Below are 57,671 nucleotides of genomic sequence, written 5' to 3' on the forward strand. Positions count from 1 at the left end.
AACATAAAACACGGGATTTTCACGGCTCTGCTCAAGCACCTTGTCAAAATCGAAGTCAAGTGACGCGTCGTTCTTGCGGGTCAACATTACGAACCGGGTCACGTCCGGGCCGACGTGATCCACCACGTCGCGCAGGGTGACAAAGTTCCCTGCCCGCTTGGACATCTTGAACGGCTCACCATTCTTCCACAGCTTTACCAATTGGGTCAGCTTGATATCCAGCGGCACCTTGCCGTCCGACAACGCCGACACGGCTGCCTTCATCCGTTTGACATAGCCACCATGGTCCGCGCCGAACACATCGATCAGCGCGTCAAAACCGCGGGTGACCTTGTCATAGTGATAGGCGATATCTGGCGCAAAATAAGTCCAGCTGCCATCCGACTTCTTGACCGGGCGATCCACGTCGTCGCCGTGTTCGGTGGATTTGAACAGTGTCTGCTCGCGCGGTTCCCAATCTTCGGGTTTTTTGCCCTTGGGCGGCTCTAGCACGCCTTCGTAGATCAGACCTTTGTCGCTCAGCGATTTCAGCGCGGCCTCGATCTTGCCGGTGCCGTAGAGCGATTTCTCTGAGAAGAACACATCCATCTCAACGCCCAGCGCCTTCAGGTCATCGCGGATCAGATCCATCATCGCGTCGGTGGCAAAGTTGCGCAGCTCTTCCAGCCACTCGCTTTCCGGTTTGTCGATCAGGCTGTCGCCGTATTTCTCTTTCAGCGCCTCACCAATCGGGATCAGGTAGTCGCCTGGATAAAGCCCCTCGGCAATCTCGGGGCTCAGGCCATTGGCTTCGCGATACCGCTCGTAAGCTGAGCGCGCCAGCACATCCACCTGCGCGCCACCATCATTGATGTAGTATTCACGCGTCACGTCATGGCCGGAATACGCCAACAGGCTGGCCAGAGCATCCCCAAACACAGCCCCCCGCGTATGGCCCACGTGCAGCGGGCCGGTTGGGTTGGCCGAGACATATTCCACGTTGACCTTCTGCCCATGGCCCATGGTCGAGCGCCCATAGTCGGTGCCTTTTTCCAACACAGCCGCCAGAACGCCCTGCCACACCGTCGGTGCAAGTCGCAGGTTCAGGAACCCCGGCCCGGCCACCTCGGCATTGGTGATCCGGTCATCCGCCGCCAGCTTTCCCGCCAGCACATCGGCAATCTCGCGCGGTTTCATCTTGGCGGGTTTCGCAAGCACCATTGCTGCGTTTGTTGCCATATCGCCATGCGCCGCATCGCGCGGCGGTTCGACCGCCACATTGTCAAAGTTCAGCCCCTCGGGCAGTGTACCTTCGGACTGCATCTGCGCCAGCGCGTCCAGCACAAGGCCGCGGATCTCGGAAAACAGGTTCATTTCGGATGTCCTTTTGCTTGTCGGGCGGTTTAACACGCGTCACGGCAAGGTCAATGGAAGCGGTCAGTTTCAGACCGGATAGCCATCAACAGCAGGGCCGTTCGTTCGTATGCAGGCATGTCTGGGTGCTCTCGGACAGCTAACTGCCCGTCAACTTTTTGTGGTCCTGAAGGGCAAAGCGGTCAGTCATTCCTGCAATATAGTCCGACACAATCCGGGCCAACGCAGTTTCATCTTGGGCAGCCTCGATATCACCGTGCCACCGCGTGGGCATTTGTTTGGGATCAGCAAGGTAGATCGGAAAGAGGTCCTCAACAACTTTACTGACATCGGCCCTGACTTTCATCACACTGGGGGCGCGATACATGCGCGAAAACAGAAACGTCCGGATTTCTTTAAGCTGCGACCACAGGCCGACTGAGAACTGAATCACGGGATAGCCCAGATTCCGAATATCCTCGACACGTTGCGCGCCTGACTTGGCGATAAGGCTGCGCGACGTGTCAATCACGTCTGAAACCATGACACCAAAAACACGACGCAACGCCTCGTGCCTGCGGCGGTATGGGTCAAGCCCGGGGTATTTTCGGTCTACTTCGGCATAACAATCACCCACGATGGGCAATTCCTGGATTTCTTCATCGGTGAACAGATTGGCGCGTAAACCATCCAGCAGATCGTGGTTGTTGTAAGCAATGTCATCAGACAGCGCCGCCACCTGCGCCTCGGCGCTGGCATGCGTGTGCAGTTCCAGATCGAAGCTACTGTTACATTCGGCCAAAGCCCAAGGCAAGCTACCGACTACAGGGCCGTTATGCTTGGCAATTCCCTCCAAGCACTCCCACGTCAGGTTACAGCCATCGAATTCGGCGTAGTGGCGTTCCAGCTTGGTAACGATACGAATGGCCTGAGCGTTGTGGTCAAATCCGCCATAGGGCTCCATCAGCGCGTGCAGCGCATCTTCTCCAGTATGGCCGAAAGGCGTGTGTCCAAGATCATGTGCCAAAGCGACAGCTTCAGTCAGCTCGGGGTTCAGACCCAAAGCACCGGCGATCGTACGGGCCACCTGGGCGACCTCGATGGAATGGGTCAGACGGGTTCGATAACTGTCCCCTTCATGCTCAACAAAAACCTGCGTCTTGTGTTTGAGCCTCCGAAACGCGCTGGCATGAATGATCCGGTCCCTGTCACGCTGGAAACATGATCGGAAACTGCTTTCTTCCTCGGGCACAAGCCGCCCCTTCGCGCGGCCCGGGTCCGAGGCAAATCCCGCTCTTTCCAAAGGTCTTATCCTTGTCGCCTGTCCTAAGGTTTCATATATTGTAGCGTGGTCGAGAAATAAACCTTTGGAGTCCGGCATGAATCTGCCCCCAACAGTCACAGAACGCGCTTTTGACCGGTTGGCCGAAATTGGCGCCGCTGATCAGGGTCAGGCCCTGCGGGTCGCTGTTGAAGGCGGCGGATGTTCCGGTTTTCAGTACGAAATCGCGCTGGACACACCGAAGGAGGACGACCTTGTATTGGAAGGCAAAGGGCAAAAGGTCATTGTCGACTCTGTTTCCCTTCCGTTTCTGGAAAATGCGGTGATCGACTTTACCCAGGAACTGATTGGGGCGCGGTTTGTCATTGAAAATCCCAACGCCACCTCATCTTGCGGCTGCGGCACGTCTTTTTCTATGTGATCGTCAGTGGGGGCTTTGCCCCCACACCCCCAGGATATTTCTAGCCAGATGAAGCAAGGGTCCGCTCTCCGACCCTTTCGCCGGAGAGCTTCACCTGGCGCGGTCATCGGCGTCCCCGCCTGTACCGCAGAACTTTTATTGCTCAAAACAGTTAAGGGTTCGTTACTTCATTTGGCCAAAAATATCCCGGAGCGCGAGGCAGAGCCTCGCAAACCCGCTCTTCGACTTGCCGTTGGGCCGGTTCTGCGCGATAGGTTGCCATAAGGCTTCGGAGGATCGCGCATGAAAATCGCCACGTTCAACATTAACGGCATCAAAGCGCGGGCCGAGGCTCTGCCGCGGTGGCTGGACGAGTCGCAGCCCGATGTCGTTTTGTTGCAGGAAATCAAATCGGTTGATGAGAACTTTCCGCGCGAGATGTTCGAGGAACGCGGATATAACGTCGAAACCCACGGTCAGAAAAGCTTTAATGGCGTTGCGATCCTGTCGAAACTGCCGCTTGAGGATGTGACGCGCGGGCTGCCCGGCGATGATGAGGACGAGCAGGCGCGCTGGATCGAAGCCACGGTAATTGGCAAAAGCGCATTGCGCATTTGCGGGTTGTACCTACCCAATGGTAACCCGGCGCCGGGTCCAAAATACGACTACAAGCTGGCATGGATGGAGCGGCTTTATCACCGCGCAGGTGATCTTTTGGCCAGCGAAGAGCCGGCGCTTATGGCGGGAGACTACAATATCATCCCACAAGCCGAAGACGCCGCACGTCCAGACGCCTGGCGCGAGGATGCCTTGTTTCGCCCTGAAAGCCGCGCGGCTTTTCGTAAAATCCTGAACCTTGGGTTTACCGAAGCGTTCCGGGCACGCGTTCAGGGTCCTGGACACTATTCATTCTGGGATTATCAGGCAGGTGCCTGGAACAAGAATGACGGCATCCGGATTGATCACTTTTTGCTGACACCGCAAGCAGCAGACCTAATGCGCGATTGCCAGATTGATGCCGCTGTGCGCGGACACGAGAAACCGTCGGATCACGTTCCGGTCTGGGTCGATCTTGACGTTTAAGGCGTCAGGCCGTCGCGTCGTAGGCGTAGATCCACTCGTATCTCTTGGAAAGCCGGGGGCCGATGGCCTTCAACGCCACTTGTGCCGCAAGACGCATTGGGCCGCGCAGGTGAAAATTCCGCGCGTTTGACCCTGCGGTGGCAACCACCTTTTTTGTTCTTGTAAGACGGCGGGATTCATACGCGGCCAGCGCCTGTGCTACTCCGTATTGCTCTTCAAAGGATTGCGCCAGCACCCAGGCGTCCTCGAGGGCCAGACAAGCCCCTTGCGCCATGAAGGGCAGCGTTGGATGCGCGGCATCGCCAAGCAGGGCCAACTGCCCGTTCTGCCAGTTTTCCGCCACGGGACGCAGGAACAAAGCCCAGAGGTGTGTCTCGGTCACATCCGACAGGATATCTCGCACGTTCCCTCCGAAATCTGCAAAACGCGTGCGCAGTTCGTCGGGGTCACCCCGCAGACGCCAGCTTTCCTCTTGCCAGTCCGAACGTTCTTCGATCGCGACCACGTTCATCAACTGTTGATCGCGCAGCGGATAAGTCACCACATGACGTCCCGGCCCCATCGTCAGCGAGGCGCACGGCATCAGTTCGCTGATCGCCCAAGGAATAACAGCACGCCATGCGACTTGATTGGTAAACTGCGGTGTCTCCGCTCCGTTCAGGATAGGGCGTATGGCGCTGCGGCCCCCGTCAGCCGCAATCGCGCAGTCACAGCGCAGAGACTCGCCCGTGTCTAAAACCAATTCGGCTTCGGTCGGATGCTCGTGAACCTGCACCACACGCGCACCAAGGCGAATTTCTACGCCAGCGTCTGTTGCCGCCCGATGCAGCAGATCAAGAAGGTCCGCACGGTGATAGTAGTAGGTCGGTCCAGCGTCGGGCGCAGGAATACGGCTGATGACGCGACCCTCGCGATAATCCCGTATGATCGTCCCATGGGAAATTTGCGCGTCCTCCGGCACGTCCTCCACGACACCTAGCGCCCGCAGAACCGCAAAACCATTGGCGCTTATCTGCAACCCCGCCCCGACTTCGCTCAAGGCTGGGGCTTGTTCCAGCACCGTGACCTGCGCCCCGCGTTGCCGCAGCGCCAAAGCCGACGCCAGCCCCCCTATTCCACCACCAATGACGTTAAACTTTAAGCCTTGAAGTTTCATAGCGTGGATTTAACGCAAAAACGCCAGAGCAACAGGCCCTGGCGTTCGTGTTTTCCAGAATTGTGCAGCGATCAATCGTCGCGGTGCACCTTCTCGCGGCGCTCGTGCCGTTCCTGCGCCTCAAGCGTCATGGTTGCGATCGGACGCGCGTCGAGACGTTTCAGCGAAATCGGATCGCCGGTCATCTCGCAATAGCCGTACTCACCTTCTTCGATGCGGCGCAGGGCCGAATCGATCTTGGCAACCAGTTTACGCTGACGGTCTCTGGTCCGCAGTTCAAGCGCGCGGTCTGTTTCCTCGCTCGCCCGGTCTGCAACGTCCGGAATGTTGCGTGTGTTGTCCTGTAGCCCTTCGATCGTATCGCGGCTACCAGCCAAAAGTTCGTTCTTCCAATCCAGCAGCTTGCGGCGGAAATACTCAAGCTGGCGGTCATTCATGAAAGGTTCATCTTCGGCCGGGCGATAATCTTCCGGCAGAAAAACTTCCTGCTTCATCTTTGCTCCCTCGGTATAGCCAGTGACGTCGGTTGCTGATGTTTCACCTGACATTTGGCACCCCCTTCTTCGGAGCGTGTATCCGACGCGCGTGCGAATGTCACTACACAAACGTCAACGTGATACTTTATAGCTCAGACCTGTTAGTTATTGAGACACAGAACACCAAAACCTTGTTTTTCTATGGAAAATATCGGGCAAAATTTGGGCGGCACAAGACCGTCAAGGCACGTCAGAATGCTGTGATCGCCAGAAAAAGATGGACTCGCTGTGAATTTCCGATCACGGGACGTCGCGGCCCGCTTGTCAAAATCATCGCCCCTCTGTAACCCGAACAGCACAGTTTGCGCCAAACCACACGAGGGGCCCATGACCGCACGTTTTCAAGGCACAGCAGAATATGTCGCCACAGATGATCTGACTATCGCGGTAAACGCTGCCGTAACGCTCGAGCGACCCCTGCTTGTGAAAGGTGAGCCTGGAACCGGCAAGACCGAGCTGGCCAGGCAGGTGGCCGGGGCACTGAACCTGAAGATGATCGAATGGAACGTCAAATCGACAACCCGCGCGCAGCAGGGTTTGTACGAATACGATGCGGTCAGCCGGCTGCGCGACAGCCAGCTTGGCGAAGAACGTGTGCACGACGTGTCGAATTATATCCGTAAGGGGAAACTGTGGCAGGCGTTTGAGGCAGATGAAAAAGTCGTTCTTCTGATCGATGAGATCGACAAGGCCGATATCGAGTTTCCCAATGACCTGTTGCAGGAGCTCGATAAAATGGAGTTCCACGTCTATGAGACGGGTGAGACGATCCGCGCCAAGCACCGACCCATCGTCATCATCACGTCGAACAACGAAAAAGAACTGCCCGACGCCTTTCTGCGCCGCTGTTTCTTTCATTACATCCGCTTCCCGGACGAGGCGACCATGCGTCGGATCGTCGAGGTTCACCATCCGGGTATCAAAGACGCGCTTTTGACCACCGCGCTGACACAGTTCTATGAGCTTCGCGACACGCAGGGGCTGAAGAAAAAGCCGTCTACCTCTGAGGTATTGGATTGGTTGAAGTTGTTGCTGGCAGAAGACCTGAGCGCAGAGGACCTGAAACGCGATGGTGTAAATGCCCTTCCCAAGCTGCACGGTGCGTTGCTGAAGAATGAACAGGACGTGCACTTGTTCGAACGGCTTGCCTTTATGGCACGCAGCAAACGCTAAACAACAGTCCATATTCAGATCGCTGCTTGCGTTGGACGGGTCTGGCTGTCAGCATTGCAGGTGGCGGTCCGGTCGAAACGGGCCAGGTTGGATCGGGACAGAACGGGACACTGTGATTGGCTGACACTTTGACCATCCGCGCGCTGCGGCCCGAAGATCGACCAGAGTGGTCCGAGATGTGGCGCGATTATCTGGCCTTCTACGAGACCACCGTCTCGGACGAGGTGTATGCCACCACATTCGCACGACTGCTCGGCGACGACCCACATGATTTTTCCTGCTTTGTTGCAGATCGCGACGGTCAGTTGCTGGGTCTGACGCATTACTTGTTTCATCGTCACGCGTGGAAAATCGAAGACGTCTGCTATCTGCAGGACCTTTTCACGCGCCCCCAGGCGCGCGGCACCGGTGTCGGGCGTGCGCTTATTCAGGCTGTGTATGACGAAGCTGACCGTCAACTTGCCCCGTCGGTTTATTGGCTGACGCAGGAATTCAACCACACCGCCCGCAAGCTGTATGACCGCATCGGCAAGCAAACACCGTTCATCCGGTACCAGCGCTCATGATACGTTGGGCCGCTCTTCTTGCCGCAGCAGTGCTGGCTGGCTGCGCAACGGTTGAACCGGTCGAAGTTCCCACCCGCGTCAAGGCGATTGAAGAGACGCTGCCACCGGCAAAGACGTTCGCGCGCGCGTCGCCAACGCCTCCGGTCCGGTCAAACGCGAATATCGCGTCAGACTTCGTGTCGTTGCATTTTGCGCTGGAAGGTGGCGCGCAATTGCCGGTTTTCACGCGGTTTGAAACGCCTATCACCGTACGTCTCACCGGCTTGCCCACGCCCTCGATGCAGCGGGACCTCACCCTTTTGCTGAACCGGCTGCGGCGCGAGGCCGGGATCGACATCCGCCAAATCTCGGACGGCACGGCCAACATCACGATCGAGGCCGTGAGCCAGGATCAAATCCACGAAATGCTGCCGCAGGCCGCCTGTTTCGTGGTGCCCAATTCTTCGAGTTTCGAAGAGTATCGCCGCGACCGCCGCAAACAGAAAAGCAGTTGGAGCCGCCTGAACAGCCGCGAGCGTCTGGGCATTTTTGTCCCGTATGACGTCAGTCCGCAGGAAAAACGCGATTGCTTGCATGAAGAGGTTGCGCAGGCGCTAGGGCCGCTGAACGATCTCTATCACCTGCCGGATTCGGTGTTCAACGATGATAACATCCACACCGTTCTGACGGGGTTTGACATGCTGATCCTGCGCACCGCCTATGCGCCCGAGTTGCGCAGCGGCATGACGCGCGAACAGGTTGAAGCCGTCCTGCCGGGCGTGCTGAGCCGTCTGAACCCACGCGGAAACACCCTGCCCGCGCAGCCGGTTTCCGACACGCCCCGAGAATGGATCAATGCGATTCAAAAATCACTGCGCCTGCAAGTGAGCGCACAACGGCGCATGAGGGCCGCGCAGAGGGCCGCGCAAATCGGACGGGAACAAGGCTGGACCGACCACCGTCGCGCCTATCCGTATTACGTGATGGGACGCATGGCCCAGTTCGACAACCCGCAGAAGGCTTTGCAGAACTATCAGCTTGCCTTGCAATACCTGCGCGCCGCACCCGGCACCGAGGTGCATCAGGCATATGTCACGACCCAAACTGCCGCTTTTGCCCTTGCACGCGGCAAGGGGCCTGAGACTCTGCCCGAACTGGACAAAGCCATCGGTGTCATGACGCGGGCCGAGAACGCCTCGCAACTGGCGACGTTGCTGCTGTTGAAATCCGAAGCGCTCAATCAGGCCGGGCGTTCCGCTCAGGCACGTTCCGTCAGGCTGGACAGTCTTGCGTGGGCGCGCTACGGGTTCGGATCGGAAACAGTGGTCCGGTCGTTGATGCAAAACGTTGCCGAAGGACCCGCCAACAGCAGGGGCGGATAGCGCATGGTCGTAGTTCTGGGAATGGCGATACTGGGGGCAATCCTTGGGGCGATAACCGCACGCAAACGCAAGGGCAGCGGTGCAGACATCGCACAATATGCCGCTGGCTATGGCATCGCCTTTGCTCTGCTAGGGTTGGTCTTGTCTTTGCTCCTTGTGCGGTTTGTGGTCTGACCGATGTTTCTGCCCTTCTTCGAAAACCTCAGGAAATCCGGCGTTCCCGTTTCATTGCGCGAATATTTGACCTTTCTTGAGGGCATGAAAAAGGGTCTGGCGACCTATGATGTTGAGGCGTTCTACTACCTCGCGCGCGTCTCGATGGTGAAAGACGAACGCAACATCGACAAGTTCGATCGTGCCTTTGCCGCCAGTTTTGAAGGGTTGGATGCGATCAGCTTCGAACAGGTTCTGGAGGCGGTCGACATCCCTGCTGACTGGCTGGCCAAGATGGCAGAAAAGCACCTCTCTGATGAAGAGAAAGCCGAGATCGAAGCTCTTGGTGGTTTTGACAAGCTGATGGAAACGCTGCGCGACCGGCTAAGCGAGCAGCAAGGCCGTCATCAGGGCGGCAACAAGTGGATCGGGACGGCCGGAACCTCTCCGTTCGGGGCATATGGGTATAATCCCGAAGGTGTCCGCATCGGCCAGAAAGAAAGCCGCCACAAGCGTGCGGTCAAAGTCTGGGACAAGCGGGAATTCAAGAACCTGGACGACACGGTTGAGCTGGGCACCCGCAACATCAAGGTCGCGCTGAAACGCCTGCGCCGCTGGGTGCGCGAAGGCGCGGCGGAAGAGCTTGACCTTGATGGCACGATCCGCGCCACCGCCGAACATGGCTATCTGGATGTCAAAACCCGCCCCGAACGCCACAACGCAGTCAAAGTTCTGTTGTTCCTGGATGTGGGCGGTTCAATGGATCCGCATGTCAAAGTGGTCGAGGAATTGTTCTCGGCCGCCCGGACCGAGTTCAAGCATTTGGAATACTACTATTTCCACAACTGCCTGTATGAAGGCGTCTGGCGCGACAACCGCCGTCGCTGGGATCAGCAAACACCGACGTATGAGGTGCTGCGCACCTATGGCTCGGATTACAAGTGTATCTTTGTTGGCGATGCCTCGATGAGCCCCTATGAAATCGCCTATCCCGGCGGTGCGAACGAGCATTGGAACCAGGAATCGGGTCAGGTCTGGCTGCAGCGCGCACGCGAGCAGTGGTCGTCAAACCTATGGATCAATCCGGTGCCGGAAAAGCACTGGAATTACACCCACTCCATCGGCATGATTCAGGACATTTTCGAGGACCGTATGGTGCCAATGACACTTGCAGGGCTTGAAAAAGGCATGCGAGAGCTGACACGTTAATCGACAGCATCTGATTGTTGAGTGCTAGGGCCACTCAGCAAATGCTGGTCGTGGCCGCGGATGACGTGTCCACGAACAACCAACAACTTTTTGATTGCCCTTGTCTCCAGACGCACCCATATCTTGGGCATGTTTCGTTTTACCCCAATCCTGCTGGCAATCGCCTATGCCCTTGTGATGTATCGTGTTTCCGTCTGGCGCACGCATCGCGAGCTGGATGCAAAATCAACCGAACTTGCAGATCCGGAACTGAAACGTATGACCGATCGGCTTGCAGCGGCGTTGGAGATCGAGCGTGTTCCTGTCTATATCTACGAAATCGACCCCGTGAATGGCCTTGCTGCGCCTGATGGTCGAATTTTCATCACGCGTGGCTTTTATCGCAAGTTTCGCAGCGGAGAGGTCTCGGCCGAGGAAATGGCAAGCGTGATTGCGCATGAATTGGGGCATGTGGCCTTAGGGCACGCGCGTCGGCGGATGATTGATTTCTCGGGCCAAAACGCGATGCGGGCGGCGTTGATGATGCTTTTGAACCGTTTCATTCCCTTCATCGGGGCGTGGATTGCCAATGTTCTGACCCATCTTCTCGCGTCGCGTCTGTCACGCGGGGATGAGTATGAGGCCGATGAATATGCCGCCGCCCTGCTGACAAAGGCAGGGATCGGGATCGGGCCGCAGAAGTCCCTGTTTCACAAATTGGAAGACCTGACCCAGCAGCGGGCCGGTGTCGTTCCTGCTTGGCTGATGAGCCACCCCAAAACCGACGAACGCATCGCCGCGCTTGAGGCGCTTGAGCAGCGCTGGGGCACTGAAGCCTAGTCAGGCGCAGCAATTCGCTTGCCTCGGGATAGGCCTTAGGTGGCCAACGCCTTCCCCAAACGCGGCAAACGCGCCTTTTTCATCAACGCCCGCATGGCCCATTGGTCGCCGGACAATCGATTGGCTTCTGACAGCACACGCGCGGCAACATCCCCCATTCCGTCGGGGTCAATTTGCCAGAACCCGAGCAACAAGCTGTCAGGGTCGCGGCGGTCAAGACCTTCTTCCGACAGAATGTTCCTTGGAAAATCCTTTGCATTGACGGTTACGATAACGTCCGCCGATGCCCCCACTGCCGTTGCAAGAACGTGGATATCGGCGCTGTCAGGTAGCCACAACCGCTGTTCAAGCCCCGAATTGGCGTTGCGTTCGGCCTCTGGCCACTGTGCTTGAGTCAAGGCAATTTCGGCACGGGCCTGAACCTCACCCTCCGGGCCCAGTTTGCGGGCTGCGCGGGCCCATTCTTCGAGGATTCGTGCAGACCACACCGGTGTAAAATGGCCCTGCCCGGCGGCGCCCAGCAGCATCTCTCGCATCACCGTGGGATAGATGACGCAGGTATCAAGTACCGCCTTCATAACCGGTAGAACACGGCCTTGAGGTATCCACTTTCAGCCAGTTGCGGCAGTTGCGGATGGTCGGGGCCAGCGAAACCCGTATGGATCAGTTGAGCCTGTCGCCCTGCCCGACCAATCCCACGTGAGGACGCATCGCGGAACCGGCCCAGATCAGCCGCATGCGAGCATGAACAGAGACCAAGATACCCACCGGGCGTCACCAGTGGCGCAGCAAGGCGCGCGATGCGTTCATAGGCGCGCAACCCTGCATCCAACGCCTGTTTTGACGGTGCAAAAGCGGGTGGGTCGCAGATGACTACGTCGAATTGCGCGGCCTCCTCGCCCAGTTGCGTCAGAACATCGAAGGCATCGCCTTGGCGAGTCTGCAGACGATCTGCAAAGCCCGAGGCCTGCGCGCCCTGCGCCGCCAGTTCAAGCGCCGCAGCCGAACCATCAACGGACAAGGCGTGTTCGGCCCCTCCGGCCAGCATCGCCAGTCCAAAGCCACCAACGTGGCTGAACACGTCAAGCACCTTTGCACCCGGTTCCACCAGCCGGGCGGCGAAGGCATGGTTGGGGCGTTGGTCGTAAAACAGGCCGGTTTTCTGACCTCCGGTGAGGTCAGCCATATAGGTCGCGCCATTCATCGGTACGGACAGCGGCGCGTCAGGCGCCGTTCCTCGCAAGACCTGGTTTACGTCATCCAGCCCCTCAAGCTCGCGTGTGCGACCCGAGGCGTTTTTCAGAACGGTCGTCACGCCCGTCACCGCAACCAGCGCGTCGGTCAGAGTTTCCAGATGCACTTCGGCCCAGGCGGCGTTAGGCTGAATTACGCAAGCCTCACCAAAGCGGTCGATAATCACGCCGGGAAAGCCATCCGCCTCGGCATGGATCAGGCGGTAGTACGGCGCGTCGAACAGGCGTTCGCGCATCTCGAGCGCGCGGCGCAGGCGAGTTTCGAACCAATCGGCATCCAGTTGCGCATCCAGATCGCGGTCCAGCACTCGGCACATGATTTTCGAGTCTGGGTTCACGGCGACCAACGCGATCGGAGAGCGTTTGTCGTCTTCGAGTACCGCCAAAGCGCCCGAAGGGATTTTGCGTGTCCGGCGGTCGGTCACGATGTCATTGACATAGACCCACGGAAAACCATGTCGCAGGCCGCGCGCGTTGGCTTTGGGTTTCAGGCGGATACGGGGGCGGTCGGTGGCTTGGGTCATGACGCCCTCTTAGTGGCGAACGCGTCCGGGGAAAAGCCCTAGCGGGGCCGAGACCGCCACCCGCCGCGCCGTTTCGGTGCTTTGGCCGATTGCAATCCCTCGGCCAGAACCTGCGTCATAGGATGATCTGCCTCTTCCGCGGCATAGACGGCGTGAAGATCGTTCAGAGCCTGCGTTTGATCCCGATCAGCAGGCAGGCTAAGCGCCCAGTCCAGAAAGATACTGCGGCATTCGGGCAGCGTGATCCCTTCGATACGATAGGCTTCGCGGATCAGACCCTTGTGATCGTTTGGATCGTTATTGCGCGGCATCCTGCCCCTCCTCGATCACGCGGCCGATGATATCGGCGGCGGCGGTATAACTCTCTTGCAGCGCTGCCTGCAACTGTTCGACCTGCTCAAAGCCAGTGGCCCGGCACAGGAAGGCCGTGCCGCCCTCGCCGATCTTGTCAGCCTCAATAACCTTGCCAGACAACAACCGGGCAGCGCATTGCACGGACCAGCATAGATCATAGCACGCCTTGAGATTTTGCGCCTGAGCGACGTCCAGTAATCCGGCTGCGACAGCACCGTCCAACCCGCTGGAGACATCACGCTGCGCAACACCGGATATCAGGGCGCCGGTTTCCGCCACCAACTCGATATCCATCATTCGCCCTGCACCATTCTTGACATCCCAGATGCCCGCCGGAGATTTGGCTGCCGCCAGACGTGCACGCATCTCGGCCACTTCGCGCAGAACCTTGTGGCGATCTACGGGCTCAGACAGAAAATCTGTGCGGAATGCCTCAATATCCTGCGCCAACCCTGAATCACCGGCAACCACGCGGGCACGGGTCAGGGCCAGATGCTCCCACACCCAGGCTTTGTTTTGCTGGTAGCTGATGAAACTGGACAGGCTGGTCGCCACTGGCCCCTGATTGCCCGAGGGGCGCAGGCGCATGTCGACCTCATATAGCCGCCCCTGCGACATCGGCGCTGATAGCGCTGTGATAAGTGCCTGCGTGAACCGGGCATAATATGTGCGCGTGGCAAGCGGGCGCGGTCCGTCAGACATCTCCTGATCCAGCGGGTCATAAATGACGATCATGTCCAGATCGGATTGCGAATTGATCCGCCCTGCCCCCAACGATCCCATACCCAAAACGGATGCCCCGCGCCCCGGCGCAGGCCCATGTTTCTTTGCGAATTGTTCGGTAACGCAAGGCAGGATCGCTGCGATAACGGCGCTGGCCAGTTCGGCATAGTATTGCCCGGCCTTAACGCCATCGATCAACCCGCGCAGGTGGTGAACACCGATACGGAAATGCCACTCCTTGCACCAGCGGCGCGCGAAATCCAGTTTCGTTTCATAGTCATGCTCTTGCTCGAGCGCCTGTTCCAACTCGGCTTGCAAGACTGATTGCCCGGGCCAAGCGGCAAAGAAACTGCCACCGATCACCGCGTCAAACACGGATGCGTTGCGCGACAGATGCGCCGCCAGAGTATGAGAGGTGCCCACGATATCAACCAGTAGATCGATCAAATGCGGATTTGCTTCGAAAAGGGAAAACAGTTGTACGCCAGCAGGCAAACCTGACAAGAACCCGTCCAGCGCCAGCAACGCCTCATCCGGTTTCGCCGTTTTCGAAAGACGCGAAAGAAGCTCGGGCTTCAACCGTTCGAATATCCGCCGCCCGCGTTGCGAGCGGAGCGCTGGATACGTGGTCCAGCGGGCCAGAACACCTTGGTCGAAATCGGCCTCTCTGGCCGGTGCTGGAGTCGAAGACCCGGGGGCAAAGAAACCTTCGGTCAACTCGTGCACCTCGGTCAGTCGGCGGGTCAGGTCGGCAGTCAGCTCTGCGCCGTCAATCCCCATCAGACAGGCCACACGCTCAATCCCGTCTGCAGACTGCGGGACCTTGTGAGTCTGCGCATCATGGACCATCTGAATGCGGTGTTCGACCTGACGATGCGCGCGGTAGTGATCAGTCAGTTTTTCCGCCACATCCTGAGGGATCCAGTCTTTTTCAGCAAGCGCTGACAGGCCGGGCACTGTCCCACGCACCCGCAGATCGGGGTCGCGCCCCCCGGCGATCAACTGACGAGTTTGGGTGAAAAATTCAATTTCCCGAATGCCGCCCTGCCCCAGTTTCATGTCGTGGCCCGGTATGGTCAGTGCGCCACCGGTTCCTTTGTTCTCGCGAATGCGCAGGCGCATGTCATGGGCGTCCTGAATGGCCGCAAAGTCCAGATGACGGCGCCAGACGAACGGGCGCAGCGTATCAAGGAAACGCTGCCCAGCCGCGATGTCGCCGGCGCAGGGGCGTGCTTTGATGTAGGCTGCGCGCTCCCACGTGCGACCGAGGCTTTCGTAATAGCGTTCAGCCGCTTCAGCCGCCATGCAGACCGGTGTTACCGCTGGATCAGGGCGCAGTCGCAAATCGGTGCGGAACACATACCCATCAGCGGTCTTATCGCTGAGCGTGGCGCAGAAATTACGCGTAGCACGCACCATACCGTGCCGCGCGTCGTAGAAATCATCCGGGTCAAACCGAGTTTCGTCAAACAGCACGATCAGGTCGATGTCCGAGCTGTAGTTCAACTCAAACGCGCCCATCTTGCCCATCGCAAGGATGATCATCCCGGCGGCTGTTTCCACGTCGTCCGGCCCCATCCCCGGCAGTTTGCCACGCCGGATGAGCGCTGCGATTTCGGCCTTTGCGGCCACATCCGCAGCCAGCGACCCAAACTCCGTCAACGCCCCAGTCACCTTTTCCAGCGGCCATGCGCCCGCCAGATCGGCCAGCGCGGTCAGCAGCGCCAGCCGCCGTTTGGCCTGTCTTAATCCGGGTTTGAGCTGGTCCGGCGGAAGACGGCGCGCGGCGTCCATCAAATCAGCCAATGCCTGGTCGGGGTGCAGCAAGGCACCGGGCAACCAATCACGCTCTTGCTCAATCAACCCTTTCAGATACGGGCTACTCCCCGCTGCTCCTGCGATCAATTCGCGCTGTTCCGGCGTAACGTCCACCACGGCGCGCAGGGCCTCCTCGCCAAGCGGGGCATCGAATGCGCGTGGTACGCGGTGAATGGTCAGCGGCGCAGTCATCGGACCTCCAACGGGGTGTCCTGACTGAAGCTGTTGACCCAAACGTCATTGCGACGCTCCCACAGGGAAGAGATCAACATCGCCTCTTGCGCTGCCAGTCCTGTGCGCTGGTAGTCGGCGCGGTAGCTCAGTAACACTATGTCCGGGGTCAAAACCCGCAGCTTGGCCTGGCTCAATTCGTACCGGGCCATTGTTGGCGCATCGGCGAACTGACTGACGTGATCATCCCGATTTGCAAACCCGGTGGGGTACACTCCCAGAAAATCCGCACTCAACAGTGCCCGATCAGCCGACGCATTGCCATCGACCAGCGCCTTCCAGACCTGCTTTTCCAGTGAAAGTATATCATCAAGCGCAGGAGTGGGCATATCTTCGTTGATTTGCATGTGCGAAACCTGCGCCCGATCACGGCGAAGGTCAACCAGAGACCGCCCCTCATCTGCCAATGTAAATCTTTTTCACATAGACCCCTTGCAACTGGCCTTGTACATCCCATCTTTAGAATGTGAATACGATTTACATCAACCCCGGAGATACGAAATGACCGCACTGTCCGACCACGCCGTCCCTGCAAACCCGGGATGGCTTTACCGTGCCGAGGCCTGGATGGATGACAAGGGCAAAGGCGCCTGGATCGCCGCCATGGTGCTGGGTTTCATCTTTTTTTGGCCCGTTGGCCTTGCCCTTCTGGCCTATATGATCTGGAGCAAACGCATGTTCAGCAAATCCTGCAGCCGCCGCAAGTCGTGGCAAAGTCACATGAGCGCCATGAAACCGTCGGGCAACAGCGCCTTTGACGCCTACAAGTCGGATACACTCGCCCGGTTAGAACGGGAACAGCAAGATTTTGAAGCTTTCCTACGCCGCCTGCGCGAAGCCAAAGACAAGGCTGAATTCGACCAGTTCATGGACGAGCGCGCCCGCGAAAACCGCGATGAAAGCGACAACGGCGAACGTGCCTGATCCAAACTTGCCCTGTCCCGGATTTCGGGACAGGGTAGTACAGAACAACCTCCCGGAAAAACTGAATGACCCACCTACCCAATCCAGACAGCCAACCCGAATTCTATCAGTCGGTTGTGACAAAACGCTTTGTAGCGTGGCTTTTTGATATCGCTTTTATCTCACTGCTGTGCATCGTGCCGGTCTTCCTGACGCTCGGCGCGGGGCTTTTCTTTCTACCGCTGATCTACGCTGTCCTCAGCTTTGTCTATCGCGTGGTTACGATCGCAAACGGATCTGCAACGTTGGGCATGCGCTTTATGGGCATCGAGTTACGCGATGCGTTCGGATCGCGCCTGGATATGGGCAAAGCCTTGGCCCATACCGCCGGATACTTTGTCAGCATGGCGTTTTTCGTGGTGCAAATCATCTCGGTCATCATGATGCTAACAAACGCACGATGCCAGGGTTTGACGGACTCGTTCCTTGGAACGGTCATGATCAATCAGCGGGCATAAATTCAATCAAGTGAATCACTTGGCGGCTCAAGGAACCGTTGCTATCATCCCGTTTCAGGAGAGACGGGACCTTCATGCGACACACGCTGCCAATTGCGCCGCAATTCTATGTAACCGCACCCCAACCCTGCCCTTACCTTGAGGGCAGAATGGAGCGTAAATTGTTCACAGCCCTTCAGGGGGAAGGCGCTGATCAGTTGAACAATTCCCTGTCGCAACAAGGGTTTCGCCGGTCGCAAAACGTGCTCTATCGCCCATCATGCACCGATTGCGCCGCCTGCTTGTCGGCCAGAATCGACGTATCGGCCTTCCGCCCCAACAAAAGTCAAAAACGCACGGCCAAGCGAAATTCTCACCTGCAACGCCGCGCGAATTCCCCTTGGGCAACAGACGAACAGTACGAGCTGTTCCGTCGCTACCTCGACACGCGCCACGCCGATGGTGGTATGGCCGATATGGACGTTTTCGAGTTCGCTGCGATGATCGAAGAAACCCCGATCCGCAGCCGCGTCGTCGAGTATGCCGATCCCGATACCAAAGAACTGATCGCGGTCAGCCTTACGGATGTTCTGGATGACGGTTTGAGCATGGTTTATTCGTTCTATGACCCCGAGCAGCCGCAAAGCTCATTGGGGACATACATGATCCTGGATCACATTGATATCGCGCGCGAGGCGGGTCTGCCTTACGTCTATTTGGGTTATTGGGTTCCGGGCAGCCCCAAGATGGGTTACAAGGCGCGGTTTGCCGGTCTTGAGGCGTACATGCAAGGTGAATGGCGCCGTATCAAAAACCCGGACGACCTGAACGAAACCGCCCATCACCCCCTGTCCACTGCCCCCATTGCCGAACAGGTTGCGGGTATTCAATTACCTGATCGTCACCCCACCAAAGGCTGATTACACATGCAACAAACGCTTCATGCCGTCACCCTTGTGGTGCCGGACTACGATGCCGCGATTGCCTTCTATACCCAGACGCTCAACTTCACGTTAACGAAGGACATCGACCTTGGCGGCGGCAAACGTTGGGTGCTGGTAACGCCTCCGGGAACCGATTCAGGCTCATTGCTTTTGGCGCGTGCACAAGGTCCTGATCAGGTCGCCGCCGTCGGAAACCAGACCGGAGGTCGCGTCGGATTTTTCCTGCAAACAGATAATTTTGAACGCGATCACGCGGCGATGATGGCCAACGGCATCCATTTCGAGGAAGAGCCACGCCATGAACCCTATGGCACAGTGGCCGTCTGGCGCGATCCATTTGGCAACCGATGGGATTTGCTCCAATTCTCTGAGTGAGCCGTTCACCTTACCCAAGTTGGAGAAAGTTTGCGTTGTCGCCCCTACTATCGGGCGTGACGAATCCGGTGTCTCAGCCTGCTGACCGAACCCAACCAAATAGCAGCAACAAAAAAAGCCGGAGACCCGAAGGCCCCCGGCTGTGTTCTTTTATTCCGAACGGATCAATTCGGGATCAGATCTGGAATGATCGTGACAATCGACGGGAAGGTCCACAGGATGCCGATCCCAACCACTTGGATGATCACGAACGGTATGATCCCGCGGTAGATATGACCGGTTGTCACCTCTTTCGGCGCGACGCCTCGTAGATAGAACAAAGCAAACCCGAACGGTGGTGTTAGGAACGAGGTCTGCAAGTTCACGGCCACCATGATCGTCACCCATTTCGGATCAAATGAGCCACCATAAATCACCGGGCCGACGATTGGGATCACGATGTAAATGATCTCAAGGAAATCCAGCACGAAACCCAGGATGAACAGCACCAGCATCACGATCAGGAAGACAGTGAACTCATTGTCGAAACTGCGCAGGAACTGCTGGATATAGTGCTCACCACCGAACGAGATCACAACCAGGTTCAGAAGTTGCGATCCGATCAGGATGGTGAAAACCATCGAGGTCACCTTGGCCGTCTCACGCACGATTGGGGTCAGAACACCGCCTGAATACAGCACCCAGCACGCAAAAATCAGACCGAACAGCGCGTAGAGGTACGCTGCGTAGGCAATGAAGAAGGCGATCCAGCTTTCAACTGACACACCATCCTGATTGATCCGCAGGTCAAAGTTGATCCCCATCAGCATGCAGATGATGATGGCAAGAGTTGACCAGATGATCACTTTACCGGTGAGACCCTGATCCTGTAGCTTGCGATAGGCCGCCAGCATGATCGCACCACCCGCACCCAGCGCCGCGGCTGGTGTTGGGTTGGTGATACCACCCAGGATCGAGCCAAGCACCGCGATGATCAGAACCAGCGGCGGGAACACCACCCGGATCAGATCATTGGTGGCGCAGCGCTCGGCTGCGAACTTGCAGCCATAGATTGCCAGCGCAAATGGCACCGCCAAAAGCAGGAAAGTGGTCCCGGACGTCGTTGTCGGAGAGATCGCCACAAGGTCAACCAGCAGCATCAGCAGAAGCCCAATGGCCCCCACGATCAGCGGCTGCGTCGATTGTGAAGGGGCAATGCCGCGACCCATCAGCAACGTCAGACCCAGCAGCACGACGATGACCGCAACGCCAGTGCCAATCGGAGCTGCCGCAGCAATCTTGGCATCCTGTGCGGCGGCCAGTTCTTCCTCGGACAGACGTTGTGCCTGCGTGACGCCACCGGCTTCGTCCAGCGCTTGTTGCTCGGCCACGGCCTGATCCCAGGCGGACTGACCGTGAAGTTCGATCATCGAGGCCTTACATTCTTCCGATACGTTGGTACGCAGCGAAGCGCCCTCACCAATATCCGAAAACGCCGAGACAGTGATGTTCTGGCTACCAATGACACCCATATTGCCCAGCAACAGGACGCCAACAATCAGCGCAACAGGCGCACCCAAAAGCCAGGTCAGACCTTCACTGCGGGTAATCGGCTCACCACCGCTACCGCCAAGCTCAACCGCCGGGGCTTTCTCGGGGTTCAGCAAGGCGTAGCCAAAGGCGTAGAGCGCATATAGCAACGCGAGCATGATACCCGGAAGCAACGCTGCCTGGAACAGCGTCCCTACAGAAACAACCGCAGGCTCACCCAGGTAAGTCAATGCGTCCGTACACCCAGCCTCAACCGCGCGGGTCTCCTGAGCGGTTGAATACAGATCGCCCGCCAAAGTCCCCAACAGAACAATCACGATTGACGGTGGGATGATCTGCCCAAGCGTTCCCGAGGCTGCGATAACACCTGTCGCCAGTTCCGGCGCATAGTTGTTCCGCAACATGGTCGGCAGCGCCAGAAGGCCCATCGTCACAACGGTTGCGCCCACGATCCCGGTCGAAGCGGCCAGAAACGCGCCAACGACAACGATCGAAACGGCCAGACCGCCCGGCAAAGGACCGAAGACGCGCGCCATTGTAGTCAGCAGATCATTGGCGATCTTCGACCGCTCCAGCGTGATCCCCATCAGAACGAACATCAGGACGGCCAGCAGTGTCTCGATCGCCTGTCCCGCCAAGACGCGTTCGTTGATGCGGTTGACGATAAAGGACACGTTGCGATCCAACGCGGTTTCCCAACCCGAGGGGAAGACCGGCTCGCCTATCCTTGGTAATTCCGGGAACCGGAATATGGATATCGTCTCTGGCTTTACCCCCGAGTTCACCAAATCCCGATAGGCTTGCGTGCCTGTGTCGATCGCCTGGTGTATCAACAACCCGGCGCTATCCAACGCCGCGATGATCCCGAATGAGATGATACCGGCCCCGCCGATGGCAAAAGCCACCGGGAACCCGGAAAGGATACCTCCGAAAAGGCAGAAAAATACGATAATGAGGCCTATTTCGACGCCATCAAGTCCGAATAGCATTGTCTTGGTCTCCGTCCTTAATGAGCGCCTTCGTAGGCTTCTTCGCCCTCGCCAAGGCTGTCCTTGTCAAGGTATTTTCCATCACTCTCCGGCCCTTCGACATATTCAAGATACGACCGGTACAAGAATGCGACTGCCTGCAGAAACACCAGCCCGGCAAACGCCACCAGCATGATCTTGAACAGGAAATACGCGGTGAATCCGTTGGGGCTGAAGCCGATGGTCTCGACATTCCATCGCATTGCCCTGGCCTTCATCAAAAGACGATCCAGTGTGTCGCTGGCCGATGGTTTCGGCACGATCAGATGCCGCCACATGAAATACCAGCCATACATCCAGACCAGAACCGCCAGTGGCATCATGAAGAAGACAGAGCCCAGCATGTCGACCACCTTCTTGGTGCCGAACCGCGCTGGCGCATACAGCAGGTCAACGCGCACATGTCCGCCCTGGACAAACGTGTAGCCCACACAAAAGGACACCACCAACGCGTTGTAAAACTTCAGCATTTCTGCATACCAGCTGATGTCAAATTGCACTGGAATACCAAACGCGATCACGATGTCGGGCCTTGTGAAAATGCGCTGCATGATCACGATGATGATCTGTTGCAGCACCATCAGCAGACCGGCCCATGCAAAGAACCGGCCAAGGGTGTTTGTGAATCCTTCAAGCACCCTGACACAGCCCCACATGAAGGGGTTGCGAATTATACCGATGATCGTGATGACCAGAAGAATTGCAAAAACGGCAAAGAAGAACTCAACCGACCCGCCATAGTAGACGAAGCGCATGACAGCTTCTTTGTCGGACCAATCCAGCCAAAGGCCCGGATGGGTCACCGCGTAGCCGATATTGTAAAAGGCTTGCGCCAGATTTTGCAGAACCCAGACTATCCCGCCGCCGATTGCGGCAAGAGCGTCGGTCAAACCAACCGAGCTGCTATCGTCCATGATGTCCCTCACTCATCTGAATGTCCGTGGCCTCTACTTTAGCAGGGGTCCGCAGATTCAGAGAATATCTATTGAAAAGAGGCCCCACATGCGTGAGGCCTCAAGGATTTCAGGCTGTTACTTAGCCACCCAGAACGCGGACACGCTGTTGGACATAGTAGCCGTCGGATTTGTTGATCCACGACGCCGATGTTGCCAGCGATTCCTCGAACGATGTCCGGATGCGGGCAAACAGCTCGTCACCCATGTTCTCGTCCATGACTTCGGCAGATGCTTTTCCGAACGCATCCCAGACATCATCCGAGAACTGCAGCGTCTTGACGCCCTGCGACTGCAGGCGCGCCAACGCGGCACCGTTATTGGCCAGCGTTTCTGCCAGCTGATAGTGGGTTGTGGCCATCGACGCATAGCGCATGATTGCCTGTTGCGCAGGGGTCAACTCGTTCCAGACGTCCAGGTTAACGGACGACGACAGACCCGAGCCCGGTTCGTGGAAGCCAGCGGTGTAGTAGACCTTGGCAACTTCCTGGAACCCGGCGCGTTCATCGGCCATGGGGCCAACCCATTCCAGACCATCCAGTGCACCCGAAGACAGCGCCTGATACAGTTCACCACCGGGAATGTTCTGAACGGACGCGCCCAGTTTACCCAAAACCTTACCGCCCAGACCGGGCATACGGAACTTCAACCCGTTGAAGTCCGCGGCCGAGTTGATCTCGTTGCGGAACCAGCCACCGGACTGCGAACCCGAGTTTCCTGCCAGCAGGCCTTTGAGGTTAAAGATCTGGCCCAGCTCGTCATGCAGCTCTTCACCGCCGCCGTGATAGTACCAGTTGGTCAGTTCCTGCGCGGTTCCGCCAAAAGGAACGGCCGTGAAATAGGCATATCCGGGGTGTTGACCGATAAAGTAGTAGTCGGCCGAGTGATACATATCCGCCTGACCCGATGAAACAGCGTCGAATACTTCCAGCGCGCCCACCAGTTCGCCCGGTGCTTTCTTTTCAATGGTCAACTGACCGTCGGACATCTCGCCGACCATCTGCTCCATATAGGTGGCGGCGTCATCCAGAACGGCAAAGCCGCGCGGCCAGGATGTCACCATTGTCAGGGTCCGCTTACCCTGAGCATAGGCAGGTGCGGCCAGCGCCGTTGCTGCCGCCGCGCTGCTGCCCAGAGCGGTGGTTTTCAAAAATGAACGACGATCCATTTAGTCAGTCCTCCCAAAGTCGTGGTCTGCCCGTTGGGGCAGTTGATCGTTTTCAGTGTCGGGCATCATATCGCCGCGACCAGTGAAGAAAATACCTACTACTACGTAGAAACCGCCTTTCTTTGGGCCAAACCATTGGATTTGCCCCGGATTATTTCGGTTTTGCCCTTATCTACGTAACCTCGGACGGCTGGACTTTGCTTTTTGTGCAAAATTTGAATATCGCAGGGGTATGGGGAGATTCCGGAACGTCTTTCGACCAAACTATGCGCAGAAGCTGTCGCTGCTGGCCACGTTGCCGCTCATCGTTGCGGTGGCCGCAATTGCGATCCTTGTAGCGGACCAATCCCGCAAACTCGCCGAAGGCGAAATTGTTCAGCTTGAGGAACAGCTTATCGAAGCCAAGAAGGCAGAATTACGTAACTACGTGACCCAAGCCCGCAACGGATTCTATTTCGTCTACGGTTCTGCTCAACCCGATGATCAGGAGGCAAAGGATCAGGTGACGCAGATCCTGTCGGCGATGATCTACGGCGATGACGGGTTTTTCTTTGTCTATGATTACGATGGTAACAATCTTGTCAGCCCACGCCAGACCGAGTTCATCAACAAGAACTGGAGCGGCCTGACCGATAGCGAAGGCACGCCGATTGTGGACGAGTTGATTCGGGTCGCAAGGCAGGGTGCTGGATATCACACCTATCTCTGGCCCAAACCCTCAACCGGGGAAGAGGCGCAGATGATCACCTACGTGACCAGTTTTCCCAATTGGCAGTGGGCGGTCGGCACTGGCGTTTTCATAGACGATGTCGTCGCCTCGATCGCCGCAGCCCGGGCCGAGGTCGAGACCCGCGTGCAGCGGACGTTCTACTATATTGGCGGGATCACTCTGGCGGCAGTCCTGATTGTCTTTGCCTCAGGTATGTTCCTGAATTTTCGCGAGCGGCGACTGGCGGATGCCAAGCTGAAAGAGTTGACGCAGCGGGTGCTCGACACGCAAGAGGAAGAACGCGGTCGCGTGGCGCGCGAACTGCATGATGGTATCAGTCAGATGTTGGTTGGCGTTCGCTATGCATTGGACAACGCCCGGCGTCGGCTTGAACGCGGGGACGACGAGGCCGCCCGCGACCCTCTCTATAAAGGCATAGAAAATCTGGGCACTGCCATCATCGAGGTCCGCCGCATAAGCCGCGATCTGCGCCCTGGCGTCTTGGACGATCTGGGCCTCGGCCCTGCGTTGCAGGCGCTGACAGATGATTTCAGTGAGCGTACCGGCATCGAAACGGAATTCTCAACCGTGGTTTTCCGCAACCGGCTGGATCAAGAATCCAAGATCGCGCTGTACAGGATAGCGCAGGAAGCCCTGACAAATATCGAGCGTCACGCAGATGCGACCCGCGTTACTATTGACCTGCGTGGCCACCAGAAAGGCGCTACCATGCGCATTACAGATAATGGCCGCGGTCTTCCGCGTGAGCCGGGTCATGCAAGCTCGGGCATCGGATTGCGCAACATGCAAGAGCGGATCGAACAGCTTGACGGCTCCCTGCGGATTCTGTCATCACGCGGTCCGCAAGGCGGCACCGTGATCGAAGTCACCCTACCCCTCAGCCACCTGTTGCCACCGCAGGAAGAAGCCACATTGAACCGAAAGGCCGGCACATGACGATTCGAGTTCTGATAGTCGATGACCACCCGATGGTGGCCGAAGGGATTCAGTCGATCCTTGAAAGCTATCCCGAGATCGAAGTCGTCGGCACGCTCGGAACCGGGCAAGAGGCCGTCGATCAGGCCGCGGATCTGGCCCCTGATGTCATCCTGATGGATTTGAACATGCCCGGCCTTGGCGGGCTGGGTGCTACCGAGATCATTCTCGAACGCCTGCCGGACACGCGCATCCTGATCCTGTCGATGCATGACAGCCCGGAATATATCTCAACCGCGCTCAGCCATGGCGCAAAGGGCTATGTGCTGAAAGACGTCCCTACGGACGAGATCAAACAGGCAATCGACGCGGTTATGCGAGGTGAGCGGTACCTGTGCACTGGTGCCAGCGGCTCGCTGCAACCCAAACTGGACGGCACGCGTGATGCACTGACGGGGCGCGAACAGACAATTCTGCTCGAACTGGCGCAGGGCAAATCCAACAAGGAAGTTGCGCTGGTCCTCGACATATCGGTTCGAACGGTTGAGACGCATCGCAAGAACATCAAGCGCAAGCTCGGCATTTCTTCAACCGCAGGGCTGACCCGCTACGCGATGGAGCACGGCGTACTTCAGGGCACCAGCCCGGGCTTTTAGACGCCACCGCAGCGCGCAGCGCTGCCCGGCCCAACCGGCGGACATGCGCCCCCGGCGCATCGACAACGGGCGGGAGCGTTCATGGCCAGAGATTTACGCCCTTGGCCGAATATGCTGACCAAAAAAGCCAGCGTTCCGTCTTCGTCAGCCACTTGAGGCTCGCGCTGTTGATACGGCTGGTCAAAGGGTGGACGCACACAAAACAAACGGCGAAAGCTGCAAAACCTTAGGCATCCGAGCCTCTGGTTTGTCTCACATCAACCTGACACAGTTTAGTCCAACAGTTCGTCGTTTCTCATCCCTTCCCGGTCATGATGATGAGGCAATACGCGCCCGTAAAGCTGCCGTGTGCGCTCAACCCCACCACACATCCCCTGGGCTTCGACAAAAGAGAAAATGCCAACGTATCGGCTGCGTTCACCGGATACCGGCGCGACCCTGTGCAGCGCGTAGCGCCCTTTGAAAATCTGCAAATCACCCGGCTGTAACTCCAGTTCGCGCACCTGCGTCCTGTCTCCATCCAGGATCGAGGCCACAGCCGCGAAGTTTTCATTCTCCGGCGTTCTCAGATTGGGCACGTATTCAAATGCGCCACCGGCGTCTCCGTTCTGAATGGCGAGGGTGACCGTGTAATTATTGGTATCGAAATGCCAAGGAAAACCCTGCCCTTCTTCGACCACGTTTACGATGACGTCCGCCAGTGGGTCATCGTAGCGAAAGAAATGGTCTTCGGGCTCATCCAGCGCGTCCCGGATAAACGGCATAAACCACGCGTATTCATATATCCGGCGCAGAGGGCCGGACGCAGGAAAATTATCAGCCGGCACAAATGCGTTTGAACGATCATAAAATCGACGTAACGGATGACCAATGCCAAGGCTGGGATCATCTTTGGTGAAATAGGCATTCGTCCGGTTAAAGGACCGATGGGCTTTCGGGGCGACCTTGTCAGCCTCGCGCACCAAAAGGTCCAGCCCGTCCTGGTGCACAAATCCGGGCAGGACCGCGCAACCATCCTGATCCAGCGCGCGCCTCAAATCGGTGATCATCTGATCATAAGCCCGAGACCCCTGCCGATCGATTGGATACCGTCCAAGATCAACCAAGTCGTGTAGCATCATTCGCCTCCCTGAACTGTCCGCCTGCGATAAGCGTGAAACAGAGAAACGCGCGGCTCATGTCTGTTTCGGACATCGCGCTGACGCTTTTTGACCTGCCAAAATCCCCACAGCGTTAGGTAATCAGGATGAAATTCTCGAAAATTCCCTACCTGCGGCAATCTGCGCAATAAAATGTCGCAAAATCAGCAATTGAGGTTACAAAATTGGTACGATTGCCTGTTGACGACTTCAGCGCCCGCCCATAATGTCCCTCCAAGCTAAAAAGGAGCCTCTGGCGATGAAAACGCTAGTCGTAATCGTAGGAACAACGCGCATGGGCCGGTAACGGTAAACCATAATCGAACCCATGCGCCTCCGAAAAATCTCGGGGGCTTTTTTTATGCGAAACGCAAGACACATGTCGCGAACGGAGCAAAGCAGATGACACGTGAGATGACCGGCGCAAAGATGGTGGTTCAAGCCCTCAAGGATCAGGGCGTGGACACGGTATTCGGATACCCTGGTGGCGCCGTCCTACCGATCTATGATGAGATCTTTCTGCAAAACGACATTCGTCACATTCTGGTGCGGCATGAGCAAGGCGCGGTACACGCTGCCGAAGGATATGCCCGCTCGACCGGCAAGCCGGGCGTCGCGCTTGTGACCTCGGGTCCCGGTGCCACCAACGCGGTGACCGGCCTGACGGATGCGTTGATGGACTCGATCCCGATTGTGGTTCTGACCGGTCAGGTGCCGACCTTCATGATCGGCTCGGACGCATTCCAAGAGGCTGATACGGTGGGCATCACCCGCCCTTGCACCAAGCACAACTGGCTCGTCAAGGAAACGGACACGCTGGCCGAAACGGTGCACGAGGCGTTTCATGTCGCCACCTCGGGCCGTCCGGGGCCGGTATTGATCGACATTCCCAAAGACGTTCAGTTTGCGTCCGGGAAATACAGCCCGCCGAAACCGTCGACCTCGCATTACCAGCCGGTTCTGAAAGGCGATCTTGAAGAGATCACAGAGCTGGTTGCTGCGATAGAGACGGCGAAAAAGCCCGTCTTTTACACCGGTGGCGGTGTCATCAACTCGGGTCCTGCGGCCAGCCAATTGCTGCGCGAACTTGTTGACGCGACGGGCTTCCCGATCACCTCGACCCTTATGGGCCTTGGCGCATATCCGGCGTCCGGCGAAAACTGGTTGGGCATGCTGGGCATGCATGGTCTTTACGAGGCCAACCTTGCGATGCATGACTGCGACCTGATGATCAACATTGGCGCGCGGTTCGATGACCGGATCACCGGACGGATTGATGCGTTCTCGCCAAAGTCAAAAAAGGCGCATATCGACATTGATCCATCGTCGATCAACAAGGTTATCCGCGTGGACATACCGATTGTTGGCGATGTGGCTCATGTGCTTGAAGACATCCTGAAGGTCTGGAAGGCGCGCGGGCGCAAGACCAATGCCGCCGCTGTCAAGAAGTGGCAGGCGCAGATCAGCGAATGGCGCAAGGTGAATTGCCTTGCCTACACCAACAGCGAAAAGTCGATCAAACCACAATACGCGCTGCAACGCCTTGAAGAACTGACCAAAAACCACGATCGCTACATCGCGACCGAGGTTGGTCAGCATCAGATGTGGGCGGCACAGTATTTGGGTTTCGAAGATCCTAACCGCTGGATGACATCTGGCGGATTGGGGACGATGGGTTACGGCTTTCCGGCCTCCATTGGCGTGCAAATGGCCCATCCTGACGCGCTGGTCATCAACGTGGCGGGCGAAGCATCGTGGCTGATGAACATGCAAGAGATGGGCACAGCCGTTCAATACCGCCTGCCCGTTAAGCAGTTCATCCTGAACAACGAACGTCTGGGCATGGTGCGCCAGTGGCAGGAACTGCTGCATGGTGAGCGGTATTCGCATTCCTGGTCCGAGGCTCTGCCCGATTTTGTCAAACTCGCCGAAGCGTTTGGGGCCAAGGGTATCTTGTGCTCGGACCCTGCCGATCTTGATGATGCGATCATGGAAATGATCAACTATGACGGCCCGGTGATCTTTGACTGCCTGGTTGAAAAGCACGAAAATTGCTTCCCCATGATCCCGTCCGGCAAGGCACATAACGAGATGCTGCTGGGTGAGGCCGAAACGCAGGGCGTGATCGACAGCAAAGGCTCGGTTCTGGTTTAAAGCACGCGACGAATTTTGTCGGGCGTCCTGGCGCCCGACACCACAAGGATGATGAAAGGGACATAAATGTCTGCCCTACATATCAAAAAAGGCGCCACACGCCATTCTGCCTATAACCTACGCCCAACATTTTCCGACCTGCAGGAACGCCACACGATTGCGCTTTTGGTCGAGAATGAACCCGGTGTCCTGGCACGCGTGATCGGGCTGTTTTCGGGCCGTGGCTACAACATCGAAAGCCTGACCGTGGCAGAGGTGGACCATACCGGGCATCTCAGCCGCATTACCATCGTGACCGTCGGCACACCGCAAGTTATTGAACAGATCAAGGCGCAGCTGGGCCGGATCGTCCCCGTCCATGAAGTGCATGACCTGACCGTTGAAGGGGACGCGGTTGAGCGCGAGCTTGCCATCATCAAGGTTGTCGGCGCGGGCGACAAACGGGTCGAAGCGCTGCGGCTGGCTGATATTTTCCGCGCCAACGTGGTCGACAGTACGTTGGGCTCCTTCATCTTTGAGATCACCGGCGCACCGGACAAAATCGATGCGTTTGCTGACCTGATGCGCCCGCTGGGTCTGGTTGAAGTGGCGCGCACCGGCGTCGCAGCACTGCTTCGCGGAGAGTGATCCGCACCCCACCCTTACGAATTGCACGTTAAGGGTGGGTTTTTTTAATGGTTTTTTGCCATACATTTGCCACTTTTTGTAAATGCAGCGTTTATTCGTGGAATAGAGCTAAAAAGATCACACAAAATAGGATAAAGCCTATTGCGTTTGTAGGATTGAACGTTAGCCTCAGGGACTGTCGTGGCGTAGGGATGCGCCCGGCCTTGTAATATTTGCGTGCTTATGCGTTGTTTCGGCCTCCGGGTCAAAGCCGCGATGTACGCTAGTCAAGTCGCTGGAACCTGAGACGCTTATGGCAAAAGATTTTCGTAACCCGGACGAACTACGTAGGATGTTCGGCGCGAATCTCAGGCAGCTTGCCAAGCAATACAGCTCCATTTCGGAACTTTGCCGACACTTGGGCGTCAACCGAACCCAATTCAACAGATATCTTGGCGGTGAAAGCTTTCCGCGGCCTGATGTTCTTGACCGAATTTGCCGCTTTTTTGACGTCGACGCCCGCATATTGCTGCAACCACTGGACGAAATCGACAGATCACCGCCGCACCCTGCTGCAGCCGCCTTGACCGAATTCTTAGGGTCAGGCCCAAAAACACTGACCGAGAGCCTGCTTCCGGCGGGGTTTTACTATGCGACGGAGACCGAGGTGGATGAACATCAACCCTCGCGGCACAGGCTATATTACGTTCGCCGGTTACCGCAATGCACGCTGGTGCGCGGGTTTGAGCCCAAGGCCAGCATGCCCGGCGCCACCCCGAACGAGCGCGAAGTGCAGGGCATCGCAGCCAGTGCCGGGCGACAAATCTATATCCTTATGTCCAGCCGTGCGGCGCAAAACAGTCGGATCTACTTGGTTACGCGCGGGTCAGATGAAAATTCTGACCATTGGCGCGGGGTGGCAATCTGTCTGTCGAAAACCACAGCTAATGTTGCGACGACCCGACGTATTCTTTTACGCCATCTAGGAAATGACACGTCATCCGTACTGGCCGCAGCGCGAACCGCCCAGCGGGCCGAGCGGACCTTCCAGCAAGGGGCGAAATAGACATCACGCGGTGCTTGCCTCGGATGCCTGTGTGATCAACCGGTACAAATGCCAGCTTGCGTGCCCCAGTATCGGCAACACAACCAACAGGCCCAAAAACCACGGAATCATGGCCACAAAGGTCAAAACCGCAATAAACGCCCCCCATGACAGCATGATGATCAGGTGGTCGCGGACATAGCTGAAGCTGGCGATCATGGCCGACACGAAATCCAGCTCTCGGTCCAGAAGCATCGGGATCGAAAGTACAGTGATCATGTACAGCACGGTGGCAAACACGGCCCCAACCGCAGTGCCCACGGCGAGCATCGTCAGGCCGTTCGGGGTCAGATAAACCTCGGCAGAGGTCGACACGTTGGTCATGGTTGACAGGCCCATAAACAGGGCAAAGATCATGTGCCCCAGAAAGAACCAGAACAGAAACATCACAACAATGATCGCACAGATCGAAGGCAATTGACGACGCCCCTGCTGCACCACAACGCCGAATATTGCGCCAAAATCCAGCTTCTCGCCCTGTTCCAACCGGTGCGAGACCTCATACATCCCGACCGCCACAAACGGTCCGAGCAGCGGAAATCCGATGGCAGCCAGCACCAACCAATAGGACGTACCGGTCTGTATCGTGATCCATGCCATTGCCCAGCCCGCAAGCACATAGAAGCCTGCGAACAGCAACCCAAACAGCGGTGCCCGACGATAATCAGCCCAGGCGCGGCGCAGAGCCTCGCGCAGCATCTCGATGCTTACCGGACCCATGTCCGGTACACCAAATGGTTTGTCCATGTTAATCCTCCTCCCCTCCATTCCAAAATCAGGCCGGTCTTTTCTGTGGCCAGCCAGTCGCCGCATGATAGGCTGCGCCCATCGACAGTATACGGGCATCCGATCCCCGCGAGCCAAAGAGCTGCATTCCCATCGGAAGCCCCCGCGCGCCGAAACCGACAGGAACCGACAGGCACGGCAGGCCAATCAGACTGACAGGCACCACGACCTGCATCCACCTGTGATAGGTGTCCATCTGTGTCCCGGCGATGGCTGTCGGGTACGGCGTTTCAATCTCGAATGGCCAGACCTGAGCTGATGGCAGGATCAGCGCATCATATTCCCTGAACAATTGAGCGGCTCGGCGAAACCACTCAGATCGCACGACACTGGCGTCATGAACCTGCATCGCGGTCAGACTCATACCGCGGTCCAATTCCCATTGCGCGGTCTCTTTCAGCGCATCTCGGTGCCCCGATAGCGAGGCAAGGCTTGCTGCCACGCTCCACGCGCGGAGTGTAACCCAACTCTCCCACATCCGCTCTGCCTCGAAAGGCGGCGTAACCGGGATTATGTCGGCCCCGAGTCGCTCGAGTACCGTCAAAGCATCCCGGCACAGACCAAGTATACCATCCTCAAACGGGAATGCCCCGCCCCAGTCTTTCAGCCACCCAATCCGCAGCCCTTGCAAACTGACTGCCTCCACCGGAGACACAGCCGCGTCGGAGCATCCATGAGGTTGCCGCGGATCAGGCCCCGAAATCACGTCCAACAAAAGGCCCAGATCCTCGGGGCTCCGCGCCATTGGGCCAAGCGTCGAGAGCTGATGCAGGAATCCGTCGCCCAAAGGTTCGGACGGCACCCGCCCCCAACTGGGTCGGAACCCGTACACATTGTTCCACGCGGCGGGGTTGCGCAGACTGCCCATCATGTCCGACCCATCCGCCAATGCGACCATTCCCGTCGCAAGCGCCACGGCAGCACCCCCCGATGAGCCACCGCATGAACGCGTCGGATCGTAAGCATTGCGCGTCGCCCCGTAGACCGGATTGAACGTATGAGAGCCCAAACCGAATTCCGGCGTATTGGTTTTGCCAATCAGAATTGCCCCCGCAGCACGCATACGCGCGGCGATCAGGTCGTCTTTCTCTGGCACATGGTTCCGAAAAATCGGCGAGCCCTGAGAGGACACCACCCCGGCGACATTTATCAGATCCTTGACCGCAATCGGCAATCCGTGCAGCGGGCCTTGAATTCCCCCCTCATCCAGCGCGCGTGCCTCAGCCATCAACTCATCCGGGTCACGCAGGGCAACAATCGCATTCGCCGACCCGTTCACCGCAGCAATTCGATCCAGCGTCAATTGCATCAACTCACGCGCCGAAATCCGTCCGGATTTAATCGCGTTCAACAGATCACGTGCAGTCGTTTGGCTAAGATTCATTTTGGGCTATCCCTGGTGCAAGGTTAGCCTAGCGGGGGCACACCTTCATTTAAACCCTTTGTTTAAATGAAGCTTTTTAAGCGTCCACGGAACCGCATGGATAACATGAGATAGGCCGAGTTTAAATCAGCAATCGCTACAAGAAAGACAAGGGGTAAGCCCCTTGCGTAGCTTAGTCGCCCTGCGCCTCGGATCGGCTTTTGCCCGCCACGTTCAGCGCAAGTGTCGCTGCCATGAATCCGTCCAGATCACCATCCAGAACACCCTTGGTGTCCGAAGTTTCAAAATTCGTGCGCAGATCTTTGACCATTTGATAAGGCTGCAAAACGTAAGACCTGATCTGGTTGCCCCAACCTGCATCGCCTTTGGCTTCATGGGCTGCGTTGATGTCCGCGTTCCGACGGTCCAGCTCTTGCTGGTACAAACGCGATTTCAGGGCCTTCATCGCGATGTCCCGGTTCTGGTGTTGCGATTTCTCGGACGAGGTTACGACAATACCTGTAGGAATATGTGTGATCCGCACCGCCGAATCCGTGGTGTTCACGTGCTGACCACCTGCGCCCGAAGACCGGTAAGTATCGATGCGGATATCAGACGGGTTAACTTCAATCTCGATATTGTCGTCGACCACCGGATAAACCCAGACCGAGCAGAAAGAAGTGTGTCGCTTGGCCGCCGAGTCGAAGGGTGAAATTCTGACCAAACGGTGCACGCCACTTTCAGACTTTAACCAGCCATAGGCGTTATGACCGGATATTTTATAGGCGGCAGATTTAATCCCCGCCTCCTCGCCTGCGGTCTCAGACTGCAATTCGACCGTATAGCCCTTTTTTTCGGCCCACCGCACATACATCCGCGCAAGCATCGAAGCCCAGTCGCAACTTTCGGTCCCGCCCGCGCCCGAGTTGATTTCGAGGAAGGTATCATTACCGTCGGCCTCGCCGTCCAGCAACGCCTCAAGCTCTTTTTTGGCGGCTTTGGATTTCAGGCCCTTTATGGCCTGCTCGGCGTCGGTTACGACCTCTTCATCCTCTTCCATCTCGCCCAGTTCGATCAGCTCGATATTATCGTTCAGGTCGGTTTTGATGGATTCGTAGGTCTCAATTGCATCGACCAGAAGCTGCCGGTCACGCATCAGTTTCTGCGCGTTTTCCGGGTCATCCCACAGATTGGGGTCCTCGACACGCGCATTGAACTCTTCAAGTCGATGTGGAGCGGTTTCATAGTCCATACGCTGCGCCAGCAGCTCTAGTGACTTTTCAATCTCTGCCACGATGTTCTGGGTTTCGGCGCGCATGGTCTTGTTCCAACTCACTCAATAAGGACTGCCTGATAGCAAGAGGTTACGGGCACCACAAGACAGCAGCGCCGCGAAACACTTCAGATGTCAGTAGAGGCCACCGCCCTGTAGATCACCCTGGCTGGCATTGGGTCCAACGGTGACGGTACTGCCGGTTGACGTGGTGACCTGACGGCCCGAGCTTGCCTCTTCAAATAGCGGCAAGTCAGACCCCATCGCAAACCCACCGTCATAGACGCGGTCGATAAAGCCATCGACGCCGTCGCGGAAATATTCTGCCACCACATAGTCACCGGTGGCATCTTCCGGCAGCCGCGCGCCGCTGAAACGGTCGATTTTTATGAATTGACCACCCGGTGGTACCTCGAACGGTCCACCCCCATATTTCTCAACCGCTTTCTCCATGAAGCTTTGGAAGACCGGACCGCACAACGTGCCGCCATAAGCCCCCCGCCCCATCGGACGCGGGCGGTCATAGCCGATATAGCAGCCAGCCACGATGTTCGAGGTGAAACCGATGAACCACGCATCCTTGGATTCGTTGGTGGTGCCTGTCTTACCCGCCGTCGGTACAGGCAGGTTGACAACTGAAGACGCCGTACCGCGATCGACAACGCCTTTCATCATCGACGTCAACTGATACGCGGTAATCGCATCCATGACCTGCCAGCGATCAGTCACGATAGTGGGCGACTCGTCTGGCTCCAGCCAGCCCGAATTACAGTCCACGCACTGGCGGTCATCATGGCGGTAGATGGTCTTGCCGAACCGGTCCTGAATACGGTCGACCAGCGTGGGCTCAACCCGCTCACCGCCATTTGCAAACATCGCGTAGGCCGCGACCATTTTGTAAAGCGTCGTTTCCTCGGCACCTAGCGAATTGGCCAGGAATGCACCCATCCGGTCATAAACGCCAAAGCGTTCCGCGTATCCTGCGACCACAGGCATCGTGACCTCTTGCGCCAGACGGATCGTCATCAGGTTTCGCGATTGCTCAATCCCCGTCCGCAGCGGCGTGGGACCGTAGAATTTGTTCGTAGAGTTCTTGGGACGCCACAAACCCTGCGGCGTATTCACCTCGATCGGAGCATCAACAACAATCGTCGCCGGGCTATAGCCGCTGTCCAGCGCTGCCGCATACACGAAGGGTTTGAAGCTCGACCCCGGCTGGCGCTGTGCCTGCGTGGCGCGGTTGAACACCGAGTCCTGATACGAGAACCCGCCCTGCATCGCCAGAACACGCCCCGAGTTTACATCCATCGCAACAAAGCCGCCCTGCACTTCGGGCACCTGTCGGGCGGACCACTGGCCTTCCTCGCCAGCCATTACCAGAATAACATCGCCGCGTTTAAAGTTTGCCGCGAAGTCGCCCTGCATCCACGAGATATCAGACCGTGGAATAACACCGTCTGCTGGTCCATCCTCAATGCCCACGGTCAGCGACTGTTCGGCCACGTTCAAAACCACTGCCGGGTACCACTGTGTTGGCAGCACCACGTCGCGTGGGATTTCCATGATCGCAAGCGCCTCACGCCACTGGGTCTCATCGGCCAGTTTTTCTTCGGGGATTACCTCACCCGTGCCGCGCCATCTGCCACGCGACCGGTCGTATTTCTGTAAGGCAGTGCGCAGCGCCTTGGCCGCTTCGACCTGCATTTCCTCATCCACCGAGGCGCGCACGGTGAAGCCGCCGGTAAAGAACTCACCCTCACCAAAATCCTCGCTCAGTTGGCGGCGAATTTCGTCAGTGAAGTAATCACGTGGCGGCAAGGCTGTGCGGAAGCTTTCAAAATCACCGTTCTGAACCGAGCGCAGCGGTTGTGCGACTTCGTGTTCATAAGTGGCCTGATCAATGTAGCCGTTCTGCTGCATCTCGCGCAGCACATAGTTCCGACGCGCCAGCAACCGATCCTTTTGCCGAACAGGGTGGTAATCAGACGGCGCTTTTGGCATCGCTGCCAGCGTCGCGGCCTCGTGCGGTTCCAACTCTTGCAGTGTTTTGTTGAAATAAGTCTGCGCAGCCGCTGTTACGCCATAGGAGTTCTGACCCAGAAAAATCTCGTTCATGTAGAGTTCGAGAATCTGTTCCTTATCCAGCGTATCCTCAAGCCGGGTGGCGAGGATGATCTCTTTGATCTTTCGCTCGGCGCGTCGATCACCAGACAACAGAAAGTTCTTCATGACCTGCTGCGTAATCGTCGAAGCACCGCGTACGTTTTCGCCCTTGGATTTCACTGCCTCGACACCAGCGGCAATGATCCCGCGCGGGTCATATCCCTGATGGGTGTAGAAATTCTTGTCTTCGGCCGAGATAAACGCCTGCTTCACCAGATCAGGTATCTCTTCCGACGGAGTAAAAAGGCGTCGTTCCTGCGCGAACTCGTCAATCAGCTGCCCCTTGCCCGAATAAATCCGGCTGATCGTCGGCGGTTTGTACTGCGCCAGCGATTCATGGCTGGGCAGGTCGCGCCCATACATCCAGAAGATCGCGCCGATCACCAGCGCGGCCATGAAAATACCCAAGGTAACGAGGCTGAAGATTGCCCCGAAAAACGAAAGAATGAAACGGATCACGTCACTGCCTTTTACTCGCGCTGCCGCCTATATAGTGATGCCCCGTTGCGAGGTCAAAACGTGGTGGCTTATATTAGCCGGTTTGCGCCGCAGGGTCACTGGCCAATCATGGACCTTTTTACCTGATCATCCCGGCGCCATTGCTCTAACCCGTGCAGAATCCCACGCGCCATGGCTTTGCGCCATTCGGGGTCCTTTATGTTTCTGAGGTCTCTGGTGTTTGAGAGAAACCCAAGTTCCACCAAGACGGAAGGAATATCAGCAGCCTTGAGAACAGAGAAAGACGCCCTGCGGACTGGGTGGTTGTTCATCGGCCCACCCTGCTGCGCCATCCCGCCCGCAAGCGCCCGAGCCAGGGCGTCGGTGCGGGGCTTGGTTTCCTGGCGGGCAATGTCCAGCAGCACATCGGCTACTTGGTCATCTGCCCCGCTTAGATCGATACCCGAAATCAGGTCGCCCCGGTCATGACGTTCAGCCAACTTGCGGCTGGCGATGTCCGACGCATCGTCGGACAGCGTGTAAATAGCTGCTCCGTGCGCTTGTCCTTCCGACAGGATATCTGCGTGCAACGAGATAAAAACATCCGCGCCCGCCCGGTGTGCCAAAGCAATGCGGCGTTCCAGACTAACAAAGTGGTCATCGTCACGCGTCAGCATCACCTGATAGCCACCGGCACGCAGCAGAGTTTCGCGCATCTCGCGTGCGAAGGTCAGCATCAGGGTTTTCTCATTCGTCCCGCCGGCCTCGGCACCCGGATCAATGCCACCGTGGCCGGGGTCCAGCATAACGAGTAATGGGCGCGTGCCATCGCGCCCCGGCGCTGCAGGCCGGACTGCTGGTTCCGGCAAGTCCCAGTCCGGTTGGCGCGGTGCGCCGGCACTGGCGGCAAAACTGTCGAAATCAGTGCCGCGTAACCCCAGTGAAAGATGCGCTGTTCCGTTCACCTGATCAACGCGCATGTCCGCGGTATCCACGGCCAGCGGAGCACCAAGCTCTAACACCATCCGCGACCAACCCGGAACATACGCACCAAATTTCACGTCGCTGATCCGGTCAGTCTGCAAAAAACTGTCGACCTCAAGCCCTGTCCAATCAACTTCCTGGAAATCCAGAACCATTCGATAGGGATCGCGAAGGGTGAAAACCCGGTATGGCACACCCTGGCTTAAACCAAGATCGACGCGAACACCCGCGCGACCGTGATCCGCAATACGGCTCTGATCGGGCAGAATGCGCGCAAGCGCACTGAAGTCGTGCGCAAGCGCAGTACCCGTCAGCGCCCAGATCAGGGCGATGGTGTAGAAAATCCTGCTCATGGCTTCAAGTTTTCCCGAGATCGTTTGACCAACAGCCTAACCGACCCGCGCTGTTTTGTGAACGGGTTACGCTGGTGTTGTGCGCGCCGCACGTTGCGCCATGAAACGCTGCAGGCGAAGCAACCCTTCTTCGATATCTTCGGACGCGCGGGCATAGGAAAACCGCAGCGTGTGATGGCCCCTCACCGGGTCGAAATCCAGCCCAGGCGTAACGGCCACCCCGGCCTTTTCGAGAATTTCAGCAGCAAAGGCGCGGCTATCATCGGTCAGGTCAGAGACATCGGCATAGACGTAGAAAGCCCCGTCAGGCGGTGCAATATTGGTAAACCCTGCCTTCGGCAGACCATCCAGCATCAGCGCGCGATTGCGGCGATTTACGTCCAGGTTGGCCTGAAGCTCGTCTTCACAATCCATAGCCGCCAGCGCCGCGACCTGGCTGGCGTGCGGGGCGCAGATGAACATGTTCTGGGCAATGCGTTCGATCACGCGCACCTGATCTTCAGGCACGACCAGCCATCCGACCCGCCAGCCTGTCATTGAAAAATACTTTGAGAATGAGTTGATGACGTAGCACTCATCCGTCACTTCCAGCGCGGTCACGGCTTTGGCCTCATATTCCAGACCGTGGTAAATCTCATCACTGATAAAGGACGCCCCCTGCCCGTGCGCCGCCTCGATCAGCGCGGACATGGCGGTGTGATCCAACATCGTGCCGGTGGGGTTGGCCGGGGACGCAACCATCAGACCTTGCAGGTCGAGCCCGGCAAAATCAGCAGGCACCGGCTGCAAACGGTTTTCAGGCGCAGTCGGCAGATCGACCGGAACCAAACCCAGCGCCTTGAGGATCTGCCGGTAAGATGGATAGCCCGGCGCGCCGATGCCGACCCGGTCTCCGCTGTCGAACAGCGCCGTAAACGCAAGAAGGAATCCGCCCGACGAGCCCGGCGTAATCACCACCCGATCCGGATTCAGATCTAGGTTATACCACTCGCCGTAAAGCCGCGCGATCCGCTGGCGCAGCGCGGGCAGACCCAAAGCCACTGTGTATCCCAACGGGCCCTGCTCCATTGCTTGTGACAGCGCCTTGGTCGCCCCAGTGGGTGCGCCGGTTCCAGGCTGGCCCACCTCCATGTGGATAATGTGGCGCCCGGCTTCTTCGGCGCGGCGAGCGGCCTCCATCACGTCCATCACGATAAAAGGATCGACCCCGGACCGGGTTGAGTTTTTCATGCCCATCTCCCATGTTGCGACCATGGCTTTTGAACGCTTATGCAGGGTGGCGTCAATCCCGGCCGTGTTGCTGGCAGCAGTGACATGGATGGCAAGCGTTGTTCCGGCATCCGCGCAAGGTTTGATTCGGGACCCCGATATCGAACACGGGTTGCGGGAACTGGCCTTTCCGATACTGCGTGCCGCCGGTTTGAATACAAATCGGGTTAGAATTCTGGTTGTCAATGACGGCACATTCAACGCCTTTGTCATCGACTATGGTGCGATCTATTTGAATTACGGGCTGATTTTGTCGGTTGATAGCCCCGATATGCTGCAAGCGGTCATCGCGCACGAGGCCGCGCATATCGCCAATGGCCATCTGGCCAGGCGCGTTGAGAACCTGGGGGCTGCGAACCGTAACGCCGGAATTGGCACTGCGCTGGCTCTGATTGCAGCAATTGCCGGCGGAGGCGAAGCCGCAGCAGGTATCGCTGCGGGCACCCAAAGCGCGGCTTTGCGCAGCTTTCTGAGCCACACGCGCACCGAAGAAGCCTCAGCCGATCGCAGCGCCGCCAGCTATCTCAGGTCGGCGGGAGTTTCGCCCGCTGGTATGGTTGCGTTACATCGAAAATTCGCAGGGCAAGAACTGCTGAACCCGGTCAATCAAGACCCCTATATGCGTTCGCACCCCACCAGCCGCGAACGTCTGCGCGCGGCCGAGGCCTTTCTGGACCAATACGGCGACTGGTCGAAGACAGACCCAAATGCCGAGTACTGGTTCGCGCGTGTGAAAGGTAAATTATCCGCCTTCCTTCGGTCATCAACGTGGACTATGCGGCGCGCGAAAGAAGAAACCGCGCAGGACATACGCCTGATGCGCGAAGCAGCGGCCTTTCATCGAAACCGTAATCTGCCATCAGCCCGATCTGCGATAGATGGCGCATTGGCTATTCGTCCGGACGATCCGTTCTATTATGAGTTAAAGGGCCAGATCTTGCTGGAAAACCGCCAGTTGCAGGACGCAGTCACTGCCTATAGCAATGCTGTGGACAAAGCCCCGAATAACGCATTGATTCTTGCTGGCTACGGACGTGCCCTTTTAGCAAGCGGTCAAACGAAGAAAGCATTACAAGCGCTTGAAAAAGCAAGACAAAGAGACTACCTGAATGCCCGCCTGATGCATGACCTTGGAATGGCGTATGCGAAGGTTGGAAACAACGGAATGGCTTCGGTCGTGACCGCAGAACGATATGCTTTGCAAGGCCAATTGGCCGACGCGGGTATTCATGCAAAACGCGCCTTGGGACAACTGCCCGAAGGCTCACCAGGTTGGCAACGGGCACAGGACGTGTTGATTGCCTCGGAACGCGCAAAGAAAGCGAAAAGGAAACTGAAATGATCCTCAGACGTGCAGCACCCGCCCTTGTCGGGCTTTCCCTTTTGACCGGCCCGGCCCTGGCGTTGGACCTGAACGCGCTCAGCGATGCTGAAAAAGCAGAGTTTGGCGCACAGGTGCGCGAATACCTGTTGGAGAACCCCGAAGTGATCCTTGAAGCGATCGACATCCTGGAACAGCGCAATGCCGCGCTGGAAGTGGCGGCCGACAAAGAACTGGTCAAGGCAAATACGGATGAGTTGTTCAACGACGGCTATAGCTGGGTCGGCGGCAACCCCGAGGGCGACATTACCTTGGTCGAGTTCATGGATTACCGCTGTGGCTATTGCCGCCGCGCAGTGTCCGAGGTTGCCAGCCTGCTGGCCGAAGATGGCAATATCCGCTTTGTAATTAAGGAATTTCCGATCCTGGGTGAGGCCTCGGTCCTGTCCTCGCGCTTTGCCGTGGCTACCAAACACGTCGCCGGTGACGACGCGTATAAACAGGTCCATGACGCCCTGATGGAATTCAACGGTGAACCGAATGAGATTTCTTTGCGCCGTATTTCTGACGGTTTGGGATTGGACAGCGACGCAATCATTGCGGCGATGGACAGTGACCAGGTGACTGACGAAATCTCCCGCACCCGTGCACTGGCCCAGCGTATGAATATCTCGGGAACGCCGTCTTTCGTCCTAGGTACCGAAATGCTGCGCGGCTTCCTGCCGGCCGAGCAAATGCAACAAATCGCCGACGGTGTACGCGCAAGTCGTAGCTAAACAATAGGGGCGGATAATCCGCCCCCTACCCGATTGAGGGGGCATCGGAGAAAAAAAAGCACATTCATTAAGCTCCGATTTGCCCTCTAGTCGCAAAACGCTGCAAAAGGGCTGCATCACCGATCAGCCACAGCTCTCTTAGCTGCGCCGGGAAGGACCACAGGCTGAATTAATTCCCCTCGCAACTGCTGAGGCGCAACTCATGACCGCTTTCCTTGGGTGTCGGAAAATTTCAAGTTCACAACCCGCGTTTTGAACGATATCTTTGAATATATCAAAGTCATTGACCTATAGGCCGGGGTGCGCATGAGTAACAACAAGAACTCTGGACTTTCCCGCGCCGCGCGGCGTGTTCGTGATGCGGGACGAGTTCTTCGGGGAAAGAAAATAGCCTCCGATCCAGATGCTAATCGGCCGAAAGTCTCAAAAACGACCTCAGACGACACACCCCAATATCCAAAGGCGGATCAGGGTATCATTGTCGATGTCGGCATGAACGATGGTAAGGACACGCATTATTACCGAAAAAGAGGGTTTCATGTCATTGCTGTCGAGGCCATTCCGGACTTGTGCGCCACAGTGGCCAAACAGTTTGCAGATCTCGGCGTCGATGGGGTCGATATCCGAAATTTTGCTGTAACCGACGACACCACAGACGAAGTCGCGTTTTACGTGAATAAGCATATTTCAGCCTGGAGCTCAGTCGACGAAAGAATCGGCAGCCGGCTCAAAGGGGCCGAAAAGATCAGTGTCCCTGCGGTAGATTTGTCCAGTGAACTGAGCTCGGTTTCCGGGCAGATTCTTTATATTAAGATCGATATCGAAGGTTATGATAGTGTTGCGCTTTCACAAATCATGAAGCTTCCGAACCTGCCACGTTATGTTTCGGTCGAAAACGGCAGCTCGGACATGCTCAACATTCTGCATGAGAACGGGTATGACGGGTTCAAATTTTCGAACCAGAAATACGTTGAAACCCAGACGGTTTCGCCCCATTCGCCGCACGGCAAGATCGTTAATCATAAGTTCAAATCAAGCGCGTCGGGCGTATTTGGCGAAGATCTGCCCGGAAAATGGATTTCTTACGAAGACGCTTTGAAAATTCAAAAGGCACTGAATCTGGCCACTCAAACCGCGCCTAACAACCTCTTTGCTGAGATCATCGGGTGGTTTGATCTGCACGCAAAGCATTCATCTGCGAAGTAAAACTCATAGTTTGTCTGGCACAAAACCCGAACCAAACACACACGTTTTCCCCAGACAGAGCTGGTATACCCAACGCTGCAACGGGTGACAGATATATACCACTTGCAATTGCCCTTCAGCGGCTTTTATATCATCCACGCTTACCCACCGAGGTGGTTTACTCGGCGGCTTCCTGCGCCGCGTCTAACTCAGCCGCCTTTTTCTCAACCTGTTCAACGATGTGATCAATCATCTGATCGTTCGACATCTTATGGCTGGCCTTGCCCGCAAGATAGACCATACCTGACCCCGCACCGCCGCCTGTGAAGCCGACATCGGTCATCAGCGCCTCGCCCGGGCCGTTTACCACGCAGCCGATGATCGACAAGCTCATCGGCGTTTTGATATGTTCCAGCCGCTGCTCCAACGCCTCAACCGTCTTTATCACGTCGAACCCCTGCCGCGCGCAGGACGGGCACGAGATGATGTTTACGCCGCGGTGGCGCAGACCAAGAGATTTCAGGATTTCATAGCCAACCTTGATCTCTTCGACCGGATCGGCGGACAGGCTTACTCGGATCGTGTCGCCGATTCCCATCCACAGCAAATTACCCAGCCCGATAGCTGATTTGATAGTGCCTGAGACCAGCCCCCCAGCCTCGGTAATACCCAGATGGATCGGTGCGTCGGTTGCCTCGGCGATACCCTGATACGCAGCCGCCGACAGGAATACGTCGCTGGCCTTTACGCTTATTTTGAACTCGTGAAAGTCGTTATCCTGAAGGATACGGATATGCTCTAATCCGCTTTCAACCATCGCCTCGGGACAAGGCTCAGCGTATTTTTCAAGCAAGTGCTTTTCCAGGCTGCCCGCATTCACCCCGATCCGGATCGAGCAATTGTGGTCTCGGGCCGCTTTGATGACCTCTTTCACCCGCGCTTCATCACCAATATTGCCCGGATTGATCCGCAAGCAGGCGGCACCGGCCTCGGCAGATTCAATCCCCCTTTTGTAGTGGAAGTGGATATCGGCAACGATCGGCACCGGGCTTTCGCGCACAATCTCTTTCAACGCCTTTGACGATGCCTCATCCGGGACCGAGACCCGCACGATATCCGCGCCCGCCTCAGCCGCAGCTTGCACCTGGGCCACGGTCGCAGCCACGTCGGTTGTCAGTGTGTTGGTCATCGTCTGAACGGCAATCGGCGCGTCGCCGCCGACGGGAACATTACCGACCATGATCTGACGGGACTTGCGGCGATAGATATTGCGCCACGGACGAACATGATTGAGCGACATAAAGACAAATCCAAGGCTGGCTAGATTAGGTGTTTAAATAGTCCGCCTACCGGAGCATCGCAATGGCTAGATCACTCTGCAGGGGCTTCGGCTGCTTGCGCCTGCAATTCGGCCACCAACTGTTTGAGGGCGCTGTTTTGCTCTGCCTCAAGATCAGCAACCGCATAGCTTTCAGCAACGGCATCCTTGGACAGCACTACACCTTTGGCAACTGTACCCGGCGCACCCGCAGGTCCGTAGTGTTCGCCATTCATCGAAAAGAACACCGATCCCGAAGCACCTGCACGCAGCAATGGTGGTTCTTCGGTCAGCGGAACCTCAAAAACACTGCCCTGTTCAACTGTGCCAAGGGTGCCTTCGAAAATCACGCTGCCATCCGCAGCCGTTACCCGCATCCAGGATGGGTTCACCGCAACGATCTTTAGAGTAGTATCAATCTGTTCAACCACCTGCGGCAAAGCAGGGCGCTCAACTGTGTGAACCTCGGCAATCTCGACCTGCGGCAACTGCTGCGGCAGGAAGGTTCCGACAGTGCGCGGGTCCAGAGTTGAGATTGGCGCATCACGCGCCACCAAGACCGGCACGTCCAAAGCCTGTGGGCGATACAGGCGGTCCAATGCCTCGGTGCTGGGATTGTCTGCAACGTTGGCTTCGGTCGCGCCACCAGAGCGTGCGGTATCCAGCGGATCAAGATCAGACAGAACGACGGGTGCTTGCTCAACCGGGCTGACCTGCACTTGCTGAATCCGGTTCAGAACCGACCAGCCGCCATAGCCGATGCCGCAGATCACCGCGATCAGCACCAATGACGATCCAATAGCCCGCGGTTCAATCTGGCTGACCAGCGATTCCCGACCCGGAAGGTACGGCGTATTGGGAGAGATGAATGGATCGCGGCCCATCGACCCTTGAGTACGCAGACCACCAGTTGGTTTCCGCACAACCGACGCTTCGGCCGACATACCATGCGCGACCTCAAAACCGCTTTCTTCACAGAAGGCAGCAAATGTATCGTCCGGGTTCATCCCGAGATACCGCGCATAGGAACGCACGTACCCGGCAATAAAGCCGGGTGTGTCGAACGCGTCTGGATCCGCGTCTTCGATTGCAGCTATGTAGTTGGCTTTGATGCGCAATTCCCGCTGAACATCGAGAAGGGACTTGCCCATTGTTGCGCGCTCACCCCGCATCCGGTCGCCAAGCCGAACTTCATAATCGTCATAACCCTTTGGCCTGACGTCAGTATCGCGTTCGGATTCGCGCTGAGATCTGCGCCCAATCATCCCTGCTGCCCCATTTTGCCTTCGCGTGTTTCACGCTAACGGAGAATCGCTTTGTAAATGATTCGCCCGCTAATTTTGTTAATTAACTCTAACACGCGACAAACCAGTTGCACACTTTCCCGTGAGGCTAACCTGCAAGTTCGGCGCGATTTAGCGCACAATGTGACCAAAGTTCGTCCATGGCCTGAACCAAACGGTTCATTTCGTTGGGTCCGTGTACTGGGGATGGAGTAAAACGCAGCCGCTCTGTTCCACGCGGGACAGTCGGGAAATTAATCGGCTGCACGTAGATTCCAAAGTCATCAAGCAACCGGTCGCTGAGGATTTTGGTATGCACGGGGTCGCCGACGATCACAGGAACGATGTGGCTTCCATGGTCAATCAACGGCAAACCCAGGCCCTTAAGGCGCAGCTTCAGGATTTTGGCTTGCGTTTGATGTTGCTCACGCAGTTCAACAGCTGTTTTCAAATGGGCGACGGATGCTGCCGCGCCCGCCGCAATCGCCGGCGGCAAAGACGTCGTAAAGATGAAGCCCGGCGCGTAAGAGCGCACAGCATCGCACATTTTCTCGCTGGCTGCGATATAGCCCCCCATAACGCCAAATGCCTTGGCAAGCGTTCCGTTGATGATGTCGATGCGATGCGCCAGGCGATCACGCTCAGTCACACCACCGCCGCGCGGGCCATACATACCAACAGCGTGCACTTCGTCGATATAAGTCAAGGCACCGAATTCGTCTGCCAGGTCGCAGATCGCTTCGATCGGACCAAAATCACCGTCCATCGAATAGATCGATTCGAAGGCGATCAACTTGGGCGCATCAGGATCATCTGCCTCAAGCAGTTCGCGCAGATGGGCTACATCATTGTGGCGGAAAATACGCTTGGCACCGCCATTACGGCGCACGCCTTCGATCATCGAGGCATGGTTCAGCGCATCAGAATAAATGATCAGGCCCGGAAACAGTTTCGGCAGGGTGCTGAGCGTGGCGTCATTGGCAATATACGCGCTGGTGAACAAAAGCGCGGCCTCTTTGCCATGCAGATCAGCCAGTTCAGCCTCAAGACGCTTGTGGTAAACCGTGGTGCCCGAGATATTGCGCGTACCACCCGAGCCTGCCCCGGCTGACTCAATAGCTTCGTGCATGGCATTCAGAACAATAGGGTTCTGCCCCATGCCCAGATAGTCATTGCCACACCAAACCGTGACATTCTGCTGTGACCCGTCCGGGCGAGTCCGAACCGCATGTGGGAAATGGCCGTTTCGGCGTTCGATATCGATAAAGGTCCGGTAACGTCCTTCATCATGTAGCCTGGCAATCGCTGTATCGAGCTGAGCAGTATAGTCCACCGATGTCTCCTTACGTGCCCGACCCAAGACTTATTCGGCCCGGCGATGTTCCTGACGCCATGACCGGACAAAGCCGAGCGCGCGCCTGTGCGTTCCCTTGTAGCAATTACGTATAAACGACATTGGGATCACATGTTTGATTTGCATCAAATATCCCGTCACATCAGCATGGACAAGTAAAGTTACTGCCCCCAGACGCGGGGAAACGACGCAGGTGTTTCCAGGTGTTTCCGATATTGTACCAAATTCCGCCAAAGCGGACTGGACGGCGCTGGTGGCGCTGATAGGGTCGCGCCAAATTTTACAAGCAGGAGACCCCTATGTCGCTGGACGACGTTTTGAACCGCATTGACGCTGATTTGCAGACCTCTATCGACCGACTTATGGAACTGCTGCGCATTCCGTCAATTTCGACGGACCCGGCCTATGACGCGCAGGTGGATCAGGCTGCCGATTGGCTGGTGGCTGATCTGCAAACGATTGGCATCGCGGCAGAAAAGCGCAAGACAGCTGGTCATCCCATGGTCGTAGGCCATATCGGAGAAGACAGCAACGCGCCGCATGTCCTGTTTTACGGGCACTATGATGTGCAACCGGTGGACCCGTTGAACCTTTGGACGCGCGACCCGTTCGATCCGGCCATCGAAGAGACGGAAAACGGACCCGTCATCCGGGGCCGTGGATCGTCGGACGACAAGGGCCAATTGATGACATTTGTCGAGGCCTGCCGGGCGTGGAAAGCGGTGCATGGGTCCCTGCCCTGCCGCATCACCTTTTTCTTTGAGGGCGAAGAGGAATCTGGCTCTCCTTCACTGGTTCCGTTCCTTCGCGAAAACGCGGCCGAGTTGAAAGCCGATCTGGCGCTGGTGTGCGACACCGCTATGGTCTCGCGCGGTGTGCCATCGATTGCCTCGCAATTGCGCGGTATGCTCAAGGACGAATTCACCATCATCGGCCCGCGGATCGACCTGCATTCGGGCCACTACGGCGGCCCCGGTTTGAACCCACTGCGAGAGTTGTCGAAAATCGTCGCCTCATTCTATGACGATGAAACTGGTCGCGTCGCGGTCGAAGGGTTCTATGAAGGTGTCCACGAAGTGCCGGCCGAGCAGTTGAAGCAATGGGAAACCTGCGGCTTTGACGAAGACGACTACCTGAAGTCCGTCGGATACTCGCAGCCCCATGGTGAAAAGGGATACTCAACGCTGGAACAGCAATGGGCACGACCGACGCTTGAGGTTAACGGCCTGTGGGGTGGATATAACGGCGCCGGATCGAAAACGGTCATCCCGTCACAAGCGCATTGCAAGATCACCTGCCGGTTGGTCGGCGACATGGACCCTGACGCCCTGCGTGACAAAATTCGCAAACATGTCGAAGACCGCCTGTCACCCGATGCAAAGATCGAGTGGGACAATGATCTTGAGGGGTCTCCTGCTTCGGTCATGAACTTGGATCGTCCGGAATTCGAAGCGGCCCGTGGTGCCTTGTCAGATGAATGGGGCCGTGAGGCCGTGTTCACCGGAATGGGCGGATCGATTCCAGTTGTGGGGTATTTCAACACGGAACTCGGGCTGGATTCGATGTTGGTCGGTTTTGCGAATGAAGACGATGCCATCCACTCGCCAAATGAAAAGTATGACGTGAAAAGCTTTCACAAGGGCATCAGGTCCTGGGCGCGCATACTGGATGCCTTGACCCGCTAAAGAAAAAAGGCACCGCTTACCCAGCGGTGCCTTCAACTTGGTTTCAAGCCAAACCTACATGTGAATGACTTGACCGTAAGCGTCCAACACGCTTTCGTGCATCATTTCTGACAGCGTCGGGTGCGGGAACACCGTGTTCATCAGGTCTTCTTCCGTTGTTTCCAACTGCCGCCCCACGACATAGCCCTGAATCAATTCGGTCACTTCTGCACCAATCATGTGTGCGCCCAGCAACTCGCCTGTCTTGGCGTCAAACACGGTTTTGATCATACCCTCGGGCTCACCCAAGGCGATGGCTTTACCGTTACCGATGAAGGGAAAACGGCCCACTTTGACTTCATGGCCAAGTTCTTTGGCCTTGGCTTCGGTGTATCCGACCGAGGCAACCTGCGGGTGGCAATAGGTGCAGCCTGCGATGCTTTCGGGTTTGACCGGATGCGCGTGTTTGCCTGCGATCAACTCGGCCACCATGACGCCTTCATGGCTGGCCTTGTGCGCCAGCCAGGGCGCGCCCGCGATGTCACCGATGGCATAAAGGCCATCAACCCCGGTGCGGCAGAACTCATCAGTTACAACATGCGTCCGGTCAACCTTCACACCCAGCGCCTCAAGCCCGAGGTTTTCTACGTTGCCGACGATACCCACAGCCGAGATTACGGTGTCAAACTCGTGCTTCTCGACCTTGCCCTTCACTTCGATATGCGCGGTGACTTTGCCCTTGGCGCGGTCCAGTTGTTTGACCATCGCCTTTTCCATGATGGTCATGCCTTGTTTGGTAAAGGCCTTCTTGGCAAAGGCGCTGATCTCGGCATCTTCGACCGGCAATACCCGATCCATCACTTCGACCACCGTCGTATCCGAGCCCAAAGTGTTGTAGAAACTGGCAAATTCAATGCCGATCGCACCCGAACCAATGACCAGCAGTTTCTTAGGCATGCGCGGCGGCATCAGCGCATGTTTGTAGGTCCATACCAGATCGCCGTCAGCCTCAAGCCCCGGCAGCTCACGCGCCCGGGCACCCGTCGCAAGGACGATGTTCTTCGCGGTCAGCTCTTCGTTGCCCTTGTCGGTCTTGACGCTCACCTTGCCTTTTGCCGGGATCGTTGCCTCACCCATGATCACGGTGACCTTGTTTTTCTTGAGAAGATGGCCAACGCCGCTGGTCAGTTGTTTCGCGACTCCGCGTGAGCGTTTGACGACAGCATCCAGATCGTAGCCGAACTTGTCAGCGGTCAGGCCAAAATCTTTGGCGCGCTCCATCAGGTGAAACACTTCCGAAGACCTCAGCATTGCCTTGGTTGGGATACACCCCCAGTTCAGGCAAATGCCGCCCAGATGTTCACGCTCGACCACGGCTGTTTTTAAACCCAGCTGTGCCGCGCGAATGGCAGCCACATAGCCACCCGGACCAGCGCCGATTACGATCAGATCAAAAGATTGTGCAGCCATGGTTCCCTCTCGGCGCAGGTCGGTTGTAAAATTAGTTTACCATTAAACTATATCCCAGAACGCATCAATACACCTTTCCCGCGACATAACAGACGCGGGCGAAATGTAACGCTTCATGCGGATTTCAGCCTATACCGCACGAGTTTCAATGGCTAGAACATAGGTGCCGAATTAGACGTTCCGTCCTAAACGCAAGTTATTCGAGAGGCTTATCATGGCCAAGACATTCAAAGATCTTTTGCTTGCCCTGCTCAATGCCACGCTTATCCTTGTGGCGCTTTGCCTTTTTCTTGGGTGGCGGCTGGCAACGACCGTAGAAGACATCACCACAGTCTTTTCAGAAAAAGTGCAGATTGTCGCGCCGCTAAAAGACGAAATTCGCGGTATCCGAGGTGAGATTGCAGCCCTGCGCAGCGATCTTACGAGCATTCAGGACAGCGGAACTGTCACGGATATTGCCGAGAAACTGCGCATTTCAACGGCTTTGGCAACGCTGGATAACATGGAGGCCAGGATGCAGGATTCGCAGGCCCGCATTGCTGAGATTACCGAGTCACCACAGACGTTGATCAACTCTGCCATAGAAAAATCGGCCGACGTGGTCGCCGACCGGATCATTGCTGTTCGTGGCTGCGTGCCCCAGTCCTAGCCGGTGGCCTGCAGTTCGCGAACCGTTGCACCATATCCGCCCATGTCGACATAGGCTGCTTCGTGTGCCGTCATCGGGCGCTTTAGGGCTTCGTTCCGGTATGGAAACCGCCCAAACTTGCGGATCACTTCACGATGCGCACGTGCGTGCAACAGATTGCTTTGATCGCTGCTGGACATATTCTGACACATCAGACGGACACAGCGTTCCTGATCGCAGAGGTTTTCCGAATGCATCAAAGGCAGGTAAAAGAACTGCCGCGCAGGTTCGTCAATCTTAAGATCCCAGCCTTTGTCTATCGCACACTTGGCTGCCGACAGGGCAGCACGATCAGACGCGAATGCCTTGGCGCTGCCGCGGAACATGTTTCGCGGGAACTGGTCCATCAGTATGATGTAAGCCAAAGCCCCATTGGGATAAGTCAACCAAAGTGAAAACTTACCTTCATGCGCGGCTTCCCACGTAGTCAAGAACCGTTCGCGAATATCTGCATCCAAAGCGTCGTCTTGTAGATACCAACCCTTGGGACCAATTTCATCTAACCAAAAACTCAATACTTCTTCAGGCCCAACCATTGCCCTAAACTCCGTCGTGTTGCCCTCCCCAGGGACGTAAGGTCATTAAATGCCTATTTACAGATTTGTTACAGTAAAAAATTGCAACACTTGCGTCATAATCTTGTGTTTCAGGCAACATCTTGCGTTTCAGCGTCGGCTTCGGCGGCTTCTATTGCGACCTCCTGTGCCAGTTCTACCGCAACAGGCGAAGCTGTCGCATAGACCGTGGACATGGTGCCTGTCTCGTCAACCGGGATCGCGGCACGCTGGGTCATGCGGTACAGCGCGTAAACAGCCGTAGTAACTAGAAGCGCGGCGATGAACAGGAAAAACCCTTGCGGGCCGAACACCCCATCGCCCATCAGCCACCCCGTAATCAGCGGGCCAGCAATAGCGCCAAGCCCGTTGATGAACAACAACCCGCCCGATGCAGCGGCCATGTCCTCATGCTGCAAAAAGTCGTTCGCGTGAGCGATGAGAAGGGAATACAGCGGGTTCGACATCCCACCGATCACGAAGGCCGAGACCAGCAGGATCGGGAAAGCCAAACCAAACAGCATTCCTGCAATCGCGCCGCATGCGCCAGTGACCGCGACCACCATGATCAGGACGCGGCGGTCCATACGGTCAGAAAACCAGCCCAGTGGGTATTGCAGCACCAAGGCGCCGACATAAAACGCGGCAACGAAGGTCGAGATTTCAGCCAACGAAAGATCTGCTCGCGCCCCGTAGACTGAGGCCATGCCAAACTGAGCCGAGAACACTCCGCCAAGCAAGAACATACCGACGCAGCCAAGCGGTGAATACCCGAACAATTCGCGCAGGGTCATGGGTTTGGTGGTGTCAAATGCGGGTGTCGGTGAAATCGACAACAGGATCGGCGCAAACGAAACCGAAACCAGGATCGAGGCGATCACGAACGTGTCGAACCCAGCAGGGTCGCCCAAAAGAACCAAGCCTTGGGCGCTGATGATGCCCACCATCTGAAAGATCATGTAAAGCGACAGGGCCTGTCCGCGGTTTTCGTTGCTGGCGGCATTATTCAACCAACTCTCGGCCGTGACATACACGCCGGAAAAGCAGAACCCGATCAGAACGCGCCCCAGAATCCAGACCACGGGATTGGTCATCAACGGGTACAAAATCATCACTGCCGAGATGAACGACGCCAGTGCCGCGAATACGCGCACATGTCCGACGCGTCTGATCATCTCGGGTGCCAGGCGCGAGCCGCCAAGAAAGCCGAGGAAATACGCCGACATCACAAACGACATCTCCAGGGTCGAAAACCCTTCGATTTCACCGCGAACACCAAGAATCGTACCTTGCAGGCCGTTGCCGACCATCAGAAGCCCCATCCCCAGAAGAAGCGCCCATGCGCTGGAAAGAACCTGAAGCATTCGCGCCTCCAAGAAATGTAATTTCGACCTGAACTGTGGAATCGCTTGTATAGGAAAAACGGCTCTGTTCGTGCTTGTCTACGACATTGCGGGCAAATGATCCCGACAACGCGCCTCTTACGGGATCAAAAGCGACGCGTCACCATAGGAAAAGAATCGGTATTCCTGCTCGATGGCATGGGCGTAGACTTCGCGCATTCTGTCTTGTCCCATAAGTGCCGACACCAGCATCAAAAGTGTGGATTTTGGCAGGTGGAAATTGGTCATCAACGCGTCTGCCACATGGAATTTAAAGCCGGGGTAGATAAAAATATCCGTCTCACCTTCCCAAGGTTCAATCCGGCCAGAACGTCCCGCGCTTTCGATCAGGCGCAGGGCGGTTGTTCCGACTGGGATGATCCGACCGCCAGCCTCTTTCGTGGCGCGGATTTCCTCTGCGGCCTCAGCGCTGACCCGACCCCACTCTGCGTGCATTTTATGGGTGGTTACGTCTTCAACCTTTACCGGCAGAAAGGTGCCAGCGCCAACATGCAGTGTTACATGGCTAAGTTCGACGCCGCGCGCTGCAAGCGCCTGCATCAGGGGCTCATCAAAATGCAGCGAGGCTGTAGGAGCCGCAACCGCGCCAGAGTTTCGCGCCCAGATCGTTTGGTAATCTGTCTTGTCCCGCTCGTCCGCCGGGCGTTTGGCGGCGATATACGGTGGCAGAGGCATCGCACCTGCCTGTTCCAATGCCGCGTCGAAATCATCCCCTGTCAGGTTAAACCTCAGATAGGCCTGCCCACCTTCCGCGCGCTCAAGCGTCGCGCTGAGGTCATCGGAAAACTGGATGTCTTCCCCGAGCCTAACCTTTTTTAACGGCTTGATCAGTGCCCCCCATGTGCCATCGGCCTGCGGGTCCAACAAGGTTGCCTCAATTGCAGCTGAAACTGGTCCCTGAGCGCTGTCACGATGGCGGCGACCATTCAGGCGCGCGGGGATGACGCGAGTATCGTTTAGAACCAGCCGATCGCCGGGTTGCAGCAAACCGGGCAGATCGAACACGTGCGCATCCGACAGCGTATCCTTGCTTGCAACAAGCATCCGCGCCGATGAGCGCGGGCTGGCGGGTCGCGTTGCAATCAGGTCTTCGGGAAGGTGGAAATCAAAATCGCTGAGTTTCATGGCCGCGCCATACAGCGCCCGTCATTCCAAATCAACGCTCCTCGGCTGATGATCCAAAAGTTCGTTTTGGCTCATCGGGCTTGATGGGCTGTGCGTTGGGTCCATCGGAAACTGTTGGGGCCGGGGCGCGCAGCAGGTTACGCAGAAACAGCGGTGCCAGACCAGAAAGCGGGTTCACCGAGACCTTCGGCTGCCGCAACGGCCCGGTCAGAGTATAGTTGAACCCTATGACGCCCTCACCTTTCCGGGTGAAAACGCTGCCAATTGCGTTGACCAGATAGATAGGTGAGATCGCACCCCGCAAATCCAGAACGCCGGCCACCGTGTCGATGGTGCCGTCGAACGAAAGGCCCATTGACGGGCCAACGGCGCTGCCACTTAGAACTTTTACCTCGGTTGGCGTGATCCGCATGCGGCTGTCGATGCTGGCAAAAAAGATTCCTTGCCCCGCCATTTCATCCAGCAAGCCCACAAGGCTGATTGCATTCAGTAGCGCAGCCATGGCAGGAGCGTCCTTGATGCGCGTGTTAGAAATATTGAGGATCACGTCGTAATTGCCCGGACCCGCCACCGGTTCCAGTTGTAAATCCAAATCTCCGCCACGTGCCTGCGTGATCATACCCGCCGACCGCAACACCGCCCCGGCATCCTCCGACCTGAGCGTTACCGCGCTGCGGCCCTCGCGCGGAGTGACCTGTCCGCGTACGGGGGCACCACCGTTCACAGCGGCTGTGAAAGCACCGTTAACACCGCCGCTGGTTTGAAACGCACCGTTAAACCCGGTCAAAGCAACGGTTTCAGTGACCTGAAGGCGATCCAAGGCCACATCAAGCCGGGGACCGGCGCCAGAGCCTCCACCGCCTCCACCACCGCTGCCGAAGGTCGCGCGCGCAAGGTTCATCACACCGCCCAGAACGCGGATATCGGGCACTGCCCCGCCGCTGTTGACCAGTTCGGCAGGTACCGCCAGCCAATCCCCCAGATCGAACGAGCTGAACTGCACACGGTCGAACCCCCCGTCATCAAAGGAAATGGAAGCCGAGGTGCGCAATCCAGCGGCGTCGAGTACCAGTTCATCAACGCGTAGATTTTCATCCAGCGTGGCCTCAACCTTCATGGTTCCAGTTGAGCCCGGCCCCTTGCGCCAACCGAGTTCGGGAATGGCCAGGGAAACACCCGCCAGATCGGAGGACGCAGTTAGCTTTGGCGGTGTACCTGCCCCGATTTCAAGCGCAATATCCGCCGTGCCCTGCCCTGTCAGCATGCCTTGCGGCAGACCGGCCTTCAATTCAGTCATCAACCGGGGGGACAGTTCGATCTGGCCGGTGACCTCGCTGCGTTGTGGTTCCGTCCCACCGATAGGTTGCCGCCAAGTGGCCTGGATCGGAACATCACCGAACACCCCGTCGCCGGATACTGCAACCTCGGTCTCATTGCCCGTTACCTCAAGCCGGTCGGCGGCGACTGAGAAACCCGGAACCAGCCTGTCGCTTTGGACATCATCTATTTCGCCGAGGAAGTGGAACTGCGTTTCTTCGAACTTCAGTTTTTTCTTCAACGGCAGGAACAGCGTCCCGGAAAGGCCCACATGCCCTTCAGCCACGTTCACGGGCAGGTTCGCCTTGGTCAGCAATTCCAGCGGTGGTCTGTCAAGCAGCGACAAGGCAGCTGTTGTAGTGCCCTTTGCGGTGATCCGGGTGATTGATGGTGAGTCTTCCTTGATGCCTGTATCGGGGATGATGAAAGACGTGCCGGATGCGTCGATTGCACCCCCTTCATCCGCAAAGACCACGCCCGCCTCAGCCGTCGCGGTAAAGCGGCGATTAATCAGGCTGGCTTGGCCCTGCGCGTACTCAAGCGGCGGCAGGGTCTTTGCAAAGCGTATTTTCGCATCCTCGAACCCAAAATCCAGATAAATGTCCGGCTTGCTGTCAGGCCGGAAACGCAGCGCGAAATCAACGTCCGAAACCCTGCCTTCATACAGGTTTGTCTCAACCCAAATCCGCGGCTTCGGTGCCAGTCGTTCAGGCCAGTAGTTGAGAAGCTCATCAGCGTTCATACCGTCAAGATGCGCGTCCAGATCTGCTACCCAGCCATTGGCTTCACCAATCAAATTACCCGAGCCGAGCAGCTGGTAATTGGCGTCTTCGACCATGATCTGACCCAAGCGCAACCGGAACGGAGCCAGCTTCATCTGCATGTCCAGATCGGCGCGCGCTAAAGACAGCGGTACTGGAAACAGGTCGGCCGGATTGATGTTGATATTGCTGAGGCTGAGCTGCGAGGTCAGACTGTCCAGAGTGCCATTCTCGATACCCTCAAGATACGCCTTGCCTTCAGCCTGAAAAGAGCCCCAGGCCGAAACCACTGAAACCTCGTTAAAATCCAGTTCCTGTCGCTTGGGTTCATAGGTGAAGTAGGTTCGGGCGGACTCGAACGGGATCGGTTTGGTTTCTTGTGTCGGTTGCACCACCCCTGCCCCAAGATTGAGTGTGGCATAGAGCGGCCCAAGTGCCGTGGTTGCGTCGATGCTGCCGCGCAATGCGCCTGAAATCGGTGCCTTGAGGACCTGCAACCACGACAGGGCCAGACTTTGGCTGGCGATGTCTTCCGCTGGCAGGTCAGTGATCGAAACCCCGAACTCAGCCTGTGATGACCCAAGAACGCTCGCGTAATTGGCCTCGATCGTGCTGGCATAGTCGCGCCCTGTCAGCACCGAGAACCCGGTGGCAAGACGCAACTCATCCTTGTTGCGCGTAACTGTGACGTGACCGCCATCGAACACCCAAGCTCGGCCAAGGCGCAGATCCTGATAGTCCAGCGTCAAGGATTCCAATTCCACCGACCGAATGCCAGACAGGATCGGCGACAAGAACACGTCATCCAATTGGTCGATCAGTTGTGCCAGATCCGGAGCTTCCTGAACCGGTGTACTTCCTGAGCCGACGGTCAGCGACAAGGCCCCATCCTGCCCTCGGGTCAGCGAGACTTGCGCATCCCGCACAATGATGCGGCGCGGACGGATTTGTCCCCTCAACAAGCCGCGCATAGAAAGGCGAGTCCGCAGGTCCGACATCTGCGCAATCTGTTGGCCTGACGCATCGCTGATTGTGACATCGGTTAGTCGCAGCCGTGGCCGCCATTCCTCGTTGACGATGAAACTGGCGTCGCCGAACCGGAACTGAAGACCCCCAAGGCTTTCTTCCAGCCGCTGCTCGACCTTTTCGCGCACCCATTCGGGCGCGTGAAGGTTCTGGCCAAACAGGAAATACCAACCGGTAAAGGCCAAAACCCCGATAGACAGCACGGTCCAGCCAGAAAAATGCACAGCGATACGACGGCGCGACCGGCGGCGCGGAGGGGCCTCCGTCTGCGGCGCACTTTCGTCTTCGTGCTGCATCAATTTTCCATCCACGTCTTTCAACCCGCTCGCAGCGCCCTATGATGACGGGCAGCCCTTAGAAAACTTTAACGGAGTTTCCAATGCCCGACGTTTCAGACATCGCCCCGGATTTCACTTTGCCCCGCGACGGCGGCGGTGAGGTCAGCTTGTCAGCCATGCGCGGCGGCGTTGTTGTTCTGTTTTTCTATCCCCGCGATGATACGCCGGGCTGCACCAAGGAATCCATCGGTTTCTCGGAACAACTTCAAGCCTTTGCTGATGCGGGCGCTCACGTTTTCGGGATTTCGCGGGACAGCGTTGCCAAGCACGACAAGTTCGTTGCCAAGCACAACCTGACCACGCCTTTGCTGTCAGACGAAGGTTCAACCGTTTGTGAAGACTACGGTGTTTGGGTCGAGAAAAACATGTACGGCAAAAAGTCTATGGGGATCGAGCGTTCGACCTTCATCATCGACGCCGAAGGCAAGATCGCCAAGGTTTGGCGCAAGGTCAAAGTACCCGGCCACGTGGATGAGGTGCTGGAAGCCGTGCGCGCGATGTGAACGCTCTCGACCGCGGTCGCCAACCGGTCTAAGACCCGCGCAACTCAACAGGCGGAGATACCCGGTGTCCAAGACGTTAACTCAGATGGCGACCGAAATTCTGACCACGGCGGATGGGCGGGAAAAAACCGCCCTTTCCAAGCGCCACGCCGCAACATGGTTTGCCGCGCGCAAGGGTGAGTCACCCGCAATTGAAATCGGCACAGCGACACCTCCGTTGCAGCCTGCCCGCCCCGAGCGGCCCGAGCTTCTTTCTCCGCGCGAAGTTCCCAAACGCAAG

Annotated in this window: 51 protein-coding genes (2 of these 51 running past the window's edge); 24 read left to right on the forward strand and 27 right to left on the reverse strand. The window is 57.1% G+C overall.

Going from position 1 to position 57,671, the window contains the following annotated elements; all coding sequences use genetic code 11:
- Both argS and AVO44_RS01990 read right to left on the reverse strand, forming a co-directional pair.
- Positions 1-1,353 carry the 5' portion of an arginine--tRNA ligase gene (gene argS / locus AVO44_RS01985; RefSeq protein WP_068331777.1) on the reverse strand. 393 nt of this gene lie to the left of the window's left edge, so 1,353 of the gene's 1,746 nt are visible here — the first part of the coding sequence; it begins with the start codon at positions 1,351-1,353; the stop codon falls past the left edge of the window.
- Positions 1,354-1,492: 139 nt separating this feature from the next.
- Positions 1,493-2,635 carry a deoxyguanosinetriphosphate triphosphohydrolase gene (locus AVO44_RS01990; protein WP_068331782.1) on the reverse strand — a complete coding sequence of 381 codons (1,143 nt, stop codon included), beginning with the start codon at positions 2,633-2,635 and terminating at the stop codon, positions 1,493-1,495.
- A gap of 76 nt (positions 2,636-2,711) precedes the next feature.
- Between AVO44_RS01990 and AVO44_RS01995 the strand changes: the two genes are divergently transcribed.
- Positions 2,712-3,035, forward strand: a complete 324-nt coding sequence (locus tag AVO44_RS01995) for a HesB/IscA family protein (RefSeq protein WP_068331783.1) — start codon at positions 2,712-2,714, stop codon at positions 3,033-3,035.
- Between the two features lie 282 nt (positions 3,036-3,317).
- Positions 3,318-4,097 (forward strand): exodeoxyribonuclease III, encoded by a 780-nt coding sequence (gene xth / locus AVO44_RS02000; RefSeq protein WP_068331784.1) that lies wholly within the window; start codon positions 3,318-3,320, stop codon positions 4,095-4,097.
- A gap of 4 nt (positions 4,098-4,101) precedes the next feature.
- On the opposite strand, the gene AVO44_RS02005 is transcribed toward xth, so the two are convergent.
- Together AVO44_RS02005 and dksA are read right to left on the reverse strand one after the other, a co-directional pair.
- Complete coding sequence (locus AVO44_RS02005; protein ID WP_068331785.1) at positions 4,102-5,253, reverse strand: FAD-dependent monooxygenase; 1,152 nt, start codon at positions 5,251-5,253, stop codon at positions 4,102-4,104.
- Positions 5,254-5,324: 71 nt separating this feature from the next.
- Positions 5,325-5,747 (reverse strand): RNA polymerase-binding protein DksA, encoded by a 423-nt coding sequence (dksA, locus tag AVO44_RS02010; protein WP_068332636.1) that lies wholly within the window; start codon positions 5,745-5,747, stop codon positions 5,325-5,327.
- Positions 5,748-6,116: 369 nt separating this feature from the next.
- Here dksA and AVO44_RS02020 point away from each other — a divergent pair, with 369 nt between their 5' ends.
- The 6 genes from AVO44_RS02020 to AVO44_RS02040 all read left to right on the forward strand — a co-directional run bounded on the left by AVO44_RS02020 (position 6,117) and on the right by AVO44_RS02040 (position 11,070).
- Positions 6,117-6,962, forward strand: coding sequence for an AAA family ATPase (locus AVO44_RS02020; protein WP_068331792.1), 846 nt, complete (start codon positions 6,117-6,119; stop codon positions 6,960-6,962).
- Between the two features lie 176 nt (positions 6,963-7,138).
- Positions 7,139-7,528, forward strand: coding sequence for a GNAT family N-acetyltransferase (locus AVO44_RS02025; protein ID WP_082677371.1), 390 nt, complete (start codon positions 7,139-7,141; stop codon positions 7,526-7,528).
- The gene (locus AVO44_RS02030; RefSeq protein WP_068331796.1) at positions 7,525-8,889 is read left to right on the forward strand and encodes a DUF2927 domain-containing protein; all 1,365 of its coding nucleotides are present in this window, start codon (positions 7,525-7,527) and stop codon (positions 8,887-8,889) included. Before AVO44_RS02025 ends, AVO44_RS02030 begins: the two co-directional genes overlap by 4 nt.
- 3 nt (positions 8,890-8,892) lie before the next feature.
- Positions 8,893-9,063: a hypothetical protein gene (locus AVO44_RS21215; RefSeq protein ID WP_169794823.1), complete on the forward strand. Its 171-nt coding sequence runs from the start codon at positions 8,893-8,895 to the stop codon at positions 9,061-9,063.
- A 3-nt stretch (positions 9,064-9,066) separates the two neighbouring features.
- Complete coding sequence (locus AVO44_RS02035; protein WP_068331799.1) at positions 9,067-10,251, forward strand: vWA domain-containing protein; 1,185 nt, start codon at positions 9,067-9,069, stop codon at positions 10,249-10,251.
- Between the two features lie 129 nt (positions 10,252-10,380).
- Complete coding sequence (locus tag AVO44_RS02040; protein ID WP_068332639.1) at positions 10,381-11,070, forward strand: M48 family metallopeptidase; 690 nt, start codon at positions 10,381-10,383, stop codon at positions 11,068-11,070.
- A gap of 35 nt (positions 11,071-11,105) precedes the next feature.
- Here the strand turns inward: AVO44_RS02040 and AVO44_RS02045 are convergent, their stop codons facing one another.
- From AVO44_RS02045 to AVO44_RS02065, 5 genes are read right to left on the reverse strand one after another with little or no spacing between them, the layout of a single operon-like run.
- Positions 11,106-11,648 carry an RSP_2648 family PIN domain-containing protein gene (locus AVO44_RS02045; RefSeq protein WP_068331801.1) on the reverse strand — a complete coding sequence of 181 codons (543 nt, stop codon included), beginning with the start codon at positions 11,646-11,648 and terminating at the stop codon, positions 11,106-11,108.
- Positions 11,645-12,847 carry an RSP_2647 family RNA methyltransferase gene (locus tag AVO44_RS02050; protein ID WP_068331803.1) on the reverse strand — a complete coding sequence of 401 codons (1,203 nt, stop codon included), beginning with the start codon at positions 12,845-12,847 and terminating at the stop codon, positions 11,645-11,647. The genes AVO44_RS02045 and AVO44_RS02050 overlap by 4 nt, the downstream gene beginning before the upstream one ends.
- A gap of 38 nt (positions 12,848-12,885) precedes the next feature.
- Positions 12,886-13,158: a hypothetical protein gene (locus AVO44_RS02055; protein WP_068331806.1), complete on the reverse strand. Its 273-nt coding sequence runs from the start codon at positions 13,156-13,158 to the stop codon at positions 12,886-12,888.
- Positions 13,145-15,934: a [protein-PII] uridylyltransferase family protein gene (locus AVO44_RS02060; protein WP_068331809.1), complete on the reverse strand. Its 2,790-nt coding sequence runs from the start codon at positions 15,932-15,934 to the stop codon at positions 13,145-13,147. The genes AVO44_RS02055 and AVO44_RS02060 overlap by 14 nt, the downstream gene beginning before the upstream one ends.
- Positions 15,931-16,320, reverse strand: coding sequence for a nuclear transport factor 2 family protein (locus AVO44_RS02065; RefSeq protein WP_233421897.1), 390 nt, complete (start codon positions 16,318-16,320; stop codon positions 15,931-15,933). The genes AVO44_RS02060 and AVO44_RS02065 overlap by 4 nt, the downstream gene beginning before the upstream one ends.
- 154 nt (positions 16,321-16,474) lie before the next feature.
- Here AVO44_RS02065 and AVO44_RS02070 point away from each other — a divergent pair, with 154 nt between their 5' ends.
- The 4 genes from AVO44_RS02070 to AVO44_RS02085 all read left to right on the forward strand — a co-directional run bounded on the left by AVO44_RS02070 (position 16,475) and on the right by AVO44_RS02085 (position 18,692).
- Entirely contained in the window at positions 16,475-16,897 is a 423-nt protein-coding gene (locus tag AVO44_RS02070; protein WP_068331812.1) for a DUF2852 domain-containing protein, read from the forward strand.
- A 65-nt stretch (positions 16,898-16,962) separates the two neighbouring features.
- Complete coding sequence (locus tag AVO44_RS02075; RefSeq protein WP_068331815.1) at positions 16,963-17,394, forward strand: RDD family protein; 432 nt, start codon at positions 16,963-16,965, stop codon at positions 17,392-17,394.
- Positions 17,395-17,468: 74 nt separating this feature from the next.
- Positions 17,469-18,293, forward strand: a complete 825-nt coding sequence (locus AVO44_RS02080; protein WP_068331818.1) for an arginyltransferase — start codon at positions 17,469-17,471, stop codon at positions 18,291-18,293.
- Positions 18,294-18,299: 6 nt separating this feature from the next.
- Positions 18,300-18,692 carry a VOC family protein gene (locus tag AVO44_RS02085; protein ID WP_068331821.1) on the forward strand — a complete coding sequence of 131 codons (393 nt, stop codon included), beginning with the start codon at positions 18,300-18,302 and terminating at the stop codon, positions 18,690-18,692.
- 164 nt (positions 18,693-18,856) lie between these two features.
- Here the strand turns inward: AVO44_RS02085 and AVO44_RS02090 are convergent, their stop codons facing one another.
- From AVO44_RS02090 to AVO44_RS02100, 3 genes are all read right to left on the reverse strand, one after another.
- A complete protein-coding gene (locus AVO44_RS02090; protein ID WP_068331823.1) occupies positions 18,857-21,211 on the reverse strand; it encodes a TRAP transporter large permease in 2,355 nt (784 codons plus the stop codon).
- 17 nt (positions 21,212-21,228) lie between these two features.
- Entirely contained in the window at positions 21,229-22,164 is a 936-nt protein-coding gene (locus tag AVO44_RS02095) for a TRAP transporter small permease subunit (RefSeq protein WP_068331826.1), read from the reverse strand.
- Positions 22,165-22,285: 121 nt separating this feature from the next.
- The gene (locus AVO44_RS02100; RefSeq protein ID WP_068331828.1) at positions 22,286-23,371 is read right to left on the reverse strand and encodes a TRAP transporter substrate-binding protein; all 1,086 of its coding nucleotides are present in this window, start codon (positions 23,369-23,371) and stop codon (positions 22,286-22,288) included.
- A gap of 232 nt (positions 23,372-23,603) precedes the next feature.
- Here AVO44_RS02100 and AVO44_RS02105 point away from each other — a divergent pair, with 232 nt between their 5' ends.
- Positions 23,604-25,037, forward strand: a complete 1,434-nt coding sequence (locus AVO44_RS02105) for a cache domain-containing protein (RefSeq protein WP_068331831.1) — start codon at positions 23,604-23,606, stop codon at positions 25,035-25,037.
- Positions 25,034-25,672, forward strand: a complete 639-nt coding sequence (locus AVO44_RS02110; protein ID WP_068331834.1) for a response regulator transcription factor — start codon at positions 25,034-25,036, stop codon at positions 25,670-25,672. Before AVO44_RS02105 ends, AVO44_RS02110 begins: the two co-directional genes overlap by 4 nt.
- Positions 25,673-25,944: 272 nt before the next feature.
- Here AVO44_RS02110 and AVO44_RS02115 read toward each other — a convergent pair whose 3' ends face one another.
- On the reverse strand, positions 25,945-26,790 hold the full coding sequence (locus tag AVO44_RS02115; protein WP_068332644.1) for a HalD/BesD family halogenase: 846 nt from the start codon (positions 26,788-26,790) through the stop codon (positions 25,945-25,947).
- A gap of 423 nt (positions 26,791-27,213) precedes the next feature.
- Here AVO44_RS02115 and AVO44_RS02120 point away from each other — a divergent pair, with 423 nt between their 5' ends.
- From AVO44_RS02120 to AVO44_RS02130, 3 genes are all read left to right on the forward strand, one after another.
- Positions 27,214-28,965: an acetolactate synthase 3 large subunit gene (locus tag AVO44_RS02120; protein ID WP_068331838.1), complete on the forward strand. Its 1,752-nt coding sequence runs from the start codon at positions 27,214-27,216 to the stop codon at positions 28,963-28,965.
- A 66-nt stretch (positions 28,966-29,031) separates the two neighbouring features.
- Positions 29,032-29,592 carry an acetolactate synthase small subunit gene (gene ilvN, locus AVO44_RS02125; RefSeq protein WP_068331841.1) on the forward strand — a complete coding sequence of 187 codons (561 nt, stop codon included), beginning with the start codon at positions 29,032-29,034 and terminating at the stop codon, positions 29,590-29,592.
- A 292-nt stretch (positions 29,593-29,884) separates the two neighbouring features.
- Positions 29,885-30,637 carry a helix-turn-helix domain-containing protein gene (locus tag AVO44_RS02130; protein ID WP_082677359.1) on the forward strand — a complete coding sequence of 251 codons (753 nt, stop codon included), beginning with the start codon at positions 29,885-29,887 and terminating at the stop codon, positions 30,635-30,637.
- A gap of 3 nt (positions 30,638-30,640) precedes the next feature.
- Here AVO44_RS02130 and AVO44_RS02135 read toward each other — a convergent pair whose 3' ends face one another.
- From AVO44_RS02135 to AVO44_RS02160, 6 genes are all read right to left on the reverse strand, one after another.
- The gene (locus tag AVO44_RS02135; RefSeq protein WP_068331847.1) at positions 30,641-31,423 is read right to left on the reverse strand and encodes a DUF2189 domain-containing protein; all 783 of its coding nucleotides are present in this window, start codon (positions 31,421-31,423) and stop codon (positions 30,641-30,643) included.
- Between the two features lie 28 nt (positions 31,424-31,451).
- On the reverse strand, positions 31,452-32,846 hold the full coding sequence (locus tag AVO44_RS02140) for an amidase (RefSeq protein WP_068331850.1): 1,395 nt from the start codon (positions 32,844-32,846) through the stop codon (positions 31,452-31,454).
- Between the two features lie 172 nt (positions 32,847-33,018).
- A complete protein-coding gene (prfB, locus tag AVO44_RS02145) occupies positions 33,019-34,143 on the reverse strand; it encodes a peptide chain release factor 2 (protein ID WP_068331853.1) in 1,125 nt (374 codons plus the stop codon).
- Positions 34,144-34,233: 90 nt separating this feature from the next.
- Positions 34,234-36,720 (reverse strand): penicillin-binding protein 1A, encoded by a 2,487-nt coding sequence (locus AVO44_RS02150; RefSeq protein ID WP_068331856.1) that lies wholly within the window; start codon positions 36,718-36,720, stop codon positions 34,234-34,236.
- A gap of 95 nt (positions 36,721-36,815) precedes the next feature.
- Positions 36,816-38,036 carry an N-acetylmuramoyl-L-alanine amidase gene (locus AVO44_RS02155; RefSeq protein ID WP_068331860.1) on the reverse strand — a complete coding sequence of 407 codons (1,221 nt, stop codon included), beginning with the start codon at positions 38,034-38,036 and terminating at the stop codon, positions 36,816-36,818.
- Between the two features lie 66 nt (positions 38,037-38,102).
- Complete coding sequence (locus tag AVO44_RS02160) at positions 38,103-39,266, reverse strand: pyridoxal phosphate-dependent aminotransferase (protein WP_068331863.1); 1,164 nt, start codon at positions 39,264-39,266, stop codon at positions 38,103-38,105.
- On the opposite strand from AVO44_RS02160, the gene AVO44_RS02165 reads away from it, so the two are divergent.
- The 3 genes from AVO44_RS02165 (at position 39,265) to AVO44_RS02175 (ending at position 42,608) form a co-directional block, all read left to right on the forward strand.
- Positions 39,265-40,647: a M48 family metalloprotease gene (locus AVO44_RS02165; protein WP_068331866.1), complete on the forward strand. Its 1,383-nt coding sequence runs from the start codon at positions 39,265-39,267 to the stop codon at positions 40,645-40,647. The two genes, AVO44_RS02160 and AVO44_RS02165, sit on opposite strands and share 2 nt — an antisense overlap.
- Complete coding sequence (locus tag AVO44_RS02170) at positions 40,644-41,402, forward strand: DsbA family protein (protein WP_068331869.1); 759 nt, start codon at positions 40,644-40,646, stop codon at positions 41,400-41,402. The genes AVO44_RS02165 and AVO44_RS02170 overlap by 4 nt, the downstream gene beginning before the upstream one ends.
- A gap of 306 nt (positions 41,403-41,708) precedes the next feature.
- Positions 41,709-42,608, forward strand: coding sequence for an FkbM family methyltransferase (locus AVO44_RS02175; RefSeq protein WP_068331871.1), 900 nt, complete (start codon positions 41,709-41,711; stop codon positions 42,606-42,608).
- Positions 42,609-42,765: 157 nt separating this feature from the next.
- Here AVO44_RS02175 and ispG read toward each other — a convergent pair whose 3' ends face one another.
- From ispG to hemA, 3 genes are all read right to left on the reverse strand, one after another.
- Positions 42,766-43,887 carry a flavodoxin-dependent (E)-4-hydroxy-3-methylbut-2-enyl-diphosphate synthase gene (ispG, locus tag AVO44_RS02180; protein WP_068331874.1) on the reverse strand — a complete coding sequence of 374 codons (1,122 nt, stop codon included), beginning with the start codon at positions 43,885-43,887 and terminating at the stop codon, positions 42,766-42,768.
- 71 nt (positions 43,888-43,958) lie between these two features.
- Positions 43,959-45,170, reverse strand: coding sequence for a helix-turn-helix domain-containing protein (locus tag AVO44_RS02185; protein ID WP_068331877.1), 1,212 nt, complete (start codon positions 45,168-45,170; stop codon positions 43,959-43,961).
- A 127-nt stretch (positions 45,171-45,297) separates the two neighbouring features.
- Positions 45,298-46,521, reverse strand: coding sequence for a 5-aminolevulinate synthase (gene hemA, locus AVO44_RS02190; protein ID WP_068331879.1), 1,224 nt, complete (start codon positions 46,519-46,521; stop codon positions 45,298-45,300).
- 320 nt (positions 46,522-46,841) lie between these two features.
- On the opposite strand from hemA, the gene AVO44_RS02195 reads away from it, so the two are divergent.
- Positions 46,842-48,227: a dipeptidase gene (locus tag AVO44_RS02195; protein ID WP_068331882.1), complete on the forward strand. Its 1,386-nt coding sequence runs from the start codon at positions 46,842-46,844 to the stop codon at positions 48,225-48,227.
- Between the two features lie 54 nt (positions 48,228-48,281).
- Here AVO44_RS02195 and lpdA read toward each other — a convergent pair whose 3' ends face one another.
- Positions 48,282-49,676: a dihydrolipoyl dehydrogenase gene (gene lpdA / locus AVO44_RS02200; protein WP_068331885.1), complete on the reverse strand. Its 1,395-nt coding sequence runs from the start codon at positions 49,674-49,676 to the stop codon at positions 48,282-48,284.
- Between the two features lie 214 nt (positions 49,677-49,890).
- Here lpdA and AVO44_RS02205 point away from each other — a divergent pair, with 214 nt between their 5' ends.
- A complete protein-coding gene (locus tag AVO44_RS02205; RefSeq protein WP_068331888.1) occupies positions 49,891-50,325 on the forward strand; it encodes a hypothetical protein in 435 nt (144 codons plus the stop codon).
- Here AVO44_RS02205 and AVO44_RS02210 read toward each other — a convergent pair.
- From AVO44_RS02210 to AVO44_RS21860, 4 genes are all read right to left on the reverse strand, one after another.
- A complete protein-coding gene (locus tag AVO44_RS02210) occupies positions 50,322-50,900 on the reverse strand; it encodes a DUF924 family protein (RefSeq protein ID WP_068331890.1) in 579 nt (192 codons plus the stop codon). The two genes, AVO44_RS02205 and AVO44_RS02210, sit on opposite strands and share 4 nt — an antisense overlap.
- Positions 50,901-51,010: 110 nt before the next feature.
- Entirely contained in the window at positions 51,011-52,282 is a 1,272-nt protein-coding gene (locus AVO44_RS02215) for an MFS transporter (protein ID WP_068331893.1), read from the reverse strand.
- Between the two features lie 117 nt (positions 52,283-52,399).
- Positions 52,400-53,446 carry a tRNA preQ1(34) S-adenosylmethionine ribosyltransferase-isomerase QueA gene (queA, locus tag AVO44_RS02220; protein WP_068331896.1) on the reverse strand — a complete coding sequence of 349 codons (1,047 nt, stop codon included), beginning with the start codon at positions 53,444-53,446 and terminating at the stop codon, positions 52,400-52,402.
- A gap of 31 nt (positions 53,447-53,477) precedes the next feature.
- Complete coding sequence (locus AVO44_RS21860) at positions 53,478-56,861, reverse strand: YhdP family protein (protein WP_233421898.1); 3,384 nt, start codon at positions 56,859-56,861, stop codon at positions 53,478-53,480.
- A gap of 68 nt (positions 56,862-56,929) precedes the next feature.
- Here AVO44_RS21860 and AVO44_RS02230 point away from each other — a divergent pair, with 68 nt between their 5' ends.
- Both AVO44_RS02230 and AVO44_RS02235 read left to right on the forward strand, forming a co-directional pair.
- Positions 56,930-57,391, forward strand: a complete 462-nt coding sequence (locus AVO44_RS02230) for a peroxiredoxin (protein WP_068331903.1) — start codon at positions 56,930-56,932, stop codon at positions 57,389-57,391.
- Positions 57,392-57,476: 85 nt separating this feature from the next.
- On the forward strand, positions 57,477-57,671 hold the 5' end (the start) of the coding sequence (locus AVO44_RS02235) for a ferritin-like domain-containing protein (protein WP_068331906.1). The gene runs 621 nt beyond the window's last position; only the first 195 of its 816 coding nucleotides appear in the window; it begins with the start codon at positions 57,477-57,479; its stop codon lies off the right edge, out of view.

It is taken from the genome of Ruegeria profundi (assembly GCF_001507545.1).
Classification (GTDB): domain Bacteria; phylum Pseudomonadota; class Alphaproteobacteria; order Rhodobacterales; family Rhodobacteraceae; genus Ruegeria; species Ruegeria profundi.

Coding starts and splice junctions, on each gene's coding strand:
- AVO44_RS21215 (WP_169794823.1), top strand. CDS start 8,893: ATGGTCGTAGTTCTGGGAATGGCGATACTGGGGGCAATCCTTGGGGCG.
- AVO44_RS02135 (WP_068331847.1), bottom strand. CDS start 31,423: ATGGACAAACCATTTGGTGTACCGGACATGGGTCCGGTAAGCATCGAG.
- lpdA (WP_068331885.1), bottom strand. CDS start 49,676: ATGGCTGCACAATCTTTTGATCTGATCGTAATCGGCGCTGGTCCGGGT.
- AVO44_RS02070 (WP_068331812.1), top strand. CDS start 16,475: ATGACCGCACTGTCCGACCACGCCGTCCCTGCAAACCCGGGATGGCTT.
- ilvN (WP_068331841.1), top strand. CDS start 29,032: ATGTCTGCCCTACATATCAAAAAAGGCGCCACACGCCATTCTGCCTAT.
- AVO44_RS02175 (WP_068331871.1), top strand. CDS start 41,709: ATGAGTAACAACAAGAACTCTGGACTTTCCCGCGCCGCGCGGCGTGTT.
- dksA (WP_068332636.1), bottom strand. CDS start 5,747: ATGAAGCAGGAAGTTTTTCTGCCGGAAGATTATCGCCCGGCCGAAGAT.
- AVO44_RS02065 (WP_233421897.1), bottom strand. CDS start 16,320: ATGCAAATCAACGAAGATATGCCCACTCCTGCGCTTGATGATATACTT.
- queA (WP_068331896.1), bottom strand. CDS start 53,446: ATGAAACTCAGCGATTTTGATTTCCACCTTCCCGAAGACCTGATTGCA.
- AVO44_RS02055 (WP_068331806.1), bottom strand. CDS start 13,158: ATGCCGCGCAATAACGATCCAAACGATCACAAGGGTCTGATCCGCGAA.
- AVO44_RS02080 (WP_068331818.1), top strand. CDS start 17,469: ATGCGACACACGCTGCCAATTGCGCCGCAATTCTATGTAACCGCACCC.
- AVO44_RS02075 (WP_068331815.1), top strand. CDS start 16,963: ATGACCCACCTACCCAATCCAGACAGCCAACCCGAATTCTATCAGTCG.
- AVO44_RS02100 (WP_068331828.1), bottom strand. CDS start 23,371: ATGGATCGTCGTTCATTTTTGAAAACCACCGCTCTGGGCAGCAGCGCG.
- AVO44_RS02140 (WP_068331850.1), bottom strand. CDS start 32,846: ATGAATCTTAGCCAAACGACTGCACGTGATCTGTTGAACGCGATTAAA.
- AVO44_RS02040 (WP_068332639.1), top strand. CDS start 10,381: ATGTTTCGTTTTACCCCAATCCTGCTGGCAATCGCCTATGCCCTTGTG.
- xth (WP_068331784.1), top strand. CDS start 3,318: ATGAAAATCGCCACGTTCAACATTAACGGCATCAAAGCGCGGGCCGAG.
- AVO44_RS02105 (WP_068331831.1), top strand. CDS start 23,604: ATGGGGAGATTCCGGAACGTCTTTCGACCAAACTATGCGCAGAAGCTG.
- AVO44_RS02095 (WP_068331826.1), bottom strand. CDS start 22,164: ATGGACGATAGCAGCTCGGTTGGTTTGACCGACGCTCTTGCCGCAATC.
- AVO44_RS02060 (WP_068331809.1), bottom strand. CDS start 15,934: ATGACTGCGCCGCTGACCATTCACCGCGTACCACGCGCATTCGATGCC.
- prfB (WP_068331853.1), bottom strand. CDS start 34,143: ATGCGCGCCGAAACCCAGAACATCGTGGCAGAGATTGAAAAGTCACTA.
- AVO44_RS02130 (WP_082677359.1), top strand. CDS start 29,885: ATGGCAAAAGATTTTCGTAACCCGGACGAACTACGTAGGATGTTCGGC.
- AVO44_RS02165 (WP_068331866.1), top strand. CDS start 39,265: ATGCCCATCTCCCATGTTGCGACCATGGCTTTTGAACGCTTATGCAGG.
- AVO44_RS02170 (WP_068331869.1), top strand. CDS start 40,644: ATGATCCTCAGACGTGCAGCACCCGCCCTTGTCGGGCTTTCCCTTTTG.
- AVO44_RS02085 (WP_068331821.1), top strand. CDS start 18,300: ATGCAACAAACGCTTCATGCCGTCACCCTTGTGGTGCCGGACTACGAT.
- AVO44_RS02210 (WP_068331890.1), bottom strand. CDS start 50,900: ATGGTTGGGCCTGAAGAAGTATTGAGTTTTTGGTTAGATGAAATTGGT.
- AVO44_RS02115 (WP_068332644.1), bottom strand. CDS start 26,790: ATGCTACACGACTTGGTTGATCTTGGACGGTATCCAATCGATCGGCAG.
- AVO44_RS02185 (WP_068331877.1), bottom strand. CDS start 45,170: ATGATTGGGCGCAGATCTCAGCGCGAATCCGAACGCGATACTGACGTC.
- AVO44_RS02050 (WP_068331803.1), bottom strand. CDS start 12,847: ATGACCCAAGCCACCGACCGCCCCCGTATCCGCCTGAAACCCAAAGCC.
- AVO44_RS01995 (WP_068331783.1), top strand. CDS start 2,712: ATGAATCTGCCCCCAACAGTCACAGAACGCGCTTTTGACCGGTTGGCC.
- AVO44_RS02035 (WP_068331799.1), top strand. CDS start 9,067: ATGTTTCTGCCCTTCTTCGAAAACCTCAGGAAATCCGGCGTTCCCGTT.
- AVO44_RS02020 (WP_068331792.1), top strand. CDS start 6,117: ATGACCGCACGTTTTCAAGGCACAGCAGAATATGTCGCCACAGATGAT.
- AVO44_RS02110 (WP_068331834.1), top strand. CDS start 25,034: ATGACGATTCGAGTTCTGATAGTCGATGACCACCCGATGGTGGCCGAA.
- AVO44_RS02155 (WP_068331860.1), bottom strand. CDS start 38,036: ATGAGCAGGATTTTCTACACCATCGCCCTGATCTGGGCGCTGACGGGT.
- AVO44_RS02030 (WP_068331796.1), top strand. CDS start 7,525: ATGATACGTTGGGCCGCTCTTCTTGCCGCAGCAGTGCTGGCTGGCTGC.
- ispG (WP_068331874.1), bottom strand. CDS start 43,887: ATGTCGCTCAATCATGTTCGTCCGTGGCGCAATATCTATCGCCGCAAG.
- AVO44_RS02160 (WP_068331863.1), bottom strand. CDS start 39,266: ATGAAAAACTCAACCCGGTCCGGGGTCGATCCTTTTATCGTGATGGAC.
- AVO44_RS02005 (WP_068331785.1), bottom strand. CDS start 5,253: ATGAAACTTCAAGGCTTAAAGTTTAACGTCATTGGTGGTGGAATAGGG.
- AVO44_RS02205 (WP_068331888.1), top strand. CDS start 49,891: ATGGCCAAGACATTCAAAGATCTTTTGCTTGCCCTGCTCAATGCCACG.
- AVO44_RS02090 (WP_068331823.1), bottom strand. CDS start 21,211: ATGCTATTCGGACTTGATGGCGTCGAAATAGGCCTCATTATCGTATTT.
- AVO44_RS02045 (WP_068331801.1), bottom strand. CDS start 11,648: ATGAAGGCGGTACTTGATACCTGCGTCATCTATCCCACGGTGATGCGA.
- AVO44_RS02120 (WP_068331838.1), top strand. CDS start 27,214: ATGACACGTGAGATGACCGGCGCAAAGATGGTGGTTCAAGCCCTCAAG.
- AVO44_RS02195 (WP_068331882.1), top strand. CDS start 46,842: ATGTCGCTGGACGACGTTTTGAACCGCATTGACGCTGATTTGCAGACC.
- AVO44_RS02230 (WP_068331903.1), top strand. CDS start 56,930: ATGCCCGACGTTTCAGACATCGCCCCGGATTTCACTTTGCCCCGCGAC.
- AVO44_RS02215 (WP_068331893.1), bottom strand. CDS start 52,282: ATGCTTCAGGTTCTTTCCAGCGCATGGGCGCTTCTTCTGGGGATGGGG.
- AVO44_RS02025 (WP_082677371.1), top strand. CDS start 7,139: ATGTGGCGCGATTATCTGGCCTTCTACGAGACCACCGTCTCGGACGAG.